Source organism: Microvirga sp. RSM25 (assembly GCF_044784385.1).
GTDB lineage: Bacteria > Pseudomonadota > Alphaproteobacteria > Rhizobiales > Beijerinckiaceae > Microvirga > Microvirga tunisiensis.
Genome location: NZ_CP173040.1, coordinates 457,886 through 514,371 on the forward strand (window position 1 = coordinate 457,886; position 56,486 = coordinate 514,371).

Genomic DNA, 56,486 nt, shown 5'->3' on the forward strand with positions numbered 1-56,486 from the left:
GCTGACCGTCATGCACTACCTCGGAAGCATGTGAGGTCAGTGCATACGAGCCGTCTTTTATTCTGGATCGCTATAGCGTTTGGAACGTCTCTAGGAGACAACGCCTGCGTCCGGGTATTTATCCTGGCTTGACAGGATTGCGGTGGGCAATGGCGAAGATAAAGGCAGTGATCGGGATCCCCGATGATGCGGAACGGTCATGCGCGGCCGATCGAAATCGACATCAGAGGTCTGAGCCGCGTATGGGCGATGCCTCCTCCCATGACAGGCCAACCAACACAGCGCCTACATTATTGCCGCCAGAAGCACAGGTTCTTCTCTCCCTACTCGCGGGAAAGCAGAGCGCCAGAATTGCCGACGAACTGGGTGTTGATGAGACTTGGGTGAAAGAACATATCAAAGCGATCCTACGGAAGCTAAGACCCACAAAGCCCAAGCTGAATAAATGCGGAAGGGTATCTTGTAACGTCGACAAGAGTTTCTCCCCCGCGACACCACCGCGATCTCCGAGGCAGCGATTTTGAGCAAGCTCCACGCCAGCTTTGCTTCCTATGAGACCCATCCCACAGGACTGGATCTCCTGAATGAGCCCTCTACTGCCCGAACGTCGATCAAGTGAGCGGTCCCCCACCTGCTTGGAGGGATGGTTTGAGAGCGAGATGACCGGCGACCCAACTGCATGCACCGTCTGGGATCTGTCTGAAACCGGGGTACGGCTTGTGATCCCCGCCCCCGCCGATGTTCCTCTCGAGTTCGAACTGAAGATCCCGAACGAGGGCGCTATCGCTATGGTCCGCCTGGTCTGGACCAGCGGAAGCCACTATGGGGCGCGGTTCACCTGATCGCTGAAAGCCAGTTCACCACCGACTCATCAGCACCTGGTCAAGGACTGAGGGTAAGTTTCGCCCCAGAACTGTTGCGTTCCCGACAGACGGCAGATGCAAGATCGCCTACAAAGGCGTAACCGGCTCTTTCTGCCCCTACGGGCCGGACCTTGAAGCGCTCCCTTGAGACGGTGGCGCTTCTTTTTTGACCAAACTCGCCTCTTCCCCAACTTCAAGGCATGCTCTCTCCGTTCTTGATGCGGAGTGACCATGCCCCTGAAGTGGAGACCCTGCGAGTAGCGCAGAGACAGGAGTTTCGCGGGAGGCCTCGGCCCCATTCCTTCTGGCTCGTTTATCCACACAAGACAGGCGGCTTCGGTGATGGGCCGTGGCTCTGGACCGTGAACGGCCTGCCTCACAACGCCAAGGTGCCATGACTGGGCTTTGCCAACACCTTTAGAAAGGTAACAGGCAGCGAGTGAGAATTTTTTGACTTATGGCTTGAACGGTCGGAACTGAGGATATCCTCGCGACATGGGCCGCACTAATCGATCAGTCCGCTTGAGCCTCGCCCGGTGGCGTAGCGTTCACGGACTTCTTAGGCCGGCGAGACGATTTCAAAGCCGGGAGATCTTCGGATTGGGGTATGCCCTGGCTCTCTGCACCGTCCGCCGCCTTTTTCTTCCCGTGCTTGCCAGCGCTATGCGTTGAACTCTCATCGTTCCGGAGCCGTTCCAAGCCCTTTTGGACGGTCTTCAAGAAGACCTCAGCAGCAGACCCCGTCTCCTGAACCACAGCGAGTTTTGTGAGCGTCCGCTCCAGCTTCTCACCGCGTCGGATAGCCTTCGCGGTCAGAACTAACTCATCACCAATGATTTTGGACTTCTTCGCCATGGGGCACCCTTCACAATATCGAGGGAACTTCGGTAGCAGCCCTATCGCACCAACAACAGTGAAGCTTTTATGACGGTTTGATGACCGCAGCGCTTCAGGCGAGGCATTACGGGTGCCCAATGGCCGGATCAGCGGCCAAGGCGCTGCAGTCAGCCTCCCTAAGGGTCACGTTAAATGTGACCCTTAGGGAGGCTTCCAAGTGCGGCTTCCTGCTGATGGCGAGGGTCTACTGCTGGATGTTGAAAGTCTGTTAGCGGACTTGGCAGGCGACTTGACGAGGCGGGCTTGCTGATCAATCTCGGTATTCGGTTGCAGCTCTACAACATCGGTTCCAGATGCCATGCCGATCCTGACAATGGCGGCAATAGTGCGAACAGTGCCCCTTACAAGTAGTGTGGTGAAGGTTCTGCGAATCGCCTGAGCGAAGCGATCATGGCAGGATGGTGATGGCCGCCCATGTCTCGAAGGCGGCGCTGCGGGCCTTACGGCAGCTGGCAGTCAACCGGTGGCGCAGGTGAACCCTACCGTATGAGCAGGTGGATCCGCCTTTGTCGCGAATGGGATTGGTTCGGGCGGCATTTGGTTTGATCGTGCTGACTGTCGTGTGCTTCGCGGCTGTGATCATCCGTCCATGGTGGGCATGATCGTTTCGCCGGATACGGTCGACGATCGTCCCACACCGCCGAGCCTCGATCGAACCAGATCTCGCGCGGGACTCGGTCTCTTCAGTTGGCGGATGATGCGTCTCCTCCGCCGAGATCACACTTCGCAGCCTCGGCCAGAGTCTTCGCCCGATAACCCCGGGCAATCCGATCTATTATCGCTGTCTGTTCGTCGGCAAAGGCCTGGGTTATCCGCCGGTTCTCGACCCAGCGCGGGTAAAAGCGACGGCGCTGCTCCACCTCCCATTTGGCGCAAGTAGCGAGTTGCACTGCGGGGGAGGTCATCATGCATGGACCTTCAGCGCCGCCCGCATGAATGGGTTGGCAATCTCCCGCAGCGGACCTGCCATGCCCCTGTCGATCCACTCAGCCGTTGGGCCACCCGTTAAATTGGGCATGCAAACTCAGGCTGCATACTCCCAGCCGTTTTCTTTGGCTGGTGGTGTTGCTTGGGTCAGCGCGGCTAATTCTTTGGTAACTATACTCATTCACGGTACTGACTATGCGGATGTCTCTCCGCGCGTTTTCAATAGTGAGTCCTCCAGTGGAGTTCATTCTTTTCCTGATTGTTGTTGCCGCCTTGTCGATTTCGATACTTCTCCCAGCCGTGCACATGCTGATGTCACCAAATGGAAGCAGGCGAGCGCCTACTCCTCGAAGCATCGCGTTCGGTGAGCGTCGCGCTTGAGGGTATTGTTCTGCTGAAGGTCATGGCCGACCTTCCATCCTGACGCAGACTCCCTCATCACCAACTATGAGCCGCCCGGTGAGGTAGGTGACAGGTCGGACGCTAGCGCCGCTGCGATCATAGGTTGAATGAGCGCGCGGCTCGCATTGGACATCTGCGGATCTCACCGCGCTGCTGAGTAGCGCCTCACCCTTGGTGAGTGTTTTACTCCCTGGGTTTTCGTTCTCTGGACACAGCGGTCTGTTCTTACCCAAACGTCAGCAGGACCCATCGCGCCATAACCGTCATGTAATCGATTTCCTGTTCAACAAGATCTTGTGCAAGCCTAGCCGGTCGTACAACGACCCTGTTTGATGGTCGGGGAGCGTCTGGGTGATCCCTAGACCAGAGCTATTCCGCTCCGCGCCTGGGGCCACTGAACCCCAGTGGTCCCTTTCTTTGTGCACAGCGGAGTTTGATTCAATGCCGCGTTACTCCTTTGACACTCGGTCAACTGCTTCGGACGATCAATGCAGCTCGACTTCCCGACTCTTGGTGCTGTGTTCGTTCTGAACAGGGCAATTCTCACAGCACTGCTTTTCTTCGCCTGGGCGCTCAATCGACAGGTCAAAGCCCTTGCCTAGTAGGGACTTGCATTCCTTCTCATCCTCGTGGGCATGGGCCTCATGGTAGTTGCGCAGGGGGCTCCGACCCTCGCCATCCTGCTTATTGCGAACAGTCGCTTGATCGCCGCCTATAGTGTCCTCTACAGAGGCTGCCAGGCGTTCAATGCGCGACCGATAAATCTGCCCCTGCTCTTGGTCGGCGTGGTCCTGTGGTGGGTGGCATTCCCTTTCATTGCTAACAGCCCAACCATGAGATTGGTCCTTACATCCGCAATCGGCGCTGGTTGCGCGCTGATGTCGGCCTGGGAACTCTGGTGGCATGCACGCCATCGGCTGGCATCGCACGTCACTGCCACCATTCTCCTGATTGGACTAGTTGGCTTTAACATCCTGCGAGGACTGCTTGGATTCTCACTCGCGCAGTCATTTTGGATCGCCGGCCCTGTCCCACCATGGTCCGGTGCGATAGCAATCGGAATTGCGACATTTATGCCGACGATAGCGTTTGTCTTTCTGTCCATGACGAAAGAACAACTAGAGTATCAACACAAGCGGGCAGCTTTGATCGAGCCGCTGACAAAGATCCCAAACGCAGAGCCTTTCACGAAGATGCCGCAGCGCTGATTTCACAGCAGCGGAAGGCGCCCACCAGTTGTTGGCTCTTCGATTTTGATGACTTCAAGCAGATCAACGTTACCTATGGTCATAAGGTGGGTGATTATGTGTTAGAAATCTTCGGCGGGATCTTGTCCGACCACCTTCCAGGTAGTGTCTACGGCCGCTTGGGGGAGAGGAGTGCAGCGCGATCGTCCCTCTCTCCGGAGAAGACGCTGGGAGACTGGCCGAGCAAATCCGGCATTCGTTTGAATCCGTTGCGACGATTGTTCTCGGCCAGCGTGTGCGTGTGACCGTCATCTTTCGTTGCGCGACCGGTACAACGTCAACCGTCAAAGACCTGCTGCGCCATGCAGACACCGCCCTGTACGGAGCCAAGGCTCAAGGTCGGAACGTGGTTGTCTCCGCATCGTCGCGTTAACCAACTCCGTGCAGAGGCCCACCCGATCGGTGGTTCGGGCGCGAGCCACGATACCAGTCCCCTCTGCCCAAGCCATGAAGGTCTGAACTCGGGCTCGGACATGATCGGCGTCGTCGGCAAGACAGCGGACGAGATTTGCCACCGGATCGTGTACCGGGAGGCAGTGCGGGGCCTGCCCCACTGATTGGGTTCGCTTCATGATTCGCTCGCGTCAGCGGGTCGGCCGACGAGAACCCGCCGCGCGATTATTCACACGCTGGTGCTGGCGATGTTCGACACCCGGCATGAAGTCTCCCTTGGCTCCGCGATCAATGGCGGGTTTCGGTCGCGGCGAAGCTGGATCAGGACGTCGAACGTAAAACCATCTTGATCAGCAACCCGCCACTGCGACGATGTCGTCTTCGGCTCGAGCGGCGGAATACTTGAAAGACGAGTTGCACAATGGCTTGCGAGAAGACGACTATCAGAACCGTCGCATCAGTGTTCTCCTCGGGACGAGAGGAGGAGGCGTTCGTCTGTGCCGCACGCCGTCGAGCAGGTGTCGAAGCGCGTTTCCGAGCGGCAAGAGGTGAGACCGTTATCTGCGTCGAGCGATGCTGTCGATCTGGAAACGTCTGATACCGAGGTCGTCGAGTTCCCGATCGGAGAGCCTGGACAACTCGTTGACGGTCGCATGATAGCGGACGTAGGCACGGATCTGAGCAAGGATCTGGGACACGAACATCTGGACCTCCTGTCCGTTCGCTGGCGTGAGGGCAGGGGTGTTGGCCCTGCGTATGCTGCGCACCATCCATACCTGTGCGACGCACAAATGAGCAGGGATGCTAAACCCGAGGCAGGCATGCTCACGATGCATGCTGGTGTCATAAATCATTTATCGGAGTGCTCATGAGCCATGGCCGGCGCGATCTGGAGGAAGATATTTTGCTGCCCATTCCTCCTTCCCTGGAGGAGAGCAAGGCAGTGAGCACACATGATCCGTTCAGAGGGTTCTGATCGGAAGTATGAGAGCTTATGGGGAGCCTTTGAGAGGGATCCCTCCGGGAGCTTCTTGGTTTTCGTCATGGCTATGACCCATCCCTGGATCTCTATCACCTGCTACACGCAGTGCCGGTAGCTTCTGCGCTCAGCTTGGCTTGCCCAGGATCTCCGCTCGACCTTTACAACCGATCTCGGCGAAGTGGCCCTTGTCCCGGGGATGGGCAGGAACGTTCAATTCGCCTATGAGGACGAGGTCATCTGAAGATCGCAAGCGCGATGGGAGCTTCCTGGAGGTCAAACTCCTGAAACATCGTGTCCGCGATCCGTTGGATCCCGAACGTGCCTCGGTCACAGTAATCCCGAGCTGCCGATGAGGTTAATGATGCGGCTGACGGGCCGGGCTGATGCGCGGTCGGAGAAACGGGGCTGAGGGCCGCGTCCACGTCGCTCGGGCGTCACCATTAACTGTCGCTGATGCTAAGCAAGCGATCGCCCTGCGGCCGTATTCGCCCACGAATGCTGTGGAACCGGTGATCTGTGGAGTTGAAATCCGCACCGGAACCCGATGCCGATGCTACTGTCCGAAACGCTCGTGGCGGCTGACGACGAGTTTCCAGTGGCAAAAGCGGCAACGAAGAAAGCGCTGTTCCGCAAGGTCGCAGCGACCAAGGCAGCCAAGGCTCGGGCCAAGACGGCGGCGGCAAAGACCCTCGCTAAGGCCGCAGCCGGCAAGACAACGGCGAAGGCTGCCGCTGCGGCGAACGGCATTCTCACCTTGCGCACCGTCACCGACACGCACGAGCTCCCGAGGCGTCAGGCAAACGATATCCTCACGCAGGTGATTGGCTCATCGCCAAGAGCCTGAAGAAGGGCGGCAAGATCCGCCTGACCGGCCTCGGCATCTTGCAGGTGCGCCAGCGCGCCGCCCGCATGGGTCGCAATCCGCAGACCGGTCAGCCGATCAAGATCAAGGCCTCGAAGAAGATCGCCTCCCGGCCGGCCAAGGAACTCAAGGAATCGATCTAAGCCTTGCGCAGCGGTGCGGCGGAATGGCTGAGCGCACGCCCACCGCGCCCGAGGTCTGGCGGGCAGGCCTGTCGTTCCCTGACCAATCTCAGGATAGGTGCTGGGCGAAGTGCTTGTTCATCTCGAACATGCTCACCTTGCTCTTGCCCCCGAAGACCGCTTTGAGCTTGTCATCCGCCAGGATCTCTCGCTTGTTCTCGGGGTTCTGCAGATTGTTGGCTTTGATGTAGTCCCACACCTTGCTCACAACTTCAGTGCGGGGCAGCGGGGAAGATCCAACCACTGCCGCTAGTGTTGTGACTCTAACGCTTGTTTCGCACGAAAGACCTTTTCGAGGATAGTGGCGGCAGAAGCCGTCCAGACGAAGGGCTTCGGATCAGCATTGTGGTACTCCAGGTATTCCATGATCGTGGCCTCCAAGTCAGGAACGCTGGTGAAAGCGTTGCGGCGGATGCTCTCTTGGGTGATCAGGGCGAAGAACCGCTCGACCTGGTTGAGCCACGAGGCCGATGTCGGCGTGAAGTGCAGGTGGAAGCGAGGGTGCTTCGCCAACCAAGCTTTCACCTTTGGGTGCTTGTGCGTCGCGTAATTATCGACAATCAGGTGCAGGTCGAGGCGCTTGTCGGTGTTGCGATGGATGACGCGCAGGAAGCGGAGAAACTCCTGATGGCGATGCCGCTTCATGCAGGTGCCCAGGACCGTTCCGGTCGCCACATCGAGAGCGGCAAACAAGGTCGTGGTGCCATGCCGTTTATAGTCATGGGTCATCGTGCCGGCGCGCCCCTTCTTGAGCGGCAAGCCCGGCTGGGTGCGGTCAAGCGCCTGGATCTGAGACTTCTCATCAACCGAGAGAACCAGGGCCCTGTCCGGCGGATCGAGATACAAGCCGACCACGTCCTGAACCTTCTCGACGAAACGTTTGTCAGTGGAGAGCTTGAACGTCTTGACCAAGTGCGGCTTGAGGCCGTGGGCGTGCCAGATCCGCTGCACGCTGGTGTGGGACAGGCCCACGGCAGCCGCCATCGAGCGCACGCTCCAGTGGGTCGCTCGCGGTGGTTTCTCATGCAGGGTCATGTCGACAACCCGATGGATCACAGCGGTCGAAAGAGGCTTGCGCCCCGGTGGGCGAGAGGCGTCCTTGAGAAGCCCCTCCACGCCAGCCTGCGCATAGCGACGGCGCCAGCGCCGGACGGTCAGAGTGCTCGTGCCAACGCGGGCGGCCACCTCGGTGGCGCGCAAGCCCTCGCCCGTCAGCAGAACAATCCGAGCCCGCCAGACAACCTTCTGGGGCGTATTGCGATCCCGGACCAGGTTCTCCAGGCGATCCCGATCAGCCGTCGGAACCTCAATGCGTTCGATCTTACCCATCCTGGCAGGATCGCATGTTGCACTGGATTTCGGAATCACCCGTCAGTGACAGAACACTAGTTCGGTCGAAGGCTGCAGCGGCTTCATCAGAGCCGGATTTGGCTTCTTGACTGGTTTGGTTTCTGACATTGTGAAACTCCGTTGTTGCTCTTGGGTGCCATCTGCCGAGGCAAGGTGTCGGGACCATGGCGAGCACGGACCTAACAGTCTCTTAACCCCGCTCCAGCCTCCCTGGGCCCGGAACTATGCTTCCTCCAGACCATTGATGTCCGCCAGTGGAATTGACCCACATCGCGGAATGCTCATGCACCTGTGTGATGCTTCGGTCTCATCCGATCGGCCCGTTTCACGATACTGTCGTCAATTTCTGCGAGAGCCAGGAGGCTAACCTAAATCGCTCATTCGAACCTCAGGTGCTCGCACCCGACGCTCGCTTTTGTCCAGCTCCAGCCCTACCACATTGCCTAACTCAAGGCCGATAAGACGCAACGTTGAGAGGCTCAAATCGCAAGCCAGCGAACGAGCATAAGCTGCCAGTCTTGACGTTCGAGTTTGTAGAGGCCCTGCGACGAGAGGTAGGTCCTCACTTCCTGCGCGACATCGGCGTCGATTGCAGCCGGAGCGACTAGCAGTCCGGCTGCGATGCGGTCGACTGATCTCGTTCGCACCTGATAGTGTGCGGAGTCACACATCGGCTCATCGTGCGCCCATCTACATCGATTATGCGATACCGGAATACATCGCACGCAGTCTGGTGGGAAGGCTGGTGCTCAGCCTCTCGCCAGGGCGTTTCGTACTTGTGCACAGCGTCCGGTTGCACTTCGGCCATTCTTGGCGCATCGTGGGGGCGTGGTGTTGCAACCGGCATCACAAAAGCGCCCTGACAGTGAGCTCCGCACGGCTAACTCTGTCAGGGCGTTGTCATTCGTGCGCGCTTTGCTGTCGTCGGCGAAAAGCTTGTCTTCATAGTTTGGTTCTTCTCCCGTGGATCACGAACGTCTTGACGAAGTTCAAATCAGCATCTCTACCAAGGCGTCGTTGTATCTTCCGTTCGGGCGCTAGCAATTCCACCACATCTCACTCTCATGTTCTGACAGAAGCTTGCCCGGACATCTCGGCCTCTAACGGCACTTACCCGTGCATGCATGATCCTTACCCAGGGGGCATTCATGGCTCACTTTGCCAACACCAAGCTCCATCACTAGGAGACAGCCACCACGAAGGCGGACATGGAATTCTCATCGTGGCCAGACATTGAATGGGTAGCTTGGCAAACCTAACGCTGATCGACGGCTTCGCGACACTCAGGAGTGTCTCACCCAGCGGCATATCAGTGAGAAGGAGAAGTCTCGGGCCTAAGGCCAGCGGCTGAGCGGAAACCATATTGCGGGGTTCAGGGTTGCCTCCCCCGTCCTCTGCCATGTACGAAAGATAGGCGTCCTCAACCCCTTACATTCTCTGGATTTCATGACTGTTCGCCGCCGCTTTCTCCTTACCCCATCCTTCGCTCGGCTGATCCGGCGCGAGAGGGGCGGCCTGCGCCATGTCGAGGCTTCTTCCCGAACAGCGGGATCGCTCCTCCTGGGTCCGCCTCGAAGAGGACAGGGGCCTGCTGATCCTCAAGACGATCGGCCCACACGGTGAGACCGAGGACGAGGCCGAAATCCCGCTGGCCCATGCCCATGCGCTGCTCGATGTCTGCGCCGGCGAGGTTGACTACACCCGGACACCCCTGCCGATCGGCGAGGGGAATGCCCTGGTCGACGAGATCGTCCGCCCCCGTGCCCTACACTTTGTCACCGTGGAATTCGCCTCTGAAGGGGAATCGAGGGGCTTTCGTCCGCTGGAGTGGTTCGGGGCTGAGCTGACGGCGGATCCTCGCTATACCAACCAAGCCATCGCCCTGAGAGGGCTCGATGAGGCTCCGCAGATCCCGCTGTCCGATGCATCACTCAACAGCCTGATCGACACCCTGGAAGGCCGCTTCCCCGCGCAGGCGCGGATCGCCGTCAACCGGCCCAAGGCCAAGCAGGTGCCGGTGATGAGAGCCAAGGCGCAGACCAGCGGTGAAACCGTCAAGGTCAACCTCGACGAGATCGAGGCGGCCATGATGCGCGAGATGGAGAGGACCCTGCGGAAGGGTAAACCCGAGTAGAGGCCGCTCCCAGGGTGCCGGGCCCGTTCGCCCATACGGCACCACCTGGTGCTCTATCGGCGTGACCCGGAGCAGGGCAGGGCACGCTTCTTCAGCCTGATGATTGAGCGTGATCTGTTCGGCACGATCCGGCTGGTTCACAACTGGGGCTTCGTTGGCTGCAAAGGCAAAGAGAAGGTCGAGATCTTTCCTGATGAAGTCAGAGCCGCGGAAGCGCTGGGCAGCCGCCCAGCGGAAAAAGGGCTATACAGACCTCTGACTCATTAGGGGAGGATCGCTGCGCTGTTCGGGGCAGCGTGTCAGCTCCTGGAGGGCCTAGCGTCTGGCCTGGCGTTTCGCGGATCGCTTCATGGTGACCTTCTGGCCAGTGCGCGGATCAAGGATGGTGAGGGTCATAGAAACCTCCTGCAATTGATCTCAGCACGCTCAAAACCGCCCATCCTTCTGTGGCCGTCGTCACACAGACCCTTTGTGACCTGGCGCACAATCATGCATCGGCAACACGGCTAGATTGAAGGGGTGACTTGTGTTCCTCCCTGACCTAAGCGCCTCGGTTCGCTCCCGGGGCGTTCTTTTTGGCCAGGTGCACAGCCTTATCGGGACTTCGCATCCCGACGCGCGAGCAGCTTTGCCGCCTTGGCGATCGTGAGTGGACGCGGAGGATGAACAACTGGGAGCCGGGAGGTCGACGCAAGGGGATCCCGTCTGCATAAAGCGCCTCTTCGACTCTGGACTGCAACTCCCGGGCGGCTTCATGAAGCTTGTGCGCGGGGACCTGGGAATTGTGTCCAGTCTTGATGTAGCGTGCCTCTGTCGGCTTATCGAAATCCCGGGCTGCATCGCACACGAGCCTGATCCGCTTTCCAATCACCAGCCCTCTCCGCTCCGCCACGTCCGCGAGGTTCGTTAGTCTGTGACTGTAGGGTTGTCTGCCCAGTTCACTCTTCTCGATACCCTGAAGCCTCAGATAGGCCTTCAGGAACAGTTTGATGGAATGGAAGTAGAGAAACTCCTCATAGAAGCCGCCCGATGGCTTCGGAGCGGCTTTCAGGACGGCCGCATCGTGCAGATAGGCATGGGCCAGGTTGAACCATGCTAACGGTGTTTCACTCACGCCTGCCCCTTCCAACAGCATGTCTCTGATCGTCATCATGGCCCCTGAGGGGAGGGACAAGCGGTACGGCAACCGAAAAGCGATCTCAATGAGGAGCGCTGGAATCCTATACCCGTGAGCGCTGCCCTTGGATTGTCAGCACTCCTCCGGCCACAAAGTCCAGTCTGACACGCTCCGTCCGCTCAAGCGCGACCGACAATATCCCAGAGCGAAGGCCAGGCTGCTTCCAGGTCATGAGACACCCTGCTGGCTTTGGATTGTTATCGTTATCGTTCGATGGTTTCGGCGCGACTGGCCGCTGGTCGATCTGTCGCTTGCACATGGGGCCCCCTTTCCCTGTCACCCACTTAGCGCACCAACATTGTGCGAAGGTCGCTTCGCCAAAGGCGATGATGGCAGGCGGTGAGGAATTCCGCCGGCGAGTTCGGCAAAGGCAGAGCTCAAACCACCTTGTTCTGGGCTGCAGGCCTTGCCGCTGACGTAAAGACAACGTTAACCAAGGCATTCCATCATCTTATGGTTGCGTTTAGGCATCGGCATCGAGCAGCCGGTGATGAGACTACGCTTCAGTGAACCCAGCGTAGCGCGCGTTAAGCATCGTTGAATGAGCCCTCTTGCATGGCGAAGGTGGGCATCCGATATGCGGGAACCGCACAAAAGATATCGAGTTCTGACAACCGACGCTCCACAAGCGAGAGTAGCGAATTCGACATCTTCGACACCGATCGTCTCATATGAAGCATGATCTGTGGCTCAAGGAGAGCTTTTCTGAATGACAACGAAGAACAATGCTCTGAGCTTCCAGACTGGTGAAACGGTCGTGTATCCCGGCCATGGCCTTGGGGTGATCACAGGGATCGAGGAACAAGAGGTGGCCGGGTTCAAACTTGACCTCCTTGTGCTTTCACTCGACTCGGGAAAAGTCACGGTCCGCATTCCCCTAACCAAAGCGAAGAGCAGCGGCTTGAGAAAGCTGTCCGAGCCGGCCGTCGCCAACCAGGCACTCGAGACCCTGAGTGGAAAGGCTCGATCCAAGCGTGGCATGTGGAACCGCCGGGCGGCGGACTATCAGGAGCGCATCAGCACTGGGCAGCTTGTTGCCATCGCCGAGGTTCTGCGCGATCTGAACCGCGGGCCGCAGCAGGAAGAGGCATCCTACAGCGAACGGCAGATCTTCGAGAATGCCCTAGATTTCATGACGAAAGAGATCGCAGCGGTGAGAGAGATAACCGAGACCGAAGCCCGCAAACTCATCGAGCAGGGTTTAGCCAACGCCCTCCGTTCCAGCAAGCCGACCGGGAGCGAAGCGGCGGCATAACCGCATGACACACAGTTTCCATATAGGATTCTCCGAGGAGAATAGGCTGGCAGGCCCAGAGCCGGGCTGCGTGCGAGAAGCATCAGGAGGGCAGCGCGAGCATCCATGCGGACTATCTAGCCGTTCTTATGCACGAGAGGGCTGGAGAAGGCTGGCGGATGTAGCTTAAGCGCTTGAAGCAGCGTAGGATTTGGTTGCTGAAGCCGATCCTGCAACCCCTTCAAGGCTGCCACACCCGCCATGACGGACGATACAACCCCGACGTTCTCGTTTCCAGCCGTATCCCGCAAGAAGATCACCGCCGCCTTTGACGGTGGGCGCCTGTCGTCGGACGGCGGCGTCATGCTCCTGGCCCAGGCCGAGCACCAGCTCGGGATCGCCGAGCGGCTGGCGCGCCTCATCCCCGATCGGCGCGATCCGAGCCGCGTGACACACGCGATCACCGACATGATCCGCGCCCGCATCTTCGCCATCGCGTGCGGCTATGAGGATTGCAACGACTTCGGCCCGCTGCGCTCGGATCCGGCGTTCAAGCTCGCCTGCGGCCACTTGCCGGAGACCGGGGCCGATCTGGCCTCGCAGCCGACCCTCTCGCGCCTGGAGAACGCCCCGAGCCTGCGCGATGCGATCCGGCTGACCTATGCTCTGGTGGATCAATGGATGGACAGCTATCCCACTCCGCCCGACGGGGCGGTGCTGGACGTCGATGACACCTGTGACGTGGTGCACGGACATCAGCAGCTGTCACTGTTCAACGCCCATTATGACGAGCGCTGCTTTCTGCCGATCCACGTCTACGACAGCGCCACCGGCCGCCCCGTCGCCATCGTGCTGCGGCCGGGCAAGACGCCGTCTGGCATCGAGGTGCGGGCGCATCTACGCCGGTTGGTGCGGCGCATCCGCACCCGTTGGCCGACGACACGCATCACCATCCGCGGCGACAGTCACTATGCCCGTCCCGAGGCCATGGAGTTCTGCGAGCAGAACGGCCTCAGCTACCTCTTTGGGCTGGCCGGCACGAGGCCGCTCACCGCCAAAGTCCAGGATGTGGCGGATGCGGTGCGCACCCACAGGGCACTGGAGGATCGCGAGGTCGTTCGCGGCTTTGCCGAGACGATGCACCGGGCCAAAAGCTGGTCGTGCGAGCGACGGGTGGTGGCCCGCATTGAGGCGACCCGCCTCGGGCTCGACATCCGCTTTGTGGTCACCAACCTGATCAGAACCAGCCCGCGAGTCATCTACGAGAGCCTGTACTGTGCCCGCGGTCAGGCGGAGAACTGGATCAAGTTCCACAAGGCACAGCTTGCCTCCGACCGGACCTCGTGCCGGCGCGCGGTGGCCAATCAGGTTCGCCTCGTGCTGCACACGGCCGCCTATTGGCTGATGCTGGCAGTGCGGGAGGCCATCCCAGCCACTCGCGATCTCGCCCGGGCGGAGTTCGCAACGCTGCGGCTGCGCCTGCTCAAGATCGCCGTGCGGGTGCAGGAAAGCACCAGCCGCATCCGACTGGCCTTTGCCTCGTGCTGTCCGGAAGCGGATCTCGTCCGCCGTCTTGCGAGCGCTCTGGCACCCCAGCCCCGGGCGGCCTCGCCATAAGCGACGGGGCCGCCATCGCCCCGCTCACCTCATTTCGTCTCTGCAACGCGTTCCCCACGTTCCAAACCTCGCCGCGGTGAAACAGACGCAACGGATTGGCGCGCCCGGGCCATCTATCAGGTCACTGCAACAAACTCAGTGAATACGATCGGCTAGGCCGCGCCAAGAAGTTCACACTCTCCGCCTGATTTTTGCTGATACGTCCTTGCCCTGCGGCGAATAGTCGGCTGCGAGTGTCTGCTGCAGGATCCTGTCACGGATCAGCCGCTTCATGCTTCCTACCATTCTCGCCATGTCATAGAGCCAGTTCTGCAGGGCTGTCACATTCGCCATGACCTGGAACGGCGGTTCGGGCGGGAGCGGCTATGCCAAGTGGTCTGCCAGCTCGTTCACCAGTTCCGCAATCGCCGTGTTGCCGTCACGTAGCTGCTGCAAGTCCGCATCCAACATGTCTGATGTCTCCTGAGCCTTTCCGGGAACCGCTAACTTCTGAATTCGGCGTGCTCTGCTCCCAGAGGCTACTCGGGCACGACAACGGTCACGTAAGGGGCTGTGGGCTTCTCGTTGGCCCCGAGACCGGACCAGGCACCTGGTTCCTGACCGACTTCAGGCTCTTCAGGTCGCTAGCAAGGGCCCCTGCATCACCATCGGTGGGCTTGCCGTAGGAGTGATACGGCATGATCGGCACAAGCTGACGCTCGTCCGGCCCGACGACGGTTTGCACCGCCTGGACGATGTCGGCCTCGCTCCACTTGCCCAGCCCTGACTCAGGATCAGGGGTCAGGTTGGGCGGGTAGAAGATGCCGAGGCCCGGGATCTGGAAGCCGACTTCTGATCCAGCCAGAGGACGGGACGCGGGCCAGGGCTTTGCGGTTGTGGCAAGTGAGGTCAAGAACCTGGCCACGCAAACCGCCCGGGCGACGGAGCAGATCACCACCGAGATCGATGCGATTCAAAGTGAGCCTAACGGTGTGGTTGAGGCGCTCTCACGTATCAAGGATGCCGTTGCGACCATGCGCGATCATGTCGTCAGCGCGGCCACAGCCGTGGAGGAGCAGAGCGTGGTCACCCGGGAGATGTCGTCGAACATGCAGGATGCCGCGCAGGCCGTGAGCTGCATCTCGAACAACATTGGCGCCATCTCCAGTGCTGTCGACCGGGTGTCACACGCGGTACAAACGACCAAAGAGGCCGCCACCGTTCTCGCGCGATAGTACGGCTGGACCGCGCAGGCTTTTGCCGAGGTGGGCTATCGGGTCGGACTGGGCCATGTGCAGTTGGAGCCATTCGCTGGGGCGTCGGTGCTGCGGCTGCACACGGACGGCTTTGCAGAGGAGGGTGGAGCGGCAGCTCTGTCCGGTTCTACCCAGGATCAGGATCTGGCCACTACGACGCTCGGGCTCAGAGCTGAGGCGCAGATCGGCCAGGATCTGCCCCTGACATTGCGGGGTCTGTTGGGCTGGCAGCATGCGTTCGGGGATGGGGAGCCAGAGATGCTGCTGGCCTTTGCCGGCGGGGCGAGTGCCTTCACAGTGGCCGGAGCCCCGATCGACCGCGATGCTCTCGTGGCAGAGGCAGGTCTCGACTGGCAGGCCTCGGGCGCGCTCAGCCTCGGGGGGTCGTACTCAGGTCAAATTAGTGAACGGACCCAGGATCATGCCCTTAAGGGCAATCTCGTCTGGCGCTTCGGCTCATACTAGGAATGAGACGTTGCAGCGAGGAAAGGACCCGCACCAGACCATCGCGGACAGATGTTGAGTTGGTCTGCGATGCGCGACGCTCGCTGGAAGATGTTTGGTTTTGCAGGATCTTTCCTGCTTTGTCTTAGAAATTCAGATTCATTAAGAGATGTTATCTCAGGTCACATCCAGGACCGGGGCACCTGCCTTTGAGCTCGCAATGCAACGCCGTATGGTCCCTCCGGATTCCAAAGTCTCACCGCGACCGGCGAATTGTGGCTTGAATGTGGCAATCCGTTATGGGATCTTACGCTCGCGGCATGTCCTCGTGGCGTACCGTTGTTGATCTTTTCAATTCCAATTGGGCCCGTTTCTCATGAAGCTCCTGATCGCCTTTGCTTTTGGCGCTGCTGTTGTTCTCTCACCGCTCGCGTCCATCTCTTCAGCAAAAGCATGCACTAACTCCTATGACACGGCCAAGGATGGTTCCAATTGCGGTGGCCGTGCGGCTGGCTGCAAGCAGGGCGGTCGCAGCGGCTCTTGCTAGTCGCCTGCAGGACTATGTCCTACAGCTACACCGCAGCAGATATGATGCGGTAAGGCATTTTGGGTGCTTCGCTCCGTCAAATCGTTCGCCCGCAGGTTTATCTTGCGGGCTTTCCATCGGTGGCTCCGGATCAGATCGTCAGCAAGGCATGCACTGGAGGACAGCTTGCGGCGGTAGTTCAACGGCCTTAGAACAACATCGAACACTAGGGGTTTGCTGATTGCTGCAGGACAACCCTCTTAGGCCGCGCTCACGGCAACGGCCTTATCGGCTCCTGAGTGATGCCGAATTACGAAAGTATGGTCTTCGTCGCCTCCCGCGTTCCAGAGGCATCTTCGCGAGCCAGACCGAGGCGCAGCCCCTTAGGACGCTTACTTTGCTCGTGTGGAACGGACCTGCGATCCTCCTTTCTAGACTCGTTCGACTTAAGAGCCTGCTGTGAGATTGCCAACCCACTTCGTCGCTTTCCTCCTTGGGGCATTCCTACTCGGCCCTGATGCCGTAGCAGCAGCTTGTCCTCAGCACTTCCTCGGCGCCACCGAGCCGACACTCACCAATCCGAAACTCGCTCCCAAAACTCGGCAGATCTGTTACACAGAATTTGCTGTTCTGCATTCTGGGCTGACCCGTACTCCGCTCTGGGCGGCTGAGCATCTGACCCCCAGGCGAGCAAAAGGAGCTCGGGCCCTCAACCGATTGAATAACTTCCACGCAGATCCCAATCTCCCAGCAAACGAGCGGGCGGAACTCTCTGACTACTTTCGCAGCGGCTTTGACCGTGGGCATATGGCTCCAGCGGGAGACATGACGACGCCCCAAGGAATGGATGAGTCCTTTTCCTTGGCCAACATGATCCCGCAGAATTCTGAGAACAACCGGAACCTGTGGGAGAGCATCGAGCGTGCCGTGCGGGACTACTCAGAGCGCCACGAAATCTATGTGGTCACTGGTCCTATCTTCCAAGGAGAGAACCTCCAGGCTCTGAAAGGGCGCGTTCTGGTGCCCACTCACATTGCAAAGGCTATCTATGATCCTCAGAGCAACATCGTGGGCGCCTATCTTGCCCCGAACCAACCTGGTAACGACTACAGGGTCATTTCGCTGACTGAGTTGCAGCAACTCTCGGGCATGGACGCCTTCCCTCAGTTGCCAGCCTCGGTGAAGCAAACCGCGACCAGCCTGCCTGTTCCACAACTGAGGCGATCGCGAGGGGGTGGAAGAAGCGTTTCGAGGCCCCCTGCTGAAGAGAGAGCGCCGCTGCCCTCTCCTCGCCCTTCAACCGGTGGCTTTGTTGGAGACATTCTTGATGCCATCGATCAATTTGGACGCCGCCCATGACCAAGAAGTTTCAACCCTTTTCAGACGATAGTGCTTCATTGAGCATCGGCGAGTTCACCATTGAGAACGGGACTGACAAGGTCGCTGTCTACGGCTCCTTGGACGTGACCCGCGACAAGTCTGGGCTCAAGAAAGCCAAGGCACTGAAATCGGCCGTCGACGCTATTGTGAAAGCACTGGAGCAAGATAAGGAGCTGCCTGATGAGAGCAGCCCGGCAGAAGCGCCGCAGCAGGTCAAGAACCCGTTTGCATAGATCGAACTAAAGTGGGGGGCACAGATGACACGAAAACTTACGACGCTCGCTCTAGCGAGTTTAATGGCTCTTGGCTCCTTCGGTGCAGCGGGAGCTGTTGGTAGCCTTGATCAAGGCACACCCTCCATGAGCGCTAAGCGCGTCAAAGAGATTCTGATGGCTCAGCGCAGAAGCTGCAAGGCGGTCAGCACCTGCGAGGAAGCTGTTGAGATGTGGTGCGGAGGCTATAGCCGTGCTGATGGCGACGATGACGGTATCCCCTGTGAGAATGTGTGCCGTTCGCTTTCTCAGGTTGAGGCGATCAAGAAGAAGGTCGGCTGCTGACCGGTACGATATCGGTGACAGAAACTTAAAGGCCATTCAGGTTGGAGAGCATAATGTCAAGAAACGATGTTGCATACAGCTCTGCAAAGATCACATTTACAGACTTGGTGATGTGAAAACTGCTAGAATAGAGAATCCAGACCAAATGATCTCGTAACTGCCTCCGAAAGATTATCCTAAAGACGAATATAAATGGCAGTTCTCATTCTCGTGTCAGAACTCCAATACTTTACCAGTTATGCATCTCCGTACTATATCAGCTTTCCTCCCACCCAGCGTCGGCTGACGCAGTAGTTTCCGTTCCCATGCCCCTACCCATCTCTGAGCCCATTATCGAGACACACCTCATCGAGGTTGACCCAAACGTTCATCCACGAGAGGCGGTTCTCAGAGCCTGCTATTGGCTCTCCCACGAAGCCGAGATTGATATTGTCACGACCGACGAGGGTCGCATTCGGCTAACCCTGAAGGCTCGCGGTGGTCAATCTGGATCACGCCTCGCTTGGAGGCTGCGATCGGCGCTTATTGATTTCAGCATTCGCGTGGATATCGAGAGACAGACCTCCGATCTACAGCGCCGCATCTGGCAAACAGCGTTTAGCGAGACCACGGGGACTAAGCCCCAATGAACGAGCAGCGCCCCATTCAAGCGGCCCCCTCAACTGGAAATTACGGCCATCTCCCCTTCAGGTTCATACGTCTCGATACCGGACAGGTCTTAGTGACCTCGGAGGCTGGAGATTTCCACGTCCTCGATCCAAGTTCCTTTGCGAGGTTCGCTCGCCGCGAGCCACTCGTCGATGAGAACACTCTGAGAAGTCTTGAGGCAAAGCACCTTCTATACAAGGCATCTCCAGAAACGGCGGTTCGCCTCTTGGCAACCAAACTGCGCACAAGGAAGTCCTTTCTTCGTGGCGGACCGTCTCTGCACATCTTCGTCGTGACCCTTGGTTGCGATCATGGCTGCCATTACTGCCAAGTTTCACGTCGATTGCACACGAGCGGACGCTATGACATGTCTTTAGAGACTGCCACAGCGGCCGTGGATCGCCTTTTTGATAGTCCTTCTCAACATCTTACCGTCGAATTCCAAGGCGGTGAGCCGCTTCTTGCCTTCCCAGTCATTCGCCACATCGTCGAACTCATCCAAGCCCGAAATATCCAGGAGCGCCGCCGGATCGTTTTCTCAATCACGTCCACACTGCATCACCTGACGGATGAGGTTCTGGAGTTCATGCGCATCCATGACTTCCAAGTTTCGACCTCTTTGGACGGCCCAGCAGACCTTCATAACGCCAACAGACCGCTTCCGAGCGGAGACGCCCATGCGCTGACAGTCCAGGGTCTTCAACGCGCACGCCAGGCTCTTGGGGACGAGAGTATATCCGCACTCACCACCCTCACCCGACGCAGCCTTGAGCGACCAAGGGAGATTGTCGACGAGTATGTGCGGCTCGGCTTCCGATCGATCTTCCTGCGGCCCCTCAGCCCCTTTGGATTCGCAAAGAAGTCAGAGCGACGGCTTGGCTATGCGGTCGAGGACTACCTGCGATTTTACAGGACCGCGCTGAGCCACATCCTTGAGATAAACAGGAACGGCTACCTCATCGAAGAGGCTTACGCCAAGATTCTACTCTCGAGTATCATGACGCCGTTCCCAACAACCTATGTGGATCTGCGCTCTCCAGTCGGCAGTGGCTTCGGAACACTCGTCTATAACTATGATGGCGGCGTGTACGCCTCCGACGAGGGGCGCATGCTCAAAGAGGTTGGCAACGATACCCTGCGCCTGGGATCAGTGACCGATAGCTATCAGATGCTCATGCGGTCTCCCGCGATGGAGCTCCTTGCAGCGTCCGGTCTGGCCGAGACGTTACCTGGCTGTTCCGATTGTGCCTTCGTACCTTACTGTGGGCCCGATCCGGCAGGTTCGCTTTCCCGCCACGGGGATCCTGTCGGGCATCGAGCCGAGAGTGAGCACTGCCAGCGGCACATGGGGCTCTTTGGAATCCTCTTCAACCATCTTGCCGAAGGTGATCCCGGCAAGCTCGGGATTTTTGAAGATTGGGTCCATGGCGCTCTCTCCGCAGCCAAGGCAGCATAGTGTTATGGCCCTTCCGCTTCACACAAGAGGCACAGTCTCCGGCCAAGGAGCTCTGACTCTCTACAAGGTTCTCTCCTTAGCCGAGGCGCTTCGCCAGGATTTCCCACTCCCGCGGGTGATGATCGATCTGCGTGACCTTAACGGGGTCGATCTCAATTCGCTGGTGGCGATTGGAGCCGGTGCCGTTCTTGGCGCAGACGACAGTCTTGCATCACCGCTTCCAACGCTACACTCGCTCACGATGCCTGCAGTTGTCGCTCCGGGGGACGTGATCCGGGTCCACCCGTCTGGACAAGTGAACGTTCTCTACCGACGTAATGCGAACGCCAACACACTGTTCGCAACCGAACGGTGCAACAGCCGATGCCTTATGTGCAGCCAGCCTCCTCGGGAGGAGGATGACAGCTGGCGGATTGGCGAGATGATCGACCTGCTTCAGCTGATCGATCGTGACCTGCCTGTTCTCGGGATTACGGGCGGGGAGCCATGCCTCCTTGGTGAAGGCCTGGTCGAAGTCATAAGAGCGGCAAACCAGTATCTGCCAAACACAGTTCTGCACGTACTCACCAACGGGCGGCTCTTTGCGGATCGTGCCTTTGTCCGCTCGTTTGATCGATCAGCTGGTCAGGTCGTATGGGCGGTCCCAGTGTATGCCGACAATGCAACAGATCACGATTATGTCGTACAGGCCGACGGTGCCTTCGACGAAACGGTGAACGGCCTTCATAACCTCGCTGAGCGCGGCCATCGGATTGAGATCCGCTGTGTTCTGCATCGTCAGACGGTCCACCGCCTTCAAGAACTAGCCGAGTACTTGTACTGGAACCTACCTTTTGCTGAACACGTGGCTTTCATGGGCCTTGAACCTATGGGATATGCTCGCTCTAATCGCGAGACACTCTGGATCGACCCACTTGAGTATGCCGACGCATTAAGCCAGGTCTCAGGATACCTATGGCGCCGGGGTATGGCCGTGTCGATCTACAATGTCCCCCTCTGCCTGCTCCCGGATCAGGCACGGCCCTTTGCCCGTCAGAGCATCTCCGATTGGAAGAATGTTTTCGTCCCAGAGTGTCAAAGTTGCACGATGCGGGGGTCCTGCTGCGGGTTCTTCCGTTCTGCCGGCGACGGCTGGCGCAGCAAGGGCATCCAGGCAATCGAACCTAAGGCAATCGCATGAAGCGCAACTGGACAGCATTCATCAAGAACGTTCTTGCCTGGGCAATGCCAGCGACAGCAGTCGCAACGGTCTGGTCACCAGCGGACGCTGCATTGACGGCCTTACCTGAGGGTGTCGCGGGGTCGGACCCTGGTTCTCAAGGTCGTCCACTTACATTCGAGCGCCCAAACTATATCGACGGTCGGCAGCTCTACGCCGGCCACCGCAGCCATTCGAGCCATCGCAGTCACTCAAGTCACAGTAGCCATAGCAGCCACTATTCGGGCTCCGGAGGAGGCTACAGCTACTCACCTCCGCCCACCTACAGTCCGCCGTCCGCGCCAACCTACAGTCCACCGCCGGTCTACTCCCCTCCGGCTTCAAACTCGTATATTGCGCCTCCCACGAGCGGAGGGGCTGCACCTTCGGTCGGGTCGCCCGGAGCGAGCCAGACGACTACAGTGCCCGGGCTTTACATTCCCAAGCCGCCGCCGAGCCCACAGAGTGGAGCTGGGTCCGCGATCCGTCCACTGACACCGCCTGTCAGCAGTACGGCTCCGTTGCAGCCTGCTCCCGGCAACAGCAATGCTAACACTCCCGGAACGGTTGCATCGCGACCTGTGGCGGCAGAGGTGATGGTGATGCGTGTCCAAGTCGAGTTGCGAGCGCGTGGCTATTACTATGGCCCGATCGACGGCCGGCTATCTGCGGACACTCAGTCAGCCATACGAGCTTTTCAAATTGCGCAGCGGCTTCGGGGGACCGGGTACATGGACAACGAGACGCTGGCGCGGCTCGGAATCGCTTACTGAACCTGGTGAAGTCCGTATTATTCACTCGGGCGCGCATATCAAGCACGCTTCTCAAAGTCGCTCAGAGACGCTGATCTCATGAAATCCGTTCGTCTGCTTTTAGTCTTCATCCTTGCTGCGCTCGGTTGGCAGGCCAGAGCACAAACCACGTCAGATGACTTGTCGGCGCTGGATCCCGACAATCGCCGCTGGGTCGAGCAAACGTGTCCTCGCTCCTACGGGCCGTCACTATGGACATCCTGTGTTACCCGAGAAATCGCGGCGCTCCGTTCGCCTGGATGGCCTGCGGTAAGTGCATTGGCACCCGAAATGCAGAAATGGGTTATGGAATCGTGCCCGACTACCTATGGACCTCAGCTCTGGAGAAGTTGTGCCGAACGAGAAGTGGCCGTACTCTCATCCTCTCTGCCGAACGTATCCGATCTGTCCGCTGAAGCCCGCCAATGGATCGATCAGACTTGCCCTAGAAATTATGGGCCCCAGCTTTGGAAGTCCTGCGTCCAGCGTGAGACAGTTGCTCTTGGGCGCGCCATTGGACAGCCCAGCGTTCAACCGAATCGAGAGCCGCTACCTTCCCAAGCATCTTCGCCAGGGAGCACCACCACAGCTCCTTCCCGCTCGTCGACTCCCGCAGAAGGATCTCCGTCGACGGCAGATGGAGCCAAATCTCAGTCATCATCGTCCCTCTCCTCTAGCTCTCCATTGATGCTCACAGTCCGGCCAGGAGGTTCTGTAGAGTCTCTGCGAGATCTGACGCGTCTCGAACTTGCGGTGGAAGTTCAGCTTCGACTAGAGGAGCGCGGGTTCCTGAAAACGTCGGTAATTGACGGGGTGTGGGGCCCACGATCACGTATCGCACTGCGTGATTTCAAAGCAGCCAACGGTCTCCCCCGCACTGACGAATGGGATCTTCCGAGCCAAACGGCGCTCTTCGATAGTATGTCCGCGACAGCAGCACAATGGTACGTCCCACCAGATCCAGCAACCGAGACCGAAGGGTTGTACCGACCTTTCGCACCTGTCGTGGGAACAACGCTGCACCCTCTAAATCCATCGGATGCGAGCCTGATTCAGGCAAGACTAACCGAGTTGGGATACTATCGTTATCAGCCAGAGGGGATCTGGGGGCTCATTTCCCGCTCGGCTCTACAGGACTATAAAGCTGCTAATGGTCTTTCGCCGGATGATGTCTGGGATGGAAGGGTCGAGGCATCTCTACGTCAAACACGCCCAACACCAGCAAGTGATACACCATTTGGTGAATGGTCAGTTGTGGGCTTCCCCTGCTCTGCCGAAATGAATCCGAGAAAGATGGTCGTTTCAGCGAAAGGTGTGGTAGTGGGATTGATGATATGCAACATGCAGGAGCCGCTAGTTCGCTCCAATGCAGATTGGTCTGGACGTGCCCTGTGCCATATAGATGAACGTGATCTCGCGTCGAGAATCTCGCTTCGAGTTGCTGGTCAGAGACTCATCGATCGATCTATCGTAGGCACTGCAATCATTGTCCCCACCTCATTTGATCGATGCTCGTGATAGTCGGTTCAGGTAATTTGCAGTTATGTTGCTAGAGGCATCGCTGCGGGTAGTATCCCCTCCGCCCGTCCAGCATTTGCCACTGACGGTGTGCTTGTCTTAGTGAGCCCAAGTGCCGCAGAAGCAGCCGAAGCTTGGAATTGTCCAACTAAGGCGTTACATGCTCCTCAATCTACTCTCGTCATTGTCCTGACGTACCCGAGGTCAAGGCCGCTTGAGGTCTGTCCTACGGGAGAACCACGCAACCATTCATAGGAACAACTGGATGCCCGGCATCGCACGTCAGTTCGAGCCACAGATCACCCGTAGCGGCGGAACACCCTCGAAGTACCGGTTCTCGGTTCGGTGCTCCCAGTGCCACAAGACAGACGCCTACGAGGCCAGCAAGCCCACTAACGACGATATCGTCAAAGGCTACTTTAAGGAACGCGGTTGGCTGCTGGGACGCGACCGCTCCTACGACCTGTGTTCAACCTGCCTGGCCAAACCACGGAACGCCGAGCAATCGCGCCGCGGGGCTTCTGACATCACGGGACGGCTGTCGGATCGTCCAGTGGCACCGGACAAGCGCTACCGGGATACAGCCGATATCCTGGCTCGGCACTTGGGCAAGCCGGAAGCTCTGGCCGCGGAGGTCTTCCGCCCGAAAGAGGTGCAGCCCGCTCGCCCATCTGCAATCGACACCTCGCGACAGCCCCTACAAGCCTCCGCACTCCCTCCAGAGATGGAGCAGGCTCTCATCGGAATGGCGGCAGATCTGAAGGGTCTCCGATCGGCTATGGAGCTCATGGCCGAGGAAGTAGGCAAACTGGTCGCACTCGGCGGTCAGCACATCGACGCCATCGCATGCTTGGCACCTCTGATGGTCCAATCGGCCGAGGGTATCAGCAGTAGCGTGCGAGACGTTGTCAGCGCGGTTCGATCCATTCCGATTTCACCACTGCTGCCAGCGGAATCTCTCGATGACAAAGAGCAGCCGACGTCACAGCCTGTCCAGGCTCACGATCAGACACTCAGCGCGGAAGCAGAGCCTGACGTCGAAGGAGGCGCAGAAGAGCCAGTGAGGCAGGGCCCGCGCTCCAAGAGAAGCGGAGAGAAGGCCCGCAGGACGGTAGCCGCGCCCGTCGTAGTGAAGTCCATCCCAGACGCCAAGCGCTCGGACCGGTACTACACCTCTATCCGCCTGCCACGCGAGTTGTGGGACAGCACTGGCTTTGGACCGGAAGACCGCCTGCTGCTCGACTGGAGCGGGAAAGCTCTGACCATTGAGCGTGCGGCTGAGGGAGGTGTGAAGCCTAAATCGATTGGAGAAGCCGCTGTCGTGCTGCAATCGTGGAAGCTGGGCAACCTGAACTTCGATAAGCCGAAAGTCACAGGAGCCGACGCCTCCCTGCGCCTGACGGCGAGGCCATTGAGGTCCTGGGGGCCTGGTGATCGGGCGGTTCTATAGGTCCCGCCCGATCAGAGCCTCGATTGATCACGCCGGTTGGGTTTGACGTCCGGAGTGTCTAGCCACGCACAGAGCTCGCTGAAGCTTGCGAGGTCATGCTCAGCTTTCGTAAATGGGGCCGGGGGTGTGACGATGGCGTATCCTTCAGGAGTTCGGCAGTCCATACAACGGGCTTGCGAGAGGAGCTCCGCACCACACTGGCAACAATCACGTCACTCGACAACAGATCACAGCTTTCAGGAGTCAATTGGATCAGGCGGTAAGTCATGGGGGCTCCTGACGAGCATGGGAGTGAGCTGCGATCCACTGGTGTGCCTTAGCCAATACAGTCTCTTGATCGGCCGCAAGGACGATACCAGGGCGCTCCGCGGGCCGGGTGATCACCGCCATCCAATCAACATCGGTCTATTGCCGTAGTCTTATTACGGCAGAGCGGAGGAAACCTTAAGAGCAGTTGCGCGCATGGTTTCAGCCTGGACACCATGACCTGCCTCCACAAGCCTTTGTGCAGCATCATCTAGGATCGAGGGGAGGGCACCCAAAGCCGAGTGCCGCACAGCCACACGCCCCGGCCCCGCAGCCTTCCCACGATGGAACCGCTTTGCTGAATGGTTACGTTCGAGTGCGGTTTCAACGGCTAAGCGAAGCGAGAGGGTGGTTCGGATCGTAATCTGAAATGCCGTGAGCGTGGTCGCGACGGTGGGCAGAGCGATAGCGTCTGCTTCCTCCAGTTCGGCGGCTGCGTGTTGAAGGTCCAAGACAAAAGAGCCGAGACCGAACAGAACAGCGCGCCACTCAATGGGCAATAACCGCATTTCAATTGCGACTGTGCGGGGCGAGGAGCGTGGAATTTCAGCGGTTTGGCTCGATATTGGAGCCTCCATTCAAAGGAGGGAAGGTTAGGCGGGAGCGGTGAGCTCCCGCCTGAGGGCGTTAGCCCTCGTCACGCGTGCCGGAGGATTTGGAAAGGCGGGAGAACTCATCGCAGATCAGATCGTTCGTGTAGACCGTCTCGCCATTCTTCTCGTAGGAGCCCTGGCGCATACGGCCGCGAGCGTGGACCAGATCGCCAATTCCGATGTGATCCGTGATGTACTTCTGCGTCCGCTCATTGAAGACCGTTACGGTGTTGTAGTGAGGATCATCAACCCACTGATCGCCGTCCTTTACTTGGTAGTTGGCTGCGAGAGTGACTTTCGTAGCCTTACCGACTTGGACGCTGCGGACCACTTGGCCGAGGATCTGAAATTCAGCGATGTTTCTCATTGTCTTTCTCCTGAAGATGGGGCTGAAACCCTGTTGCGATGAAACCCGGCCATGACGGCGCGGGCGGGCCTGAACCCCTTCCAAGGGGGCGGAGCGAAGCGGCGCACCTGAGCAAAAGGAAAATTTGCAAGGCAAAGCCTGATCGCGAGGAATGCCGAAGGGCAGGGGAAATTTCCCGGCTGCGATGGTTTCGGGACCAAAGGTGCCGGCATAGGGATTCACAAAAGCAAAAGGAGTTAGCCGCCACTCTGGTGAAAGGCTGGAACTCGCTTCCTGGGTTAGTCCGTGGTGTCCGCTCTGCCTCGTCCATCGGCTTTGTGAAAGTCGCTCCTGCAACTTGCCGGGTGCGCTGGCGCCTCCGAGTGGATGATCCGTTTCAACCCCGCTCTCAATCTGTGCGGCCGCCGTTCGCGTGGATCTCGACAGAAGGGGCGATGCCGGCTGTTGCCGGCGCAACATCCACCAGAACCGGGAGGAGAGGAGAGGCCAAGGCATGTTAGTGCGCCCTCGCCGCTGCGTTTCCTACCGCGAGGCCGAACGGAGACGAGATCATCCTTGCGTGCGCGGCTCGCCATTGCTCTGAGACAGCCCTCCGGGCTTCCGCATCCCTGCGCCGTGCGCTTTTCGAGAATGAGCGCAACTGCAGTTGCGGCTGCAATCTCACCCATGACTTCGTTTCTCCCTCGTTCGAACCCAAATCACCAACAGCATCACGACCAGGGATGCTCGGTTGCAGCGCTTAACTACGATATATTTTGGTTTTAAGAAAGATTGGGCTGTGCACAACCCAACTGGTTGCAGCCCGCCACGTTCAGGTGAGGCTTACCAAGCTGGGACGCGGAGGGGCGCTTGATAATTTACTTATTCAGCATTTGGGGAGCGGAGCTTGCGAATGCGCTTTGGCGCCGACACTTTGGTCGACTCTGACGGCGGCGCGAGCTGGCTCTTCGCGGCTGCTTTCTGGCTCACCGCAAGAGAAACCGCTTCCATGTTTGCGAATGGGAAAGCACGCTCAACGATCTTTTTCACTGCTTCCGAGAGCAGCTCTTCCGGCAACCCGGGAGTATAGGCGTAGGCTCGGCCCTTTCCATGGCTTGCCTTAATCCGGGTTTTCTTCACGAGACCCAAACTCTCTAGGCGCGTGCAGTATTTGATGATCGTAGTCCCATGCACGTTCGTGAGATCCTGCAACTTAGCTGTCGTGATGGGCTCGTCGCTGTCGGAATACTCGTAAATAATCCACAGGATTCCGAGATGCTGCAGAGCCATATTCCCGGACTCTGTCCGCAGGAGATCGGCCAGCACGATGCGAATAATGGCCCGTCGTACGAATGCGAGGGACTCCCCACGAAATTCAGAAATGGCCGCTTGCATGACTTATAAAACGCACATATATGGCTTTTACGGTTTGTTTACGGTTTCTAGGCGACACTATTCCATAGAGCGTCCTCTCGCGTGGATGCGGAAGTAGTAGCGCATTGATTTCCCCCTGTCTTCAGGGGCGAATGCCTATCGTCCTGAAAACGCAAGCCTTTCACAAATAAAAAGTTTTCAGCGACGTAAGACAATGAACATCAAGGCACAGCGCCTCTCGGTGGCGCATAAGGATTCTACCCTTATCTCCGAGGCCACGTTTGTTCGAGCCGCCATCACTGCAACGGCTCTTTCCTCCAAAAATCCCGAAGCGTCCGCCGCCTTTAGCAAGCTGCTATGGGCGCTCGGTAGCTCTCCCTCTCTCGATGACGTGGGCGAGATTGCCGACCGCTGGATCGAAACGGTCGAGGAAGCGAGTCCAGCCGGTGAAGCGGTCGACCCGAAGCAACTGCTCCAAACCCTCATGATCGGTGCGGAAGCCTGCATGTGCCCGACCGCTCGGCAACCCGTTCGCCGGCACTAAGGGCTCCAAGTCCATGACTACCAGTTGCGTAAAGCTGTCTCGCGATAGCTCCCCCTTCCAAAGTGATCCCTCTCTGATGGCGGTATAGCCCCTATGTCTCTCCACTCTCCTCCTCGTATCATCGCGGCCCTCGTTGCGGCCGCGATTGCCGTTTCTGGCTTCGGTCCTGCCGCTCACGCGCAATCGGCTCCCAAAGTGACGGGCACCAGTGGCTGTATCTTCCGAAACGGGGGCACCGCGTCCGCCGGGGAGCCAGCGCAGTGCGGCACCAACGGCACAGACAATTTGACCCAAGGCAATTGGACGACTGCAACTGAGGTCAACAACGCGCTGTCCAACCTGCAGAACCAGATTAACAACCTCAATAGCCAAATGGGCGAGGACACGCCCATTGTATCGGATGGCTCTTCGATCCTCGGCAATGGAACGGCGGGAAGTCCAATCCGCCTCAACCCGGCGATCACTAACCAGATCAACAATCATGAGGTTCGTCTTGGCAGCGCCGAGACGCGGCTAGGCAACATCGAGGCGGTTAACGGCCAGCAGAACACTCGGCTGGATAGCGTGGAGGCGGTCAACAACGCTCAAAACACGCGTCTTACAAACGCTGAGTCTGTGAATACGGCTCAAGACACTCGTCTAACCAATGTCGAGAACAAGAATGCCGCTCAAGATGGCCGTCTTGATGCGGTCGAGCAGAAGAACGTCCAGCAAGACAATCGCCTGGATGGCGTGGAACAGAAGAACGCCGAACAGGACATCAGGCTCGGTGCTGTTGAGCAGAAGAACGTTGAGCAGGACAACCGCCTTGATGGTGTCGAGGCTGTCAACAATGCCCAAAATCAGACCCTAGCTAACCACGAGACTAGGATCGGTGGCTTAGAGACAACCGTTGCGTCTCATGGCGTCCGACTTGATGCGGCCGAGAACGTTCTAGCAAGCCATACCTCGCAACTGGCGGATCATTCTACCCGGATCGGCACAGTCGAGACGAAGGTTGCCGGTCTGACTGTAACCGTCGATGACCATTCGACTTGGATCAACAATGTGAATGCCGGCAAGGGCATCACGAATTTCCGTACCAACAGCAACGGCCCGGACGCGGAAGCGACCGGAGCCAAGACTGTTTCGGTCGGCACTGGATCGGTGGCCGCACATGACAACTCGGTGGCTCTCGGTGATGGCTCCAAGACGGATCGGGCTAACTCTGTTTCGGTTGGGACGGCTGGCGCTGAGCGTCAGATTACCAATGTGGCGGCTGGCACGGAAAACACGGATGCGGCGAACGTCGAGCAACTGCGCGCCCTGGCCGCCGCTCTCGGCGGTGGGGCTGCGGTTGGTCCTGGAAATGGTCAGACCATCAACGGTCGATCTTCTGGTGCGGCTGCGGCTGGCTCAGGGATGGATGGCGGCGCTGTCTTGATGCCTACCTATCAGGTTCAAGATCGCGAGTACCGGAACGTAGGCGGTGCGATTGCTGCCCTCGATGACAGCACCGTCAAATATGACCGCAATGCGGACGGCTCGAAGGGCAATCGGATCTCTCTAAGCGGGGGCGACAAGAGCAAGCCGGTCCAGATCAGCAATGTGGCGGACGGCAAGCTGGATCTTGACGCGGTGAACGTGCGCCAACTCAAGGCCGCTGCCGGGGGAGGGAAGACCTATACCGACACCCGCATTGACATCATGAAAGAGTATGTCGATCGCCGCTTTAGCGCGCTCTCTGGTGAAATCGGGGAGGTCCGTAAAGAGGCGAGGGCGGCGGCGGCTGTCGGTCTCGCAACGGCGTCTCTCCGGTACGATCCGAGACCCGGCAAGGTGAGTTTTGCCGGTGGAGCTGGCAACTGGCGCGGTTCAACCGGAATGGCGATGGGTATTGGCTGGAACAGCGAGGACGGCGTTGCTCGCTACAACATCTCTGCAAGCACGGCTGACGGCGAATGGGGCGTGGCAGGCGGAATGTCCTTCACGCTGAACTAAGGGGCGGACCATGAAAGACTACTCAAAAATCCAGTTTGGCGGGTTCCTGGCGGTCGCTGCGGTTAGCTCCCTGACCCTGCTCGGATCGGCCGCGTTGGCACAACAGCCGCTCGTTCCCTCGGCTGCGCCGAAGGCGGAAGCGCCTGCGCCGGTCCAGCCTGCTGCAGCCTCACAAGCGGCGGCTCCCGCTCCTCAAGCCGCCGCGCCTGCAATGGCGCGGCTCGCCCTGGCGAGCGCCATTGTTCCCGGTGAGCCAGTGAGCGATGGCGATTATGTCTCCTCGTCCCGTTTCTATGGTGATTGGCGGCTGGCCTGCGACGAAATCGAGTCCCGCAACCGCCGCGTCTGCCGACTGGAACAGGAACTTGGGATTGCGGGCCGGTGGGCTCTGACTTGGAAGCTGGTCGAGTCCTCTCAGAAGAAGCCGTTCTTCCTCGTCTCGTTCCCGGCTGCCGCTAACCCTGCGAACAAGGTCCAACTGGTGATCGGCGGCTTCATCCGTGAATTTGGTAAGGATGAATGGGCCTGCTCTAGCTCGACTTGTGAACTTTACATCCCGGCCGACACGACGGCTCAACAGTTGATCCTGGGTGCCAATAACATCCGCTTCCGCTATAGCCTCGGCACTGAGACGATCGAGCTTGCCGCGTCCATGAAGGGGTTCATGACGGCGCTCGATACTCTGGTTGATGAGCCTTCCGCCGCTCAAACCGCTTCAACACCTGTGCCGGCTGCAAAGCCGGTGAAGCAGGAGCGGAAAAAGGTGGCAAGCCGTCAATTTGAGACCATCCGGCGCACCAACGATCCCATGCCGGACGCTCTGAAAAAGATTTATGGGGTCAACTGATCGGCAAGCGTTCTAGCAATAGAACGCTGCTATCCTCGGCTGAATGATTAGGGGCAAGACCGTGGCAACTCCGAGCAACAACACCGTTCCGATCACCTATTTTTATGATGATTACCCGTCGATTGGGGCCGCTAAGGCATCGCTGAATGGAACCAAGTGGGGCGGGGACGTTGGGAAGGGCGTTACGCTCACATGGAGCTTGGCGCGGCCCGGCATCTCGAAATACACCTACGCCAAGCGCGATGTTCAAGCCTTCGATCAGGCCGAGGTTGCCGCGATTAATGCGGCTCTCAAGAAGTGGTCGGACGTTGCCGCCATCAAGTTTTCGCAGGTGACGGAAACGAGGAGCAAGGTGGGAGAGCTCCGGTTTGTGGAAAGCACAAGTGTTGCAAGTGCCGCAGCCTTTGTGCCCTCTGAGGCTCCGAGCGCTGGCGACGTTTGGGTTAATCCGAGCACGAGCATTGCTGGCGATCCAATCAATTTCGGTCCCAAGGCAATCATGCATGAAATCGGTCATGCGCTTGGGCTGAAGCACCCGTTCGGCTCTGGTGGCGCCGGCAAGAGCGCCTTGAAGTACGATAGCCTGCTCTACTCTGCCATGGCCTATAACGCTGTGGGGGCAAACTACAAGAACATCCCTGACTTCTATCCTGAAACCCCGATGTATAACGACTTGGTGGCGATCCAGGCCCTCTACGGTCGCAACAAGAAGCACAATGCCGGCAACAACACTTACATTTTCGAAGAAGGCAAGAAGTATTGGCAGGCGATTGATGACGCTGGCGGCACCGATACGATCAGGTACGTTGGAACGGCGGGCGGCACCGTTGACCTGCGGGAAGGCAAGTTCAGCTCTTTGAGTGCTCCGATTTCATGGGCCATGGACAAGTATCTCACTGGCACGGTCACAATCGGCCCGAAGAGCGTGATCGAGAAAGCGATTGGCGGTGAGGGCAACGATAGGCTGATCGGCAACGATGCTAAGAACACGCTGCAAGGTGGGCTCGGCAATGACAACCTGAACGGCGGCAAGGGCGATGATCGGCTTTATGGCGGTTGGGGCTCGGACGTTCTGACGGGCGGCACTGGCAAGGATGCCTTTGTGTTCGCCACGGATTCCTCGAACGGCGATATCGACCGGATTACGGATTTCAACGTCAAGGACGACACAATCTGGCTGAGCCAAGGCGTCTTTACGGCCCTGCCGAAAAAGGGCGCTCTCGCTTCGAGCTTCTTCAAGATCGGATCGGCGGCCGCGGACGGCAACGATTTCATCATCTACGATAAGGCGGCCGGTCTGCTGTCGTATGATGCTGACGGCGCCGGGGCAGGGGCCGCGGTGGCGTTCGCTCAACTCAAGTCGGGCCTGGCGCTCACCTACAAGGATTTCCTTGTGATCTGATACGAAAGAGGCCGGTCTGTGAAAACGGACCGGGTTTCTCTCTTTTCGGACTATGTGCGGCTGCGGGGCCGGTAGGGGAAACCTTACCGGCCCAACTTTCTTAGGGCGTCGATCCCCTCAATCGGTTCGCCGGTCTCGGCAATGTGCGCCTGATTAAATTGCTCGAGAGCATTTTCCGCGATCATGAGCAATTTGGCCGATTTCGCCCCCTTGTGGTTTGAGGCGTGCTTGCGCTGAATCAGGCCACGTTCCACGAGCTGCTTTGACAGAAGATCCATCTGAGCCCGGAACGCGCCGGTCAATCCGGCCATTTCAGTAGAGGTCGGGGCTTGGCCCTTCGCGTTCTGCTCGGCAACGATCTGCACGAAAGCGAACTGGCGGAGTCGGGCCGCCCCGGTATCGCTCGGGAACCGGCTTGCGAGAATGGCTTGCAACAGGGCCTCGGCGGGAACCTCAAGGCTGGCGGCCGCCTGGGGGGCGGCAACCTCCTGCTTGGCCTCGTCGGGATCTGCACCGTCGAGAACGTCAATCGCAAAGTCGAGTAGCCGCCCGATCGTCACCGGAAGCCGCTCCGTCCGGCTCTCTGCAAGAGCGACTACGCGCTCGTAAGTCTCTGCGCTCACGAATGCCTTGGTCTCTCTCATATCGGCCAGGAGCGCCTTCTGAGCCTTGCGCCAACTGGCATGATATTTGGTACGCGGGTTCATTACTTCTTAGCCACCGACTGAAAGAGCAGGGTGTTCGGGTGAGGCAGGTCGGACGCAGCCCATAGTCCGCGCTTCGCCTGCTTGGCCGTCAACTCTGCCACGAGATAAGGCATATAAACAGGCTTTGCGTCGTTTGAGAATGACGCGAACGCAAAGCCTTGTGAAACAAGAATAGTTCCAAGGTCTAGGGTCTGTCCTCCAACCTGGGCCGTGCAAACGACGATAATGGTCGCTGGCGCCCCGGCGATCTGCGCGACCGGAACACAAGAGGGAGAGGTGTCACGGATCACGGCGGCTAGGTAGCTCAAGGATGCCTCGCCGCAATCGACGGTTCCCCCGGCCTGATTTGTGAATGTTGTCCCTCGGATGCAGGCTTGGACCCCGTAGAGGCGCATCCTCTGGCCGTTCTGCTGCCAGGTGTCGCCGGTCTCGAAGGTCACGCCTTCTTTGGGAATGCCAAAGGCTGGCTGTGCCGGAGCCGGAGCCTGAGCGGCGGCCGGAAGAGGGGAGGCGAGGGCCAAGGCCCCTGCAATCAAGGGCGCAAGGAAATACGTTCCCCCGCGCTGGTGGGTTTTGGTCACGATCTCTCTCCGTGCCGGTGATGGGGACTGCCTAGCAGTCGTAGCCGTCGTTATTGTTGGTGATGCAGGACACGTTGTAGCCGGAGCCTGAAATCAGGTACTTGCAAACACTCGTCCCGTTGCCGTCCTTGGTTCCGGCCGCATTGCAATCGAATCCGGCCTTCACAAAGTTATCGAGCTTGCCGCCCTTGCCGCATCCGAATTGGCAGGCTTTCAGAATCGAGGATTGGGTCAGGGTGGCGCACTCGCCTTTGTAGCAAACGCGCTGCCCGATTGCCGATGTGAGGCCGCGCCTCTGCGCGAGGCTCCATTGATCGTTCTGGTACTGCATCCAGGCCGCGACCTGCGCCTTTGGGTCGTTCAAGAACTGGTCGGGCGTCCCGCTGTAGTATTGGGAGAATGTACCGCCTGTGCGGTTTCCCGGCGCTGAGCAGAACTGAAACGCGCCATAGCACGTGACCCCATTCACGACGGGGGACGTTGAGCCAAAATTGCCTTCACTGGCGCTCACGTTCGAGGCGTAGTCGGCACAGTCGGCCGACATTCCCGCGTTCATGAGAGAGACGGCATTTTCGCCGGCAAGGGCGGCGCTCGCCAAGAGGCAGAATGCGGCGGCGAGGGTAGGGCGGGACCGGCGCATTACCTGGACACCTTCACCGGGTTCGTCTCAACGCCGGAATAAGTCTGCGCGAAGATCTTGGAGTAGTCGGTTGCCAGAACAGCCGTTCCGCCCTGCAAGAGCGTTCCGTCCGCGACCGTCACTTTTGAGCCGTCGGCGCGTTTAAGAACAAGCTGGAACGGGCATTCGCTCTGCATACTGCACCCGCTCGTGACCTGCGAAAGCATCCACTCGCCTGCGGGGGTCGAGATCCGGGCCGTGTAAATATCAGGGTTACGGCGGGGATTGCCGACTGGCGCTAAGTCGGCCTGATCCCAAATGCCATCAGGATCTTGCGCGACGTTCTGGTGCGTCAATTCCGGCTTCAAGGTGTAGCCTGGGGGAAGCTTCTGTTGCTCTGCAAGGGCCAAGGAGGCACAAGCCACAGAAAGAGCTGCTATCAGGGTGAATTGTGAAAACCGCATGGTTCAGCGCTCTTTGATGAACTGCACGATCCGCCATGCGAGGCGGATAAGACGATAGGCTCCGTAGGCCAGGCCAAGCGCCGTCAGGCCGGAAACCACAATGGTGTATGTCGAGCTGTCGCCCATCCATTTGACGGGCCAGGTCGGATCGAACAGGTGAATAGCGAAGTCGATCACATAGAACACGGTATAGAAAACCGGGCCGACATAGCCCCATACCGCCGCAAGCGCGATCAAACCCAAGCCGCCAAACAGCACCGCGCTATCGAGACGGCTGCCTCGGGGCTCTGGCACTTCTTCGTATTGGATGAATGGCGGCTCGCGCGACATCGTTCCTGTCCTTATTCGGCTCCGGTCAAATTGAACCAGAACCGCTTTGTCTGCCCTCCATACGCCAGATCGACATAGTAGGGCTTTTCTTTCCTTAGCCTATTTTCCACTGCCTGCGGGTCGATGCAGGCGTGTGGGGCCTCGCAATTGAGTTCAGAAAAGCGGGGTGTGTTCTCCACAACAAGCGCCGTACATTGGCCGCCCTGTTCGTCAGTGATGTAGTGGCCCTCGTCGTTCTGCCGAGCGCTGACCTTACCTGCGGCGCAAGGCTCATAAGGCACGTGGCCCGGCGCGCTTGCGTTGCCCTCTGAGCAAACCGGCCACGGCTTTCCCATAGCGAGCTGTTTGAACAACTGCGTCATGACCGGAACGCAGTACGGGATGCCGCTCCACGAGGGCGTGGACGCCGCCGCGCAAAGCAAGACTTTGCACCCGAAAGAGGCGTCCTGGGCGACAGTGGGAGAAGCCGCAGAAGCCAACAATATCAACGCTATTTGTGCAGGGTTTCTCATAAAAACATTTACCTTGCGTTATGAGTTATGTTAATAACGCAATATTAATTGCATAGCAAGGAGGCGCAGATGCGCTCGGCTCTCGTAGCCACCCTTCTGATAGCTGCCGGACCGGCTCACGCGACCACGACGGGAACGCCTGACGCGGCTCCCCTGTGCGAGCCGGTTGAGGCTGGCCTTGTGCTCAAGCTGGTGGAGGAGGAGGCGAACAAGCAGGGCGTCGATGCGAAACTTGCGCTCGCGATTGTCGAACAGGAATCCGCCAATGGAGCGCGGGTTAATTCAGACAAGAATGCGCGTGGCCCAATGCAGCTAATCCCCGGCACGGCTGCCATGTATAAGGTCAAAGACATTTGCGACCCTGCTCAGAACATTCGCGGGGGCGTGGCCTTCCTTAAGGATCTCGCCGCTGAGTTCGGCGGCAACGTCTTCCTGATCCTCTCTGCCTACAACGCCGGTCCTGGGCGCGTGTACGACGCCAAAGGCGTTCCTCCGATTTCTGAGACTGTGCGCTACGTCGCGACGGTCGCCAACTCTTACTACGGTTTCGACAACTCCTTGAAGGGCGGTAGCCGCTCGGGAGCCAGTCGGAAAAAAAGCGACGGCTGCACAAGAGCCCGACGCATCACGCACTGACGCCTCCGGTCAAAAGTGGATCGGCGGCTCGGTTCTTTATGTTGACTGAGGACTAAGCCCCAATGAACAAGACTCATATATACGTGCCAAGCTTGACGACCCTCGGGCTCGTCGCGGCGGTCGCCCTGATCGGCACTGTCGCAAGCATTGACCCGGCCTTTGCGCAACCGGCTGCTGGCGGAGCCTTCCAGCCTATCGAGACAGCCTTTGGTCAAATCCTGTCGTTCCTGACCGGAACCTTTGCGACCACGGCTGCGACCATTGCCGTTGCGGTGGCTGGCTACCTTGCTCTGACATCCCGCATTCCCTGGATGATGTGCTTCTCGATCGTCGTCGCAATCGCCTTCATCTTCGGCTCGGCACAGATCGTCAGCACCCTTTCGGGTGGCCTCGGGGGCGGCTAATGGACGACGTAAAGCCCCATCTCGATCACCTTGTTGGCGGCCTCACGAGGCCGCCAATGATGCTTGGCATTCCATACGTTCTCTTCGTTTTGGAGTTCTGCCTTGTCGTCCTGATCTTCATCAACACCAAGAACCTTCTCATGTTCTTTCTGGTGATCCCGGTTCATGCCGTCGCCTACCTGCTGACGGTTCGGGACGCACGATTTGTTGACATCATTCTCGTTCGCTTCGGGCGCTGCCCGTTCACCCGCAACCGCTCCTTTTGGGGCGGCGACTCCTATACGCCTTAAGTGAGACCCGGCATGAGCCAAGTGAACAAGGCCGTTCGTCCTCTCCTGTCCTTTGGGGCGGTTGCATCTCGCGAAAAGAAAATCGCCGATATGCTGCCGTATCTGCGGCATGTGGATGACCAGACCATCCGCACAAAGGACGGAATGCTCATGTCCTTTGTGAAACTGGACGGCTTTTGCTTCCAGACGGCGGACCAGGCGGCCATCAATCAAAAGCTCGAAGGCCGGAATACTTTCGTCCGCGCACTGAACGACAGCCGCTTTGCGGTCTATTCTCACATCATCAGGCGGGAAATTCAGCCTTCAATTCCCGGCCAATTCAATAATGATTTCTGCGACCTGCTGAACAAGCGTTACTCTGAGGCGATCCGCGATCAGCGCATGTTTGTGAATGACCTTTACCTGACGGTCATTCGCAAGGGCTTTGATGGCAAGGTCGGCATGGCCGATAAGTTCCTCAAAGGCGTTCGCAAGGTTGTCGGCGTCTCGGCCGCCGAACTGGACAAAGAGGCGCGCAAGGAACTGCAAGAGGTTGTCAGCAATCTAAGAGAGCAGTTTTCCCCTTACGGCGCTCGGGTGCTGTCGCTGGTGGCTCGCAGTGGCTCCGTATATTCGGAGCCCTGCGAGTTCCTGGCCCAACTCCTGAACGGTGGCGTCGAGATCCCCATGCTTCTCCCGCGCATGGGCCTCGATACCTACCTCCCGACGCGCCGGGTCACTTTCGGCAAGCGCGCCTTGGAGCTGCGCGGCCCTGTGACCGGCGACAATCGCTATGGCGGAATGGTCTCGATCCGCGAATATCCCACTCTGACTGGGCCGGGGATGCTTGACGGGCTCCTCAAGATTAAAGGCGAGTTCATTGTTTCACAATCGTTCGCCATTCAAGACCGCGCTCCGGTCCTGTCGCAGATCGGCAAGGTCGAGCGCCAGATCGGGGCCTCGGACGAAGGCGGAACCGAAGTCGAAGAGATTATTTCCTTGGCTCGGGATGAGCTTGTCTCGGGCCGTGCTGTGTTCGGGGAACATCATCTGACGGTCCTCTGCCTCGGCAACACAATTGCCGATATGGAGCGGTGTGTTCAGGACGTTACCAACGAAATCCAGCAACTCGGGATCACCGTTGTTCGTGAGGATATGAACGCTGAGCCCTGCTTTTGGGCTCAAATGCCGGGGAACTTCCCCTATATCGCTCGCCGCGCCCTGATTACGTCGCGCAACTTCATGGGCTTTACCTCGCTCCACAACTTCGCCCTGGGCCGCCGCGACGGCAACCATTGGGGTCCGGCGATCTCCCTGCTGCAAACGACAAGCAGCACCCCCTATTATTTCAACTTCCACCGTCGCCAAGTCGGCAACTTTACCGTTGTGGGTCCAACCGGCTCCGGTAAGACCGTGGCGCTCTCCTTCCTCATGGCTCAAGCCATGCGGGTGCAGCCGCGCCCGCGCTGCGCCTACTTCGACAAGGACAGGGGCGCGGAAGTGTTCATTCGCGCCATGGGCGGAAGCTATGAGGTTTTGGAGCCCGGCATCCCGACTGGCTTCAACCCTCTCCAGCAAGCCGATAACCCCTCGAACCGGGAGTTTGTGAAAAACCTCCTCCGCTTCATGGTCCGGCCTGCCGATAACCGCGAGCTCTCGGCGGAACAAGAGAAGATCATTGAGGGTGCCGTCGATCAGATCTTTGAAGTGCCGGCGACGGAGCGGCGTCTGTCGGATGTGGCCATGCTCCTGCGGGGCCGGGAGAGGGCAGGGCACGATGACCTGGCCTCACGCTTCGAGGTTTGGCTGAACGCTCGGGGCTGGCTGTTCAATAACCCGGTGGACTCGTGGTCGGTCGGAAATGGGATCTTCGGCTTCGATATGACCAAGATCCTCGATGACGACGATCTGAGGACGGCGGCCCTCGGCTACATCTTCCACCGCATCGAAGGTCTTATGGATGGCTCTCCCTTGATGCTGTTCATCGACGAAGGCTGGAAGATCCTGCGCGATCAGAAGTTCTCCGGCTTCCTCAACGATAAGCTCAAGACGATTCGTAAGCTCAACGGGTGCGTCGGCTTCGGGACGCAATCGGCCAAAGACATTGTGTCGGCCGACATCGCCCATACCCTACTCGAACAGACCCCAACCAACCTGTTCTTCCCGAACCCAAAGGCGGATGAAGAAAGCTACCTGGGCGGCTTCAAGCTGTCGCTAAGGGAGTTCAGGTGGGTCCGTGAGACGGCTCCGGAAGCTCGCCAGTTCCTCATCAAGCATGACTTGGACTCGGTGATTGCGCGCCTCGATCTCTCTCACATGCTCGATCTTGTGAAAGTCCTCTCCGGCAATGCCGATAGCGTGGCCGAATGCGAGGCCCTTCGGAAGCAGTACGGCGACGATCCTGCGGCATGGCTGCCGCATTTCTGCGGATGGAAGGTCGGCAAATGAGAAAGGTTGCTCTCTCGCTCCTGGGCGCGCTCGTCACGACGGGCGCCCTCGCGCAAGTTCCGGTCAATGACGCCGCCCGCCTCAAGGAAGAGGACAAGACCGCGCGCTGCATGTTGCGCTCCCGCACCTACAAGGACAACACCCTCAAGCCAACCGAAGGGGTCAAGGGGAGTGTCGTCGCGCCTCAATCCGGGGGCACGTCGATGAACGCCGGAACCTCCTACGTCATTGGGCCGGGGCAAGTCTCGGGCGTGGTGAATGGGGTCGATGTAGGGGCTCTGATCGGCGGAACCCTCGGCGTGATCAATGCCGTCCAGGGCAAGAACTATGCTGCGATGGCTCAATCAATCGGCGCTCTGGCCGCCGTGATTGAGGCGAACATGCAGGGGCTCAACCAGGGCAAGGCGCAGATCGGAAGCGTTCAGTCCTTGCAGGGCGCTTGGGACCAAAACTCGCAAGCCAGGATCGGAATGGTCGGCGTGTGGGGGCAGGCGATCCAGGCCGGTTCGATCCGCCTCCAGTACGAGAACGACAAGCTGCTCCGGCTCCTCGATGAAGCCAGTCAGCGTCAAAAAGCCCTGAGCTTTGATCCCTCGACCGTGCGGCTGGTCGATGACCAAGCCCAACCTCAACAAGCGAAGTAAAGGACAGTCGAATGCGTTCCATTCGCTCGATTGCTTTTCTGACCGGCCTTCTTGCGGCGACCGCCCCTGCGGTGGCGCAAGTGCCGGTGATCGACTCCGCTACGCTGTCACAGGCGACGCAGACTGCCTCAAATACGGCGTCGATCATGCAGACCAATCAACAGATCATGCAGACGGTGCAGGAGACGTTGAAGGCTGTTACGGGCAACCGGCAGACCGGCTCGATTGCGAGCGCGGCCCTTGGGTCGGGCTTCAATATGTCCGGTGCGCCGTCCCTCTCCTCGATCCTCGGTGGCGGACAGATGGCCTGGGGCAACCTGGGCGAGTTCGGGCAGGTTGCGGCCGGGATCATCAACGGCCTTAAGCTGGTGAATACCCTGACAGGTCTCAGCGGCTCTAGCTCGACCGGCACTGATAAAGCCTATCAGGGCGCGGTGAACACGGCGACGGCCCTGCAAGGGTTGGTGGCCGGAACGCAGTCCGCGGCCTCTTCGCGCACGAATGCGTTTCAGGCTGCCGGGGGCATGATTGGAACCGCGCAAGACATCAAGGGCTCTATCGACCAGAACAGCCAGTTGCAGGTGCAAACCGGCCTGACTGTGAATGAGCTGATCGGCGTTATGAACGCCGCCAATGCCGCCTTGAATGCACAGCAAATGCAGGAACTTGCCGGGCAAGCTCATGCCGCGAAAGTGCTTTCCTTCGACTCCTCCTCTGTTCGGCTGGTTGCCCCCTAACATGACAAGATTTCTGACCCGATTGGTAGCTGCTGCCGCGCTCGGTGTGTCCGTCCTCGGGCTCTCGGCCTGTGCGGGACACAAGGAACTCAAGGCTCCCTGCTCGCTCTCCGGCTCCTTCTTTAGCTCAAGCGTCCTCGCAAGCGAGGATTGCGGCGAGTTGAGGCTCCTTAATCAGTAAGGCAAGGGCCGCTCCATGAACAACGTCATTGAAGCACTGTTCAATAAGGTGGACAGCCTTGGGATCTCGGCGGTCCAAGCAATCTACAATCAGCTTGCGACCTCCTTGCAGCCTGTGTTCCTCCTTGGAATGGGGATCTACGTTGCGTTCTGGGGCTATGAAATGCTGATCGGGCGCGTCGGGGTCTCGGCTCCGGTGTTCCTGTGGCGCATTGGCCGCATGATGCTGATTTACACCCTCGCGTTCTCCTGGGGTGACTTTCAGGTTCTCATTGCGGAAGTCCTGACGAAAGCGCCCGATGGCCTGGGGAATGCCGTCTGCCAGGCGGTCGGCGGGGGCGGGTCCAACTGCGCTACCATGTCAACCGGCCTGAGCAACCTATGGATTGCCTCGAACAACGCCGCTCAAAAGATCAGCGCGGCGGGTGGCTCCTGGGGCATTGCTATGGCCTTCCTGAGCTACGTCGTAATCGGTGTGGCGGCGGTGTTCGTGGCGATTGCGGCATTCCTCGTCATTATGGGAAAGATTGCCCTGTTCGTGCTGCTCGGGCTCGCGCCGATCTTTATCGCCCTGTCGCTGTTCCAGATTACCGTTCCCCTGTTTGACGGCTGGATGCGCTCTTGCGCTCAATACGCGATCATTCCGCTGATCGTCTACGGCTTACTCGGCTTCTACATCGTCCTGCTGAGTACGACTGTAAACGATCTGAACGCGGCGGTTGCGGCTGGTGAGCCGACGCTGAAAACCATTGCCCCGTTCCTGCTCATGTGCGTGATCGGGTGGTTTCTCGCCTATCACTGCCTGAGCATTGCACAGGGTATTGCCGGCGGCGCTCGGCTCGGCACCAATGGCCTTGATGGAACCGCCAAGCGTGGCGCGATTGCCGCCGCCCTCCTCGGCGGCAAGGGCCTCTTCCTGACCGGGATCAAGGCGGGCCAAGCCTACCGATACCTGCGGGACCGGAACGCGAACCGGATCGGTCCAAGCCATCTCGAAAAGCAACAAGCTCTCATCACGTCCCAACTGGACAAGAACCGTTCGTAAGCGAGAAAACCTATGTCTGACTTGGCTAGCAATGAAACGCCTGTGCCCCTCGTGGATCCCCGCTATTACAGCGAGGGCGTGACCTGGGAAGCGGCAACCTATCAGCGGATTGCGAACTCCCTGCGAGTGTGGCGCGGCGTGGCCCTGGTCCTCGGCCTCGCCCTGCTGGCGGCGATCGGGCTCCTCGGCTTCCTTCTCCCCCTCAAGACCTTCGAGGTTGTGACCTTGATTGTTGATAAGACAACCGGCTTTGTCGAAGTGGCGCGGCCTCTCGAACAGGGCGGAACGATCTCGAAGCAAGAGGCGGTGACGCGCGGCAATATCGTGCGCTTCCTCCGCGCTCGCGAAACTTACGATCCGAAGGGTCTGCGCGACAACTACGAGCTGGCGTTGCTCTACTCGACCGGGGATGCAAGCCGGGATCTCCAGGCGGAGTTTGACAACTCGAACCTGAGAAACCCTATGCGCCGGTACGGGGCAGACACGACGGTTTCAGTCATGGTCAAGTCTGTGATTTTCCTCAATGACCGGACGGCGGCGGTGCGCTTCCAAACGACCCGGAAGAATGACCGGGAGAACGTAACGGAGCATTGGGTTGCGAATGTCCGCTTCCGGTACACCTCGGAGCCCATGCGCAACGACTACCGCTTTGAAAACCCGCTCGGCTTCCAAGTGACCGAGTACCGCAAAGATCAGGAAACCGTAGGCGCCACTGAGGAGGCCGGAAAGTGAAAAAGCTTCTTTTGTCGCTGGCCGCTCTGGTGGCCATGTCCTCGGGTGCGTCGGCTGAACTGGTTCCTGCGGCCGTCAAGGCGGATCAACGCATTCGGACCGTGACCTATCACAAGGACAATGTTGTTTCGCTCGCCGGAACGCTCGGCGTCTCGACCATGATTGTCTTTGGCGAGGATGAACAGATCGCAACGGTCGCTATGGGCGATAGCGTCTCGTGGCAGGCCGTCCCTGACAAGAGCAAGGCATTCCTGTTCATCAAGCCGCTTGAGCGGGACGCGGTGACGAATATGAACATTGTCACCAACAAGCGGATTTACAACTTCCTGCTCAAAGCTGGCTCGCCCAACAACAAGGATATGACGTTCAAGCTCCGGTTCGATTACCCGGATGAAATCGTGGATGCCCGGATGCTCGAACAGGCAAAGCGCATGGCCGCAATGCCGAATTTCCAGCAACTCAAGCAGAACGCGGCGAATGCCAACCTGGATTATGGCTTCAAGGGCTCAAGCCTGAACGCGCCACAGAACATCTTTGATGACGGCGTGAAGACGTATTTCAAGTTCGCCGGGGAGGTGCCAGGGATCTTCCTCGTCAATCCGGACGGAACGGAAAGCCTCATCAATCACAGGCGGGAAGGGGAGGTGATCGTAGTCGATAAGGTGGCCGCGCAATGGACCCTGCGCGCCAACAATGAAGCGACCTGCGTTTTCAATCTCCGCGCTCAACCGGCTGAAAGTCCTAAGTCAATCGTGACGCCTATTCAGCCCGAAATTCAGATGGTGGGCGAACCGGCTCCGGCTCCGGCTGAGGCTCCCGTTATCAAGGCAAAGGGCTGATCCTCGATGTCGAACATTACATTTGAACCAGAAGACGCCGGATCGGGCCTCCCCCGGCAGCAATCGGGCGGCGGGAACGTGATCGCAAAGATCGTCCTCGTTGCTGTGACCATTGGCGTCCTGTGTTGGCTCTGGCTGTTCAATCACCAGAGCGCGAACACGGTCAAAGAAGACAAGCCAGAGGCGTTCAGCACGGCCCAAGCCAGAAACGTAAGCTTTGACTTCAAAGAGCCGCCGCCGAAAGCAGACAATCGGCTGGTGATCGAACCGCCTCCAGTGGTGACGGCTCCTCCTCCGCCTCCTGTTGCCGTGATCCAGCCCGCGCCGGTCATTGACGATGGCGAGGCGCGGCGGCTGGCCGAAGAGGAGAAGCGGCGTCGGCTGGAAGAGGAGAGGCGGGAAAAGGCCCTGCGCTCCGGTATGCTGATTTTCGATCATGAGACCCCAAACGACGGTTCTCTTGCTGGCGGGGCCGAAGGGGGAGGGGCCTTGCGCGTGGATGGTCCTGAGACTGACTCGAACCGCGCCTTTATGGCTCGGGCCTCGTCGCAGGATGTTGAAATGGCTCGTGCTACCAAGAACAACCGGATTGATGCCCTGATCCCGCAGGGGACCATGATCCGGGGTGTTCTTGAAACCGCCATTCAATCGGATCTGCCGGGAATGGTCCGCGCGATTACGTCTGAGGATGTCTATTCCTTCGACGGGCGGCGGGTTCTGATCCCCAAGGGAACCATGCTGACCGGCGAGTATAAGTCCGGCCTCTCGCGCGGCCAGACAAGGGTTCTGATTGCATGGACCCGCATGTTGCGCGCCGATGGCGTGTCGGTGGCTCTCGGCTCCTATGGCACGGATGGGCTCGGGCGCTCCGGCCTCGCGGGTGACGTAGACAATCACTATCCTGAGCGGTTCGGCTCCGCGATCCTGTTGAGTCTCGTCGGCGGCGTTAGCTCCTTCGTTGCAGGTCTGAACAGCGACGGGCAGACGGCAGTTGCAGGTGGCGGCTCGTACATCCAGCAGCAGGCCCAAAGCCAAGCGCAACAGACCATTGCTCAAACGATGTCCGACCTTGCCAACCAGGCCCTCAAGGACTCGATCAATATTCCGCCCACAATCCACGTCGATCAAGGGACGCGGATTATGGTCTTCGTCAGAAGAGACCTTGATTTCTCTGGTCTCTATCAAGATCCGGTCAAAGAGGCATTGAATGAACTGCGTCGTTCGAGAGCCGTTTACAAGTGAGGCGGTGAGCGTGTGGAACACGCTCCCGACTTTCCTCCGGCAAGCCTGTGAGCCGATTAGACCTTGGCTCGAAGATCCCGAAGTTATCGAGATTATGTGCAATCGGCCTGGGGAGGTTTGGATTGAATCCACCCGCCATGCCGATGTGCAGCGTCATGAGGTGCCGGCGCTATCGAGCCTCCAGATCCAGCGCATAGCCCAACAGGTTGCCAGTTTTACCAACCAGTCTGTGAATGAGGTTACGCCGCTCCTATCGGCGGCTATGCCGTTCGGAGAACGCTTTCAGGGCGTCTTGTCGCCTGCCGCGCCTCAAGGCGGCATGTTCTCGATCCGTAAGCAGGTGATCCGCGACCTTGCGCTAGAAAGCTACCTCGACATGGGGGCGTTCGATAACGTCAAAGTCTCGGGGCCGCGCGAGGTCGATCCTGACGACATAGACGAAACCGATGAGGCATTCCTTGAGCTCCTGGGCGATCCAAGCCCGGAAGGGCGAATGAGGGCAATCCGGTTTGCTGTCGAGAATAAATATACGGTTCTCGTCTCGGGAGGCACGTCGTCGGGCAAGACAACCTTCCTCAATGCGCTTCTCAAGGTCATTCCGCTATCGGAACGCATCTTGAGTCTTGAGGACACTCAAGAGCTAAAGCCACCGCAACCGAACTGGGGCGCGCTCCTGGCGTCCAAGGGCGATCAGGGGCTCGCTAAGGTGACGGTTCAAGACCTGCTGGAAGCTGCCATGCGCCTGCGGCCGGATCGGCTCTTGCTAGGCGAGATCCGCGGGGCGGATGCCTTCACCTTCCTGCAGGCAGTCAATACCGGACACCCCGGCTCTTTGAGTACGGTTCACGCCAACTCGCCACAGGACGCCGTTACCCGCGTGGCGCTCGCAACCATGCAGGCCGGGCTTGGCCTATCCAAATCGGAACTGTCGGAAATCATTCGAGCCACGGTCCCGGTCTTCGTCCAGTTGCAACGCAAGCCCACGCGCGGCGTATCGCAGATCTATTTCAACAAGTACCAGAGGGCAGGGCGGTGAACAGGAAACTCGGCCGGTTTGTGAAGATCGGCGCTCTCGTCGTCTGCGCATTGGCCGTCCTGGGCGGAGCGTTCTTTGTCTGGTCGCTCAACTATGCGGCGGCTACTTACCTCGTGAGCCGTCAAACGGCCATGTGGAAAGCCGTCGCCCTCGATGGCTATTGGAGTGCCACCTTCGACCAGGTGGTTGCCTATTGGGGGCATCCAATGGTCATGAAGCTTGTCACGGTTTCCACAGTCGCGCTCTTTTGTGAAATCCTCGCCCTGGTGGCGATCGGCGCGCTGATCCACTTCCAGCCCTGGAAGGTGAAGGCCCCCAAGGGCTCGGCACGCATTGCGACGGAAACCGATTTGAAGAAAGCCGGTCTGCTCGATGGGGTGCCGGGCAAGTCTATCGTCCTCGGCTCCTACAAGGGCAAGAAGATCCGCTACAGCGGCGATAGCCATATCTACGTGAACGGTCCGACCCGTTCGGGTAAGGGTGTCGGCTTCGTCCTAACCAATGGCCTCGAATGGCGCGGCTCCCTGATTGCCCTCGATGTCAAAAAGGAGATGTGGCAGGAGGTCGGGCCTGCGCGCCTCGCGATGGGGCAGGAGGTCTTTCTGTTCAGTCCCGGCTCCGCGGAGTCCCATTGCTGGAATCCGCTCGATACCGTCTCGGGCTGGCCGCGCCGGTCCACTGAGATTGAGAATATCGCCAATACCCTGATCCCCTCGCCGGAGAAGGGAGATGCCTTCTGGACCGCAACCGCCCGAAGCATCTTCGCGGGGCTCTTAGGGTACGTCCTCGATAGCAAGCGGATGGAAGGGCGGCGGACGATCCGCTCTGTCGTGCGCCTGTTCAGCACCGGCAAGGAACTTGCTGCCGTCATGAGGCAGATCTTGCAGGATGAACCGGACCTGCACCCCTATGTGGCAGACAAGTTCCGGCAACACATAAGCCGCGATCCTGAGCAACGGCCCTCGTTCGAGGCTCATATCATGACCGCGCTCAATGCCTGGAACGGCGCACTCATGGCGGCCGCCACAAGCCGGAGCGACTTCGACATTGCGCAACTGCGGCGGAAACCCTTCACGGTGTTCATAGGTACGCCTGCCGGCGATCTCGGGTCAGCGGAAGCCCTCATTCGCCTATTCATCCAACAGGTTCACGATGTCCTCATGCGTGAGCTGCCGGGAAAGGGTGAGCCTCACAAGCTCCTCATGATGCTCGATGAGTTCTACCAGTTTGGACGCCTGCCGGAGATTGTCGACAAGACGCCGCTCGTCGCCGGCTACGGGTTCAAGATTGCCATTATCGCCCAAAACATCCCGCAATTGGATGCGCGCTATGGCAAGCCCATCCGTGAAATGCTCCTCGGCAACATGGATGTGAAACTCAACATTGCCGTAGGCGACAAGGCCACGGCGGATTACGTCTCGGAAGAGTTCGGCCGCCACTACGTTCTGCGGGAGGGGTGGAGTTCTTCGCCAGGGAAGGGGGATATGGGGCTTCGCTCCAACTCTCGATCTGGCCGGTTTGAGGCGGAACCTCTCATTAGCTCGGACGCGGTTCGCCGCTTCGACAACCGCAAGTCTCTGCTCCTCGTGCGCGGCCACAACGGCGCGGTCCTCGACAAGCTGCATTTCTTCCTGGATCGGGACTATATCGAGGCTCGTAAGAGAGTAGCGCACCACGGCGAGGCCCTGAATGTGCCGGTCCTCGAACCGCTCAAGGAGGGGCCGCTGTTTGAACAGGCTCCCGAGGCGGTGGCGGCTGAGCCGGAGCCGGAGTCTGTGAAACCAACCCTTGCTGCGCCGGAGCCTGCGGCCGCCATTGCTGCTCCTGCGGCGGCTCCGACGCCTGAGCCTTATCTGGTCCAGGCGCTTGAGCCTGTATCGGCTGCCGTGGTGCCTGCGAGTGCCGGCGAGGATGAAGAGGAGAGTTTCAGCCTCGATCTACCGGCCTTCGGAAGTCTCAAGAAGCTGCTGGATGAGGCTGATGCGGTAGCGAGAACCCATCCTGTCGTCGCACGGCTTAAGAAGGTAATTGAAGAGGATGCGAGCGCCGGACTGGTGGAGCCGGGGACCGATTTAAGCGCCTTCATTCGGGCGTGAGGGTGGTCAGGACCTATGCGCGGAAGCCTTTTAGCACCCATGCAATAGTGATCCCTAGAACAAGGCAGGCGAGGGGCGGAAGAAATGACCAAAGAACGAAGTTCTTAATGGCTTCATTCCTTATGGCTGCTACTTGCAAATCGTGTCGCTCCCGCCGTGCTTCGGCACGGCACCTTGCAAGTGGCAACTCGTCTACAGTAAAATTGTCGAAGTGCTTTTGCCCGCAGTGTGGCGCATTGTACTCATGGAACATGGGTACATTAGCTTGCTCTGACCTAGACCGCTCATAGATCAGGTAGCTTGTTGCAATAAGCCAAGCCAACGATAGAAGTGACCAAAGTCTTAGAAATCCGCGTTTCCAACGTACCGCCATCAATCATCTACCTGCTTCGAACAATCTCATAGAGGCCGAGCAAATAGCACCCTCACCGTGTTCCGTATGTTTTCGAGTATCCATTCAAACTCGATGCCCTTTAGACGGGCCGCAACAAGAGGATTGTTGAGGTACTGCTCTGAAGTGCCCAAAATCTCCGCCTCCGTTTGGAGGTATCGCGCGGTTTCACAAACTTTGGCATTCCTCATGCGAACCGCATCACCGCCGAACGGCTGGCCTGCAAGAACCTTCTCTTGGATGATGTGCTGCCTACCGGCAAAATCCACGAGTAGGCCATCTACATCTGGTAGATTTTCTTGGACGTTTATCCTGCCGGGTTGATCGTATAGGCTAACTGTAAATTGTTGACCGTTAGAGTCATTCAGCAAAAGCGACTGGCTACGCACTACGGTGTGAATATATTGCGCTAAATAGTACAAACGAAGCTTATGCTCCTCGAATACAGAATGCTCCCGGCTCGTTTGGAATGTCTGCTGCATTATTCGGGTTTGCTCGGCGTTCTCCTTTGCCGTGTTTTCAAGCTCCCGCTGCTGATCTGCTAGGACCTGGCGGGTCTCTTCTAGCTCTTTGCGCTGGAGGCTGAGTTCTTGGCGTTGAAGCCAAGTCGCAACAATGAGCCAGAGAAAGGCGAGGGGCGCGACAAAGCCTGAAAGGGTGTCTCCAATGGTGTCCGCTGGAGCTGTGGCTAGATCGTTCCACCGGGGGACAACGATAAGCACTGCAATGAGAAGCCAAAGGGCTGTGGCAATCCAACCTACAAGCATAACCGACCACTTACGAAACAACGGAACCTCAAGCTTAACGGGGAGCGCCGTCGCGGAGAAGATCCGTTGATAGACTCCTATTCACGAGCCCCGAAATCGGATTCGCATAACCTTCAGTATGGATAAAGCCCCGCGCGGCCCTGGACCTAAGCGAGGCACAGGGCCGCGTGGCCGACGGCAGTCGGAGCTAAGGGCAGGGCCAAGCCTTGCGTAAAGCTTCTTCCACAATTTCATAGAACACGTTGTGCAATATAGCTGGGTTGTTATCCATGTAATTGATAACGATACGTATCGCTTGAACGGTATTTGCATTTGACGGGGAGCAGAATCGATCACCTCGTGGCAAACTGCTTCCATAATAAAACATCGCGCCAATCATTCCGGCACACATACCTTGGTTAATTGGATGGTCACGTTTGTCATTATCCAAATAGCCCCTGCAGGCAGTTGTCATGTGATTGCCCCTTAATATGCCTTGATCTTGAGCAGAAACGGCAACCGGGATAAGACAAAGTATAGTACTAAGAACAACTTTCGCAGACACAACAGCCCCCAAGCTTTGATTTACGACAACCTAGCCCAAACATCTTCCGTGCGGAAGGCGGTCATGCAGACTTGCGCTGTGGAATCAAGCCGAAGTGCGATGGTTTGCGGGCATCGGTCCCCGGTCGGTCAGGGACTGCCGGGGCGGAGCTGATCAGGGTTGCACAGCCCCGGCAGTCCCAGATCCAGAGAACTCATCAGGACCTCTTTGGGTGTGCGATAGCACAGGCACTTGCGCGGCGTCCCATTGAGCCGATCACAGATCTCAAACAGAGCCTCCTCGGGCAAAGTGGCAATGTCCGCGTCCCGTGACAGAAAGCGCCGAACCCGGCCATTGGTGTTCTCGACCGTGCCTTTCTGCCAGAGGGCCTGTGGCTTGCAGAAATAGCTGTCCATGCCGAGCTTCTGCTTGAGCAACGGGTAATAGGCAAACTCCGTCCCGCGGTCGAACGTGATCGTCAGACGCGCCGTCTCCGGCAGGACTTTCAGCTTCTCGATCATGCCGGTCATGACCCCGGTCGCATTGCGATCTCGGTTGCGGGTCAGGATCGTGTAACGGCTCTGGCGCTCCGTAAGTGACGTAAGGTTGTGCTTGCCCAGCTCCTTGCGGAACATCATCAGATCGCCTTCCCAGTGACCAAAGCTGGTGCGGGCTGCGATCTCCGGTGGACGCTGCTCGATGGTGTTGCTCGCCGGAATGAAAAGACCGCGAGGCTTGCGCTGGTAGCGCACACGCCGCCGGCGCCGTGCCATGGGCAGATCCTGGTACAGCCCGAGCTTTTGTCCTTGGGAGCTGTAGACGAACCGGTAGATCGTCTCGTGCGACAACCGTTCAGGAGCACCGGATACCCGCAGACGGCCGGCAATCTGCTCTGGCGACCATCCAGCTTTGAGGCGATCCATGACATAGACCGCGAGCACCAGTTTGCGGGAGAGTTTGCCCAGACGCTGACGCCGGGCGCGGGCTTGCATGTCGGCGGCCACATGGAAATAGCCGCGATACAACGGCTCTTCATCGTGAACCCAGTTCCGTTTGATCTCGCGGTAGATGGTCGAGCGATGCCGCTGCAGGCGGTCGGCGATCACACTGATCGGGATCTTGGCCGCGTGCATGCGGGCGATCTCACGCCGTTCAGCCAGGCTCAGATGGATGTAGGGCAGGGTCATTCAGCCTCCGAGTGCAAATCCTTTGTTTGTAACGGAATTCGCACTTCAGAATAGAATCCATCGCGACACCACGCGTGTCAGAACTCATTAGACAAGTCACTGATTGTCCTCATTTGAGATGTCACCTCTGGGAGTGACTGCTGAGAGCTCAGCCCACCTTGAACAGGCTCTTGGCCTGCCCTCGCCGGCGAGGTGCTTTGCGGCTGCGGCTCATGTCGAGCTCCTTCTGCCGCTCGGCGATATAGGCTAGAACCGGCCCCAGCCGCTTGTTCTCGACAACTGCCGCCTGCTCCACCTGCTGGCGGCGGTCAAAGGTTCTGTACGGCAGCTCCAGGCCCTTGTGCTTGATAGCAAAGCGCCCATCCGGATAGTCGTAGACGGTCACTCGCTGGCGGGCGAGGGACAGCGTGATCGCGCTCGGCTCGAGAATGAACAGCACCTGGTCGTACTGCAGGGTCAGACTGCGCGAGACCGTCCGCTCCTCCCGCCAGGCGAACACGTCATCCAGCTCATCGTCTTCGCTGAGCGGGCGATGCAGGTCCTTGTCGCTGTAGGGCGCTTTGGCAAAGCGGCGGTTGAAGTCCGCCATGAACGCCGGCAGGAAGGCATTGCCCGCCTCAAGGGTTGAGATCCCAGCCAGACGCAGCTCCTTGACCAGCCGGTCCTGCAAGGTGCCATTCGCGCGCTCCACGCGGCCTTTGGCCTGCGGAGCATTGGCGCAGATGATGTCGATGTTGAGCTGATGCAGCGCCCGGCCGAACTGGGTCATGCCGTCACCTCCCACGGCTCCTCTGCCGTTGACCCGGAAGACGGCGTGCTTGTCGGAGTAGAACGCCACCGGCTTGCCGTAGGCCTCCAGGTACTCCCGGGTCGATCGGAAATAGTCGAAGGTCGACTCGGTCTCGACGAACTTCAGATGCATCAGCCGGCTGGTGGCATCGTCAATGTAGACCAGCAGCGTGCAGGGCGGACCACGATCCTCAAACCAGTAATGCTCGGAGCCATCGATCTGGACGAGTTCGCCGACGCAATCACGCCGGTAGCGCGGCTGGTGCACGCGCTTGAGCCGCTGTTTGCGGTCCTGCCACAGGCCCGCCGCGAGCATCCAGCGCCGGATCGTCTCGACGCCCAGATCGATGCCGTGCCGCTCGGCGAGCTTCTCGCAGGCAAGGGTTGGACCGAAATCGGCATAGTTGGCCGTGATGAGCGCCAGCACCTCGGCGCGCAGCGCCGCCGGGTAGGAGCGGTTGCTGGGCCTGCCGCGCCGGCGCGACACCAAGGCCGCGGGACCGCCGGTCTGATAGGCCTTGAGCAATCGGAACACCTGACGCCGTGTGATCCGCAGCAACTGGGCAGCTTCATTGACCGTGATGTGCTCTGCCATCACGTCGCGCAGAACATGCATCCGGTCGATCTCGGGACGGCTCATGGCAAGGACCACCATAGAAACGAAGCTCTCTGCTGCAAATGACACCGGGAGGAGGTGACATTTGTAACGAGGAGAGCGGTGACATCTCTATCGAGGACCTACACACGCGGATTCGCATAAGACTATTTATGGAACCAGAAGTTGCGCAAACCCTTACCAAACAACGATAAGATGCATGCTCATCAAAGCCGCCGTTAACGATTCCGGGTAGCCCAATCGACTTCACAAACAGTTTGGCGGGCCTTGCCATCCTTGACATACAATGCATTTGCATTACATTCAGAAATGCAAGTGCACTACCACCTACTTGGGAGGCTGGAATGGGCGAACGTACCATCTTCGAAATCGAAGCGACCATTACCGAGCGCGGCCAGACGACAGTCCCAGCGGCGGTCCGGAAGATGCTGGCCGTCCGCAAGCGTGGCCGCGTCGTCTTCTGCGGGATGCCTGACGGCACGGTCGTGATCGCCAGCAAGGAAGAGGAAGAGGTCCATACGGATCCAGTGATCTCCGAGTTCCTCGGGTTTCTCGAACGGGACATGGCGGAACGGAAGACTGCCGCCATCCGTCCGGTGCCACAGAACTTTCTGGACGACCTGCGCGAGCTCTCCGACGTGGAAATCGACCTCGACAGCCCCCTGACGGATGACGACGAGTGAATGAGCCGACGATCGTCGTCAACGGGTGGAAAATCTACGCCCACCCGGTCTTCCTCGACCAGCTTGAGGCTTACCAGACCGATTTCCACGCCGTCAGGGCGAAGCACCCAAAGGACTACAAGACCAAGAAGGCGACCAAGCTCTACGCGGCCCTGCTCAAGACGGCGTTCGAGGTCATCCCCGCCGACCCGACGAACCCGGACTTCCGGCAGGGATCGACCCTCGGGGACGATAACAAGAACTGGTTCAGGGCTAAGTTCCTCCAGCAGTTCCGGCTATTCTTCCGCTATGCGGAGGACAAGAAGACGATCGTCATCGGCTGGGTCAACAACGAGGACACCAAGCGGGCCTACGGCTCGAAGACGGATGCCTACGAGACGTTCAAGAAGATGCTCAAGGCCGGGATCCTCCAGGCGGTTGGGACGAACTCTTGAAGGCTTCCGCCGATGACCAAGCCGTAGGGCGACTGAAAGCCGGGTCGGGAAGGGAGTAGCCCCTCCCCTCGACAGGGACAACGCCAGACCCTTCCGTTCTGCTTCTCTGCTCACCAAAATGAAAACCCGCCACCTGGCGGGTGTCTCGTCCCTTGAGCCGGATCACGCGGCCAGTGCGGCTTCCTCCTCCTCGCGGCTGTCGATCTCGGTTTGGAGCAGTGCGACGGCCGCGCGCAACACGTTGATAGCGGCATCCTATCAGATGAGCGGGGCCACTGTCCGCTCGACCACCTTCCGCACGGTCTCCTTTGCCTCGGCGTAGGTGCGGAGGTGACCGAGCAGGCGAGAGTGAGCCGCCAATATCTCTATACGCACTTCAAGGACACCATCGAGCAACTCCGCACGGATGGGCATCATCAGGCGGTGGACGTAGACGGTGAGACCGTCCCTGCTGGTGAACGTCACTAATAATTTCTGCGCGTCATTAAAAGTTTCCGCGAATCAGCCTGCTGCCATTAATTTTTTCTGTGGCATCGCCCGACTTCATCGCCGCTTGGAATTTTGCGTAAAAGCGGCGAGCTTTCCTCGCCCCATCGTAAGGATCCAGTCAACTGTCAGCATGACGAGGAGCGACGCGCCGACAGGACTAGAACGGCTACGGTAACATTGGGTGCGTCCCAGGCAGTCAGAGGCATCATCTGCGTCCGCGTGGGGTTAGTATCTAGGAATGCTTGAAACCTGAGACATCGACCGGCCGGAACCACACGACAGAAGCCTGATCATCAAGCAGGCAGACTAGATTAGCATTTTCCCATGCGGGCGCTTTGCCGAACTCGTCCCTGGCGCTCTTGATAGCCTCAGGGCGTGTCGCCGCCACGATCCGGGTAGGATGGGGAAATCAGGGTAAGGCGACCGGTCTGAAGATCGCTCTCGCCAATTTGATATGTGAAGAAAGCCAATGTCTGCCTCGCATTTGTACTACGTACAACCGATCCGGGCGGCTGGCGGACAGAAAGGTCGAGCAGCCGCCGTCAAACTGCTGCGCGCTGTGCTGTACACAGCTCACGCCTTCTCAAACAGCATTCCGCAGTCTTTAGTTGAATACCGGCCTTGACTTCTTGCGAGAATGATGCGGATCCGTCTATTGCATTATACTTGTAGCAGCCGAATCAACGAACAAGATCGCCATTGACCTCCACGAACGACGGTTCTTTAGCCGAGGCGCTCAAAGAGCTGCTGAACCCTTCGAAGCTGAACCACCACATCGCCTGCGTAGTACGGCATGACGATTCATGCCAGAAGGACGGGCCGAGAACGGCTCTATTACACGTTCGCTTCAAGGAAGACGAGCCGCAGGTCGAGGCTCTTGCGGAGTTCCTCTGGGGGCAGTGCATGTACTATGCCCTGCCACGCAGGCGACGTCTGAAATTCAAAAAGGCTCTGGACGAGGACTTCGCCGTTCTTGCTCAAGTGCACCAAGCCGTCCGTGACGCTTTCATCGATTTCAACGAAAAGCACCCATCGCGGGCGAGTGAACTTGGGGAAGTGCTAGCCTACTGCGTCGTTCAGCATCATCTCTCTGCTCCACAAGTAGCGGCGAAAATGGCGCTTAAGACATCATCGAACATGCCAGTGCATGGGCTGGACGGCATACATGCCACCTTCGAGAATGGTGCGCTCACCATCTACTTTCTGGAATCGAAGCTGTCGCGAAGTGCCAATGACGGCGTCAAAGATTATGCAACCTCCGCCGCCACGTTCCTTTCGAACCGTAAGCAGTACCTCCGCGAGTATGAGATCGTCAGCGACTTAGGCCACCTCGACTCTTTGGAGGGCGAGGCTCGTGAGGCGGCGCTGGACTATTTCGACATCCTGGGCCAGCCCCGGTTGCCCCGGAGAGAGCGTTTCATCGGCGTCATCTGCTATTCGGAAGGCAAGCACTTCGCTAACAAGATCCCAGTCAGCGACGGTCCGGTCGACGTCCACGAGAAGCACTTCGCTGGCAACTACCGGGCGGAGCATGGCCATCACCAAGGCGCGGCGCGCAAGCACATCGAAGACCAGGGCTGCGATACCGCCAAGAGCATCCTGTTCTTCGTCGCGGTGCCCGACGTCAATGCGCTCAGGGAGATGTTCTACCAGGCGATGGGTGTACCACACGCTCCCGCCGAACCCGAGCCTGTCAAGGAGCCGGAGACGCAGCTATGAGCTTCTCCCTTGATCTCTCGCGCCGCTTGACCTCCCATGAGGCCTTCCACGAGCGGTACGCCTCGCTGCAGGGAGAGGCCGCCGTCGCGACTTTGTCCGGTCAGGTCAGCAGCACGGTCCAGCCCCTGGCGACGGAGGACCTGCTGAAGATGCTCTACTGCGCGAACGTGTTCGTGCAGACCGATGACGAAGGCTACCGGGCCATGGCGCAGTCTATCGCTCTCAACGCCCTCCTGGTCGACCGTGACGAGGTGCCTCGCGACAGGAGCCTGCGCCTCTTGACCGACCTCGGCAATTTCCCCGCCCTGACCTATGCCGAGCAGCGGCACCCGGCCGAGACCTCGCTGTCCGATACGTTGCGCAAGGCGATCTCGCGCGAGCTCAATGCCATCTCCGTTGGGAAAGAGCGCATCTCTCTGACGGACTTCCAGAAGGAAACCTGGGACAGCCTACCGAGCGCCCAGGCCCTGGCGATATCGGCTCCCACCTCGGCCGGAAAGTCGTT

Annotated in this window: 57 protein-coding genes and 4 pseudogenes (1 of these 61 cut by a window edge); 41 read left to right on the plus strand and 20 right to left on the minus strand. The window is 58.8% G+C overall.

Annotated features, from left to right (window positions below; all coding sequences use genetic code 11):
- Positions 1-242: 242 nt before the first annotated feature.
- Both ACD578_RS28170 and ACD578_RS28175 read left to right on the plus strand, forming a co-directional pair.
- On the plus strand, positions 243-524 hold the full coding sequence (locus tag ACD578_RS28170; protein WP_404295499.1) for a LuxR C-terminal-related transcriptional regulator: 282 nt from the start codon (positions 243-245) through the stop codon (positions 522-524).
- A gap of 60 nt (positions 525-584) precedes the next feature.
- Entirely contained in the window at positions 585-842 is a 258-nt protein-coding gene (locus ACD578_RS28175) for a PilZ domain-containing protein (protein ID WP_404295421.1), read from the plus strand.
- A 534-nt stretch (positions 843-1,376) separates the two neighbouring features.
- On the opposite strand, the gene ACD578_RS28180 is transcribed toward ACD578_RS28175, so the two are convergent.
- Positions 1,377-1,718 carry a hypothetical protein gene (locus ACD578_RS28180; protein ID WP_404295424.1) on the minus strand — a complete coding sequence of 114 codons (342 nt, stop codon included), beginning with the start codon at positions 1,716-1,718 and terminating at the stop codon, positions 1,377-1,379.
- Positions 1,719-2,443: 725 nt separating this feature from the next.
- Positions 2,444-2,668, minus strand: a complete 225-nt coding sequence (locus ACD578_RS28185; RefSeq protein ID WP_404295427.1) for a hypothetical protein — start codon at positions 2,666-2,668, stop codon at positions 2,444-2,446.
- 1,065 nt (positions 2,669-3,733) lie between these two features.
- Here ACD578_RS28185 and ACD578_RS28190 point away from each other — a divergent pair.
- The 3 genes and pseudogenes from ACD578_RS28190 to ACD578_RS28200 form a co-directional block, all read left to right on the plus strand.
- Entirely contained in the window at positions 3,734-4,297 is a 564-nt protein-coding gene (locus ACD578_RS28190; protein ID WP_404295641.1) for a hypothetical protein, read from the plus strand.
- Entirely contained in the window at positions 4,297-4,581 is a 285-nt protein-coding gene (locus tag ACD578_RS28195) for a GGDEF domain-containing protein (protein WP_404295502.1), read from the plus strand. The genes ACD578_RS28190 and ACD578_RS28195 overlap by 1 nt, the downstream gene beginning before the upstream one ends.
- Positions 4,467-4,709, plus strand: a pseudogene (locus tag ACD578_RS28200) (diguanylate cyclase domain-containing protein); the annotation flags it as partial. The gene ACD578_RS28195 and the pseudogene ACD578_RS28200, both read left to right, overlap by 115 nt.
- Positions 4,710-5,286: 577 nt before the next feature.
- Here ACD578_RS28200 and ACD578_RS28205 read toward each other — a convergent pair.
- Complete coding sequence (locus ACD578_RS28205; RefSeq protein ID WP_152717028.1) at positions 5,287-5,433, minus strand: DUF1127 domain-containing protein; 147 nt, start codon at positions 5,431-5,433, stop codon at positions 5,287-5,289.
- A gap of 1,023 nt (positions 5,434-6,456) precedes the next feature.
- Here ACD578_RS28205 and ACD578_RS28210 point away from each other — a divergent pair.
- Positions 6,457-6,716, plus strand: a pseudogene (locus ACD578_RS28210) (HU family DNA-binding protein).
- An 88-nt stretch (positions 6,717-6,804) separates the two neighbouring features.
- Here the strand turns inward: ACD578_RS28210 and ACD578_RS28215 are convergent.
- Together ACD578_RS28215 and ACD578_RS28220 are read right to left on the minus strand one after the other, a co-directional pair.
- A pseudogene (locus tag ACD578_RS28215) lies at positions 6,805-7,008 on the minus strand (SWIB/MDM2 domain-containing protein); the annotation flags it as partial.
- Positions 7,005-8,084, minus strand: coding sequence for an IS630 family transposase (locus ACD578_RS28220; protein WP_404294242.1), 1,080 nt, complete (start codon positions 8,082-8,084; stop codon positions 7,005-7,007). The pseudogene ACD578_RS28215 and the gene ACD578_RS28220, both read right to left, overlap by 4 nt.
- Positions 8,085-9,627: 1,543 nt before the next feature.
- Between ACD578_RS28220 and ACD578_RS28225 the strand changes: the two genes are divergently transcribed.
- Positions 9,628-10,239 (plus strand): hypothetical protein, encoded by a 612-nt coding sequence (locus ACD578_RS28225; RefSeq protein ID WP_404295430.1) that lies wholly within the window; start codon positions 9,628-9,630, stop codon positions 10,237-10,239.
- Between the two features lie 48 nt (positions 10,240-10,287).
- Positions 10,288-10,506: a WGR domain-containing protein gene (locus ACD578_RS28230; RefSeq protein WP_404295433.1), complete on the plus strand. Its 219-nt coding sequence runs from the start codon at positions 10,288-10,290 to the stop codon at positions 10,504-10,506.
- A 274-nt stretch (positions 10,507-10,780) separates the two neighbouring features.
- Here ACD578_RS28230 and ACD578_RS28235 read toward each other — a convergent pair whose 3' ends face one another.
- Positions 10,781-11,392, minus strand: a complete 612-nt coding sequence (locus ACD578_RS28235) for a hypothetical protein (protein WP_404295436.1) — start codon at positions 11,390-11,392, stop codon at positions 10,781-10,783.
- Between the two features lie 733 nt (positions 11,393-12,125).
- Between ACD578_RS28235 and ACD578_RS28240 the strand changes: the two genes are divergently transcribed.
- Together ACD578_RS28240 and ACD578_RS28245 are read left to right on the plus strand one after the other, a co-directional pair.
- Positions 12,126-12,671, plus strand: a complete 546-nt coding sequence (locus ACD578_RS28240; protein ID WP_404295439.1) for a CarD family transcriptional regulator — start codon at positions 12,126-12,128, stop codon at positions 12,669-12,671.
- A 240-nt stretch (positions 12,672-12,911) separates the two neighbouring features.
- Positions 12,912-14,267: an IS1380 family transposase gene (locus tag ACD578_RS28245; RefSeq protein WP_404294322.1), complete on the plus strand. Its 1,356-nt coding sequence runs from the start codon at positions 12,912-12,914 to the stop codon at positions 14,265-14,267.
- A 538-nt stretch (positions 14,268-14,805) separates the two neighbouring features.
- Here the strand turns inward: ACD578_RS28245 and ACD578_RS28250 are convergent.
- Positions 14,806-15,159: a hypothetical protein gene (locus ACD578_RS28250; protein WP_404295440.1), complete on the minus strand. Its 354-nt coding sequence runs from the start codon at positions 15,157-15,159 to the stop codon at positions 14,806-14,808.
- Between ACD578_RS28250 and ACD578_RS28255 the strand changes: the two genes are divergently transcribed.
- From ACD578_RS28255 to ACD578_RS28300, 10 genes and pseudogenes are all read left to right on the plus strand, one after another.
- Entirely contained in the window at positions 15,143-15,481 is a 339-nt protein-coding gene (locus ACD578_RS28255) for a hypothetical protein (RefSeq protein WP_404295443.1), read from the plus strand. The genes ACD578_RS28250 and ACD578_RS28255 overlap by 17 nt on opposite strands.
- Before the next feature lie 15 nt (positions 15,482-15,496).
- A pseudogene (locus ACD578_RS28260) lies at positions 15,497-15,967 on the plus strand (autotransporter domain-containing protein); the annotation flags it as partial.
- Positions 15,968-16,931: 964 nt separating this feature from the next.
- The gene (locus tag ACD578_RS28265) at positions 16,932-17,831 is read left to right on the plus strand and encodes a DNA/RNA non-specific endonuclease (RefSeq protein WP_404295446.1); all 900 of its coding nucleotides are present in this window, start codon (positions 16,932-16,934) and stop codon (positions 17,829-17,831) included.
- The gene (locus ACD578_RS28270; RefSeq protein WP_404295448.1) at positions 17,828-18,085 is read left to right on the plus strand and encodes a hypothetical protein; all 258 of its coding nucleotides are present in this window, start codon (positions 17,828-17,830) and stop codon (positions 18,083-18,085) included. The genes ACD578_RS28265 and ACD578_RS28270 overlap by 4 nt, the downstream gene beginning before the upstream one ends.
- Positions 18,086-18,109: 24 nt before the next feature.
- Positions 18,110-18,409 (plus strand): excalibur calcium-binding domain-containing protein, encoded by a 300-nt coding sequence (locus tag ACD578_RS28275; RefSeq protein ID WP_404295451.1) that lies wholly within the window; start codon positions 18,110-18,112, stop codon positions 18,407-18,409.
- Positions 18,410-19,034: 625 nt separating this feature from the next.
- Positions 19,035-20,513, plus strand: coding sequence for a His-Xaa-Ser system radical SAM maturase HxsB (gene hxsB, locus ACD578_RS28280; RefSeq protein WP_404294096.1), 1,479 nt, complete (start codon positions 19,035-19,037; stop codon positions 20,511-20,513).
- Positions 20,514-20,754: 241 nt separating this feature from the next.
- Entirely contained in the window at positions 20,755-21,693 is a 939-nt protein-coding gene (gene hxsC / locus ACD578_RS28285) for a His-Xaa-Ser system radical SAM maturase HxsC (RefSeq protein WP_404295505.1), read from the plus strand.
- Between the two features lie 620 nt (positions 21,694-22,313).
- Entirely contained in the window at positions 22,314-22,484 is a 171-nt protein-coding gene (locus tag ACD578_RS28290) for a peptidoglycan-binding protein (RefSeq protein WP_404294098.1), read from the plus strand.
- A 939-nt stretch (positions 22,485-23,423) separates the two neighbouring features.
- Positions 23,424-24,020, plus strand: a complete 597-nt coding sequence (locus ACD578_RS28295) for a peptidoglycan-binding protein (RefSeq protein ID WP_404295508.1) — start codon at positions 23,424-23,426, stop codon at positions 24,018-24,020.
- A 265-nt stretch (positions 24,021-24,285) separates the two neighbouring features.
- Entirely contained in the window at positions 24,286-25,470 is a 1,185-nt protein-coding gene (locus ACD578_RS28300) for a hypothetical protein (RefSeq protein WP_404294101.1), read from the plus strand.
- Between the two features lie 933 nt (positions 25,471-26,403).
- Here ACD578_RS28300 and ACD578_RS28305 read toward each other — a convergent pair.
- Together ACD578_RS28305 and ACD578_RS28310 are read right to left on the minus strand one after the other, a co-directional pair.
- Entirely contained in the window at positions 26,404-26,736 is a 333-nt protein-coding gene (locus ACD578_RS28305; protein ID WP_404294103.1) for a single-stranded DNA-binding protein, read from the minus strand.
- 861 nt (positions 26,737-27,597) lie between these two features.
- Complete coding sequence (locus ACD578_RS28310) at positions 27,598-28,110, minus strand: hypothetical protein (protein ID WP_404294106.1); 513 nt, start codon at positions 28,108-28,110, stop codon at positions 27,598-27,600.
- Positions 28,111-28,303: 193 nt separating this feature from the next.
- On the opposite strand from ACD578_RS28310, the gene ACD578_RS28315 reads away from it, so the two are divergent.
- The 4 genes from ACD578_RS28315 (at position 28,304) to ACD578_RS28330 (ending at position 32,862) form a co-directional block, all read left to right on the plus strand.
- A complete protein-coding gene (locus ACD578_RS28315; RefSeq protein WP_404294109.1) occupies positions 28,304-28,633 on the plus strand; it encodes a hypothetical protein in 330 nt (109 codons plus the stop codon).
- Positions 28,634-28,918: 285 nt separating this feature from the next.
- Complete coding sequence (locus tag ACD578_RS28320; RefSeq protein WP_404294110.1) at positions 28,919-30,613, plus strand: YadA-like family protein; 1,695 nt, start codon at positions 28,919-28,921, stop codon at positions 30,611-30,613.
- Between the two features lie 211 nt (positions 30,614-30,824).
- Positions 30,825-31,460: an invasion associated locus B family protein gene (locus tag ACD578_RS28325; protein WP_404294111.1), complete on the plus strand. Its 636-nt coding sequence runs from the start codon at positions 30,825-30,827 to the stop codon at positions 31,458-31,460.
- A 61-nt stretch (positions 31,461-31,521) separates the two neighbouring features.
- Entirely contained in the window at positions 31,522-32,862 is a 1,341-nt protein-coding gene (locus ACD578_RS28330; protein ID WP_404294113.1) for a M10 family metallopeptidase, read from the plus strand.
- An 83-nt stretch (positions 32,863-32,945) separates the two neighbouring features.
- On the opposite strand, the gene ACD578_RS28335 is transcribed toward ACD578_RS28330, so the two are convergent.
- From ACD578_RS28335 to ACD578_RS28360, 6 genes are all read right to left on the minus strand, one after another.
- A complete protein-coding gene (locus tag ACD578_RS28335; protein WP_404294116.1) occupies positions 32,946-33,422 on the minus strand; it encodes a hypothetical protein in 477 nt (158 codons plus the stop codon).
- A gap of 146 nt (positions 33,423-33,568) precedes the next feature.
- On the minus strand, positions 33,569-34,150 hold the full coding sequence (locus ACD578_RS28340; protein ID WP_404294118.1) for a thermonuclease family protein: 582 nt from the start codon (positions 34,148-34,150) through the stop codon (positions 33,569-33,571).
- 31 nt (positions 34,151-34,181) lie between these two features.
- Entirely contained in the window at positions 34,182-34,790 is a 609-nt protein-coding gene (locus tag ACD578_RS28345) for an acyltransferase (RefSeq protein WP_404294121.1), read from the minus strand.
- Entirely contained in the window at positions 34,790-35,233 is a 444-nt protein-coding gene (locus ACD578_RS28350) for a hypothetical protein (RefSeq protein ID WP_404294124.1), read from the minus strand. The genes ACD578_RS28345 and ACD578_RS28350 overlap by 1 nt, the downstream gene beginning before the upstream one ends.
- A 3-nt stretch (positions 35,234-35,236) precedes the next feature.
- Positions 35,237-35,563: a hypothetical protein gene (locus tag ACD578_RS28355; protein WP_404294126.1), complete on the minus strand. Its 327-nt coding sequence runs from the start codon at positions 35,561-35,563 to the stop codon at positions 35,237-35,239.
- 11 nt (positions 35,564-35,574) lie between these two features.
- A complete protein-coding gene (locus ACD578_RS28360) occupies positions 35,575-35,925 on the minus strand; it encodes a hypothetical protein (protein ID WP_404294129.1) in 351 nt (116 codons plus the stop codon).
- Here ACD578_RS28360 and ACD578_RS28365 point away from each other — a divergent pair.
- From ACD578_RS28365 to ACD578_RS28425, 13 genes are all read left to right on the plus strand, one after another.
- Positions 35,924-36,109, plus strand: coding sequence for a hypothetical protein (locus tag ACD578_RS28365; RefSeq protein WP_404294133.1), 186 nt, complete (start codon positions 35,924-35,926; stop codon positions 36,107-36,109). The two genes, ACD578_RS28360 and ACD578_RS28365, sit on opposite strands and share 2 nt — an antisense overlap.
- A 35-nt stretch (positions 36,110-36,144) precedes the next feature.
- Positions 36,145-36,711, plus strand: a complete 567-nt coding sequence (locus tag ACD578_RS28370) for a lytic transglycosylase domain-containing protein (protein WP_404294136.1) — start codon at positions 36,145-36,147, stop codon at positions 36,709-36,711.
- 62 nt (positions 36,712-36,773) lie between these two features.
- Entirely contained in the window at positions 36,774-37,115 is a 342-nt protein-coding gene (locus ACD578_RS28375) for a TrbC/VirB2 family protein (protein ID WP_404294139.1), read from the plus strand.
- On the plus strand, positions 37,115-37,405 hold the full coding sequence (locus tag ACD578_RS28380) for a type IV secretion system protein VirB3 (protein WP_404294142.1): 291 nt from the start codon (positions 37,115-37,117) through the stop codon (positions 37,403-37,405). Before ACD578_RS28375 ends, ACD578_RS28380 begins: the two co-directional genes overlap by 1 nt.
- Positions 37,406-37,417: 12 nt before the next feature.
- Positions 37,418-39,832 carry a VirB4 family type IV secretion/conjugal transfer ATPase gene (locus ACD578_RS28385; protein ID WP_404294145.1) on the plus strand — a complete coding sequence of 805 codons (2,415 nt, stop codon included), beginning with the start codon at positions 37,418-37,420 and terminating at the stop codon, positions 39,830-39,832.
- Positions 39,829-40,476: a hypothetical protein gene (locus tag ACD578_RS28390; protein ID WP_404294147.1), complete on the plus strand. Its 648-nt coding sequence runs from the start codon at positions 39,829-39,831 to the stop codon at positions 40,474-40,476. The genes ACD578_RS28385 and ACD578_RS28390 overlap by 4 nt, the downstream gene beginning before the upstream one ends.
- 11 nt (positions 40,477-40,487) lie before the next feature.
- Positions 40,488-41,213, plus strand: coding sequence for a type IV secretion system protein (locus ACD578_RS28395; RefSeq protein WP_404294149.1), 726 nt, complete (start codon positions 40,488-40,490; stop codon positions 41,211-41,213).
- A 196-nt stretch (positions 41,214-41,409) separates the two neighbouring features.
- Positions 41,410-42,438 (plus strand): type IV secretion system protein, encoded by a 1,029-nt coding sequence (locus ACD578_RS28400; RefSeq protein ID WP_404294152.1) that lies wholly within the window; start codon positions 41,410-41,412, stop codon positions 42,436-42,438.
- A gap of 12 nt (positions 42,439-42,450) precedes the next feature.
- On the plus strand, positions 42,451-43,170 hold the full coding sequence (locus ACD578_RS28405) for a virB8 family protein (RefSeq protein WP_404294155.1): 720 nt from the start codon (positions 42,451-42,453) through the stop codon (positions 43,168-43,170).
- Entirely contained in the window at positions 43,167-44,009 is an 843-nt protein-coding gene (gene virB9, locus ACD578_RS28410) for a P-type conjugative transfer protein VirB9 (RefSeq protein WP_404294157.1), read from the plus strand. Before ACD578_RS28405 ends, virB9 begins: the two co-directional genes overlap by 4 nt.
- A 6-nt stretch (positions 44,010-44,015) precedes the next feature.
- On the plus strand, positions 44,016-45,251 hold the full coding sequence (virB10, locus tag ACD578_RS28415) for a type IV secretion system protein VirB10 (RefSeq protein WP_404294160.1): 1,236 nt from the start codon (positions 44,016-44,018) through the stop codon (positions 45,249-45,251).
- Positions 45,217-46,287: a P-type DNA transfer ATPase VirB11 gene (gene virB11, locus ACD578_RS28420; RefSeq protein WP_404294163.1), complete on the plus strand. Its 1,071-nt coding sequence runs from the start codon at positions 45,217-45,219 to the stop codon at positions 46,285-46,287. Before virB10 ends, virB11 begins: the two co-directional genes overlap by 35 nt.
- Entirely contained in the window at positions 46,284-48,383 is a 2,100-nt protein-coding gene (locus tag ACD578_RS28425; protein ID WP_404294165.1) for a type IV secretory system conjugative DNA transfer family protein, read from the plus strand. Before virB11 ends, ACD578_RS28425 begins: the two co-directional genes overlap by 4 nt.
- A gap of 399 nt (positions 48,384-48,782) precedes the next feature.
- Here the strand turns inward: ACD578_RS28425 and ACD578_RS28430 are convergent, their stop codons facing one another.
- The 4 genes from ACD578_RS28430 to ACD578_RS28445 all read right to left on the minus strand — a co-directional run bounded on the left by ACD578_RS28430 (position 48,783) and on the right by ACD578_RS28445 (position 52,695).
- A complete protein-coding gene (locus ACD578_RS28430) occupies positions 48,783-49,562 on the minus strand; it encodes a hypothetical protein (protein ID WP_404294168.1) in 780 nt (259 codons plus the stop codon).
- 166 nt (positions 49,563-49,728) lie between these two features.
- On the minus strand, positions 49,729-49,995 hold the full coding sequence (locus tag ACD578_RS28435) for a Rap1a/Tai family immunity protein (protein WP_404294171.1): 267 nt from the start codon (positions 49,993-49,995) through the stop codon (positions 49,729-49,731).
- 218 nt (positions 49,996-50,213) lie between these two features.
- The gene (locus tag ACD578_RS28440; protein ID WP_404294174.1) at positions 50,214-51,251 is read right to left on the minus strand and encodes an IS30 family transposase; all 1,038 of its coding nucleotides are present in this window, start codon (positions 51,249-51,251) and stop codon (positions 50,214-50,216) included.
- 148 nt (positions 51,252-51,399) lie between these two features.
- The gene (locus ACD578_RS28445) at positions 51,400-52,695 is read right to left on the minus strand and encodes an ISNCY family transposase (RefSeq protein ID WP_404294176.1); all 1,296 of its coding nucleotides are present in this window, start codon (positions 52,693-52,695) and stop codon (positions 51,400-51,402) included.
- Positions 52,696-53,000: 305 nt separating this feature from the next.
- On the opposite strand from ACD578_RS28445, the gene ACD578_RS28450 reads away from it, so the two are divergent.
- Positions 53,001-53,339 carry a type II toxin-antitoxin system PrlF family antitoxin gene (locus ACD578_RS28450; RefSeq protein ID WP_404294178.1) on the plus strand — a complete coding sequence of 113 codons (339 nt, stop codon included), beginning with the start codon at positions 53,001-53,003 and terminating at the stop codon, positions 53,337-53,339.
- Complete coding sequence (locus tag ACD578_RS28455; protein ID WP_404294180.1) at positions 53,336-53,773, plus strand: type II toxin-antitoxin system YhaV family toxin; 438 nt, start codon at positions 53,336-53,338, stop codon at positions 53,771-53,773. The genes ACD578_RS28450 and ACD578_RS28455 overlap by 4 nt, the downstream gene beginning before the upstream one ends.
- 258 nt (positions 53,774-54,031) lie before the next feature.
- On the opposite strand, the gene ACD578_RS28460 is transcribed toward ACD578_RS28455, so the two are convergent.
- Positions 54,032-54,238 (minus strand): hypothetical protein, encoded by a 207-nt coding sequence (locus ACD578_RS28460; RefSeq protein WP_404294183.1) that lies wholly within the window; start codon positions 54,236-54,238, stop codon positions 54,032-54,034.
- A gap of 723 nt (positions 54,239-54,961) precedes the next feature.
- Here ACD578_RS28460 and ACD578_RS28465 point away from each other — a divergent pair.
- The gene (locus ACD578_RS28465) at positions 54,962-55,981 is read left to right on the plus strand and encodes a DUF1837 domain-containing protein (RefSeq protein WP_404294186.1); all 1,020 of its coding nucleotides are present in this window, start codon (positions 54,962-54,964) and stop codon (positions 55,979-55,981) included.
- On the plus strand, positions 55,978-56,486 hold the beginning of the coding sequence (locus ACD578_RS28470) for a DEAD/DEAH box helicase (RefSeq protein ID WP_404294189.1). The gene runs 2,092 nt beyond the window's last position; the window shows 509 of its 2,601 coding nt (coding positions 1-509); its start codon is at positions 55,978-55,980; the stop codon falls past the right edge of the window. Before ACD578_RS28465 ends, ACD578_RS28470 begins: the two co-directional genes overlap by 4 nt.

Bases quoted from the DNA above. Each gene is read 5' to 3' on its own strand.
- ACD578_RS28170 (WP_404295499.1), top strand. From the start codon at position 243: ATGGGCGATGCCTCCTCCCATGACAGGCCAACCAACACAGCGCCTACA.
- ACD578_RS28175 (WP_404295421.1), top strand. From the start codon at position 585: ATGAGCCCTCTACTGCCCGAACGTCGATCAAGTGAGCGGTCCCCCACC.
- ACD578_RS28180 (WP_404295424.1), bottom strand. From the start codon at position 1,718: ATGGCGAAGAAGTCCAAAATCATTGGTGATGAGTTAGTTCTGACCGCG.
- ACD578_RS28185 (WP_404295427.1), bottom strand. From the start codon at position 2,668: ATGATGACCTCCCCCGCAGTGCAACTCGCTACTTGCGCCAAATGGGAG.
- ACD578_RS28190 (WP_404295641.1), top strand. From the start codon at position 3,734: ATGGTAGTTGCGCAGGGGGCTCCGACCCTCGCCATCCTGCTTATTGCG.
- ACD578_RS28205 (WP_152717028.1), bottom strand. From the start codon at position 5,433: ATGTTCGTGTCCCAGATCCTTGCTCAGATCCGTGCCTACGTCCGCTAT.
- ACD578_RS28220 (WP_404294242.1), bottom strand. From the start codon at position 8,084: ATGGGTAAGATCGAACGCATTGAGGTTCCGACGGCTGATCGGGATCGC.
- ACD578_RS28225 (WP_404295430.1), top strand. From the start codon at position 9,628: ATGTCGAGGCTTCTTCCCGAACAGCGGGATCGCTCCTCCTGGGTCCGC.
- ACD578_RS28235 (WP_404295436.1), bottom strand. From the start codon at position 11,392: ATGATGACGATCAGAGACATGCTGTTGGAAGGGGCAGGCGTGAGTGAA.
- ACD578_RS28240 (WP_404295439.1), top strand. From the start codon at position 12,126: ATGACAACGAAGAACAATGCTCTGAGCTTCCAGACTGGTGAAACGGTC.
- ACD578_RS28245 (WP_404294322.1), top strand. From the start codon at position 12,912: ATGACGGACGATACAACCCCGACGTTCTCGTTTCCAGCCGTATCCCGC.
- ACD578_RS28270 (WP_404295448.1), top strand. From the start codon at position 17,828: ATGACCAAGAAGTTTCAACCCTTTTCAGACGATAGTGCTTCATTGAGC.
- ACD578_RS28275 (WP_404295451.1), top strand. From the start codon at position 18,110: ATGACACGAAAACTTACGACGCTCGCTCTAGCGAGTTTAATGGCTCTT.
- hxsB (WP_404294096.1), top strand. From the start codon at position 19,035: ATGAACGAGCAGCGCCCCATTCAAGCGGCCCCCTCAACTGGAAATTAC.
- hxsC (WP_404295505.1), top strand. From the start codon at position 20,755: ATGCCTGCAGTTGTCGCTCCGGGGGACGTGATCCGGGTCCACCCGTCT.
- ACD578_RS28290 (WP_404294098.1), top strand. From the start codon at position 22,314: ATGCGTGTCCAAGTCGAGTTGCGAGCGCGTGGCTATTACTATGGCCCG.
- ACD578_RS28295 (WP_404295508.1), top strand. From the start codon at position 23,424: ATGTCCGCGACAGCAGCACAATGGTACGTCCCACCAGATCCAGCAACC.
- ACD578_RS28300 (WP_404294101.1), top strand. From the start codon at position 24,286: ATGCCCGGCATCGCACGTCAGTTCGAGCCACAGATCACCCGTAGCGGC.
- ACD578_RS28305 (WP_404294103.1), bottom strand. From the start codon at position 26,736: ATGAGAAACATCGCTGAATTTCAGATCCTCGGCCAAGTGGTCCGCAGC.
- ACD578_RS28310 (WP_404294106.1), bottom strand. From the start codon at position 28,110: ATGCAAGCGGCCATTTCTGAATTTCGTGGGGAGTCCCTCGCATTCGTA.
- ACD578_RS28315 (WP_404294109.1), top strand. From the start codon at position 28,304: ATGAACATCAAGGCACAGCGCCTCTCGGTGGCGCATAAGGATTCTACC.
- ACD578_RS28325 (WP_404294111.1), top strand. From the start codon at position 30,825: ATGGCGCGGCTCGCCCTGGCGAGCGCCATTGTTCCCGGTGAGCCAGTG.
- ACD578_RS28345 (WP_404294121.1), bottom strand. From the start codon at position 34,790: ATGCGCCGGTCCCGCCCTACCCTCGCCGCCGCATTCTGCCTCTTGGCG.
- ACD578_RS28350 (WP_404294124.1), bottom strand. From the start codon at position 35,233: ATGCGGTTTTCACAATTCACCCTGATAGCAGCTCTTTCTGTGGCTTGT.
- ACD578_RS28355 (WP_404294126.1), bottom strand. From the start codon at position 35,563: ATGTCGCGCGAGCCGCCATTCATCCAATACGAAGAAGTGCCAGAGCCC.
- ACD578_RS28365 (WP_404294133.1), top strand. From the start codon at position 35,924: ATGACCGGAACGCAGTACGGGATGCCGCTCCACGAGGGCGTGGACGCC.
- ACD578_RS28360 (WP_404294129.1), bottom strand. From the start codon at position 35,925: ATGACGCAGTTGTTCAAACAGCTCGCTATGGGAAAGCCGTGGCCGGTT.
- ACD578_RS28370 (WP_404294136.1), top strand. From the start codon at position 36,145: ATGCGCTCGGCTCTCGTAGCCACCCTTCTGATAGCTGCCGGACCGGCT.
- ACD578_RS28375 (WP_404294139.1), top strand. From the start codon at position 36,774: ATGAACAAGACTCATATATACGTGCCAAGCTTGACGACCCTCGGGCTC.
- ACD578_RS28380 (WP_404294142.1), top strand. From the start codon at position 37,115: ATGGACGACGTAAAGCCCCATCTCGATCACCTTGTTGGCGGCCTCACG.
- ACD578_RS28385 (WP_404294145.1), top strand. From the start codon at position 37,418: ATGAGCCAAGTGAACAAGGCCGTTCGTCCTCTCCTGTCCTTTGGGGCG.
- ACD578_RS28390 (WP_404294147.1), top strand. From the start codon at position 39,829: ATGAGAAAGGTTGCTCTCTCGCTCCTGGGCGCGCTCGTCACGACGGGC.
- ACD578_RS28395 (WP_404294149.1), top strand. From the start codon at position 40,488: ATGCGTTCCATTCGCTCGATTGCTTTTCTGACCGGCCTTCTTGCGGCG.
- ACD578_RS28400 (WP_404294152.1), top strand. From the start codon at position 41,410: ATGAACAACGTCATTGAAGCACTGTTCAATAAGGTGGACAGCCTTGGG.
- ACD578_RS28405 (WP_404294155.1), top strand. From the start codon at position 42,451: ATGTCTGACTTGGCTAGCAATGAAACGCCTGTGCCCCTCGTGGATCCC.
- virB10 (WP_404294160.1), top strand. From the start codon at position 44,016: ATGTCGAACATTACATTTGAACCAGAAGACGCCGGATCGGGCCTCCCC.
- virB11 (WP_404294163.1), top strand. From the start codon at position 45,217: ATGAACTGCGTCGTTCGAGAGCCGTTTACAAGTGAGGCGGTGAGCGTG.
- ACD578_RS28435 (WP_404294171.1), bottom strand. From the start codon at position 49,995: ATGACAACTGCCTGCAGGGGCTATTTGGATAATGACAAACGTGACCAT.
- ACD578_RS28440 (WP_404294174.1), bottom strand. From the start codon at position 51,251: ATGACCCTGCCCTACATCCATCTGAGCCTGGCTGAACGGCGTGAGATC.
- ACD578_RS28445 (WP_404294176.1), bottom strand. From the start codon at position 52,695: ATGGTGGTCCTTGCCATGAGCCGTCCCGAGATCGACCGGATGCATGTT.
- ACD578_RS28450 (WP_404294178.1), top strand. From the start codon at position 53,001: ATGGGCGAACGTACCATCTTCGAAATCGAAGCGACCATTACCGAGCGC.